Source organism: Arcanobacterium ihumii (assembly GCF_900604515.1).
In the GTDB taxonomy this organism is placed as follows: domain Bacteria; phylum Actinomycetota; class Actinomycetes; order Actinomycetales; family Actinomycetaceae; genus Arcanobacterium_A; species Arcanobacterium_A ihumii.
Genome location: NZ_UWOS01000003.1, coordinates 115,344 through 173,014 on the forward strand (window position 1 = coordinate 115,344; position 57,671 = coordinate 173,014).

47 protein-coding genes (2 of these 47 cut by a window edge) are annotated in these 57,671 nt (G+C 49.5%); 15 read left to right on the forward strand and 32 right to left on the reverse strand.

The features are described from left to right. Positions 1 to 807, reverse strand: the 5' portion of a protein-coding gene (locus EIH22_RS07885; protein WP_124055270.1) for an ABC transporter substrate-binding protein. 765 nt of this gene lie to the left of the window's left edge; the window shows 807 of its 1,572 coding nt (coding positions 1–807); the start codon lies at positions 805 to 807; its stop codon lies beyond the left edge, outside the window. Between the two features lie 56 nt (positions 808 to 863). On the opposite strand from EIH22_RS07885, the gene EIH22_RS07890 reads away from it, so the two are divergent. The 8 genes from EIH22_RS07890 (at position 864) to EIH22_RS07925 (ending at position 10,268) form a co-directional block, all read left to right on the forward strand. Then, on the forward strand, positions 864 to 1,643 hold the full coding sequence (locus EIH22_RS07890; protein ID WP_200829222.1) for a FadR/GntR family transcriptional regulator: 780 nt from the start codon (positions 864 to 866) through the stop codon (positions 1,641 to 1,643). 88 nt (positions 1,644 to 1,731) lie between these two features. Then, positions 1,732 to 2,244 (forward strand): DoxX family protein, encoded by a 513-nt coding sequence (locus EIH22_RS07895; RefSeq protein WP_124055271.1) that lies wholly within the window; start codon positions 1,732 to 1,734, stop codon positions 2,242 to 2,244. Then, a complete protein-coding gene (gene aroA / locus EIH22_RS07900; protein ID WP_124055272.1) occupies positions 2,241 to 3,560 on the forward strand; it encodes a 3-phosphoshikimate 1-carboxyvinyltransferase in 1,320 nt (439 codons plus the stop codon). The genes EIH22_RS07895 and aroA overlap by 4 nt, the downstream gene beginning before the upstream one ends. Further along, a complete protein-coding gene (gene rsgA / locus EIH22_RS07905; RefSeq protein WP_124055273.1) occupies positions 3,557 to 4,585 on the forward strand; it encodes a ribosome small subunit-dependent GTPase A in 1,029 nt (342 codons plus the stop codon). The genes aroA and rsgA overlap by 4 nt, the downstream gene beginning before the upstream one ends. Before the next feature lie 9 nt (positions 4,586 to 4,594). Then, complete coding sequence (hisN, locus tag EIH22_RS07910) at positions 4,595 to 5,401, forward strand: histidinol-phosphatase (RefSeq protein ID WP_124055274.1); 807 nt, start codon at positions 4,595 to 4,597, stop codon at positions 5,399 to 5,401. A 10-nt stretch (positions 5,402 to 5,411) separates the two neighbouring features. After that, positions 5,412 to 5,915: a phosphoribosyltransferase gene (locus tag EIH22_RS07915; protein ID WP_124055275.1), complete on the forward strand. Its 504-nt coding sequence runs from the start codon at positions 5,412 to 5,414 to the stop codon at positions 5,913 to 5,915. Between the two features lie 22 nt (positions 5,916 to 5,937). Continuing rightward, complete coding sequence (locus EIH22_RS07920; RefSeq protein ID WP_124055276.1) at positions 5,938 to 7,152, forward strand: exonuclease SbcCD subunit D; 1,215 nt, start codon at positions 5,938 to 5,940, stop codon at positions 7,150 to 7,152. Then, positions 7,152 to 10,268: an AAA family ATPase gene (locus tag EIH22_RS07925; RefSeq protein WP_124055277.1), complete on the forward strand. Its 3,117-nt coding sequence runs from the start codon at positions 7,152 to 7,154 to the stop codon at positions 10,266 to 10,268. The genes EIH22_RS07920 and EIH22_RS07925 overlap by 1 nt, the downstream gene beginning before the upstream one ends. Here the strand turns inward: EIH22_RS07925 and EIH22_RS07930 are convergent. Further along, positions 10,258 to 10,719 (reverse strand): DUF6912 family protein, encoded by a 462-nt coding sequence (locus EIH22_RS07930; protein WP_124055278.1) that lies wholly within the window; start codon positions 10,717 to 10,719, stop codon positions 10,258 to 10,260. The two genes, EIH22_RS07925 and EIH22_RS07930, sit on opposite strands and share 11 nt — an antisense overlap. Positions 10,720 to 10,939: 220 nt before the next feature. On the opposite strand from EIH22_RS07930, the gene EIH22_RS07935 reads away from it, so the two are divergent. Next, on the forward strand, positions 10,940 to 11,581 hold the full coding sequence (locus EIH22_RS07935) for an Rv3235 family protein (protein WP_124055279.1): 642 nt from the start codon (positions 10,940 to 10,942) through the stop codon (positions 11,579 to 11,581). 26 nt (positions 11,582 to 11,607) lie between these two features. Here the strand turns inward: EIH22_RS07935 and secA are convergent, their stop codons facing one another. The 18 genes from secA to EIH22_RS08025 form a co-directional block, all read right to left on the reverse strand. Continuing rightward, positions 11,608 to 14,445, reverse strand: coding sequence for a preprotein translocase subunit SecA (secA, locus tag EIH22_RS07940; protein ID WP_124055280.1), 2,838 nt, complete (start codon positions 14,443 to 14,445; stop codon positions 11,608 to 11,610). Between the two features lie 111 nt (positions 14,446 to 14,556). After that, entirely contained in the window at positions 14,557 to 15,567 is a 1,011-nt protein-coding gene (locus tag EIH22_RS07945; protein ID WP_124055281.1) for a polyprenyl synthetase family protein, read from the reverse strand. After that, positions 15,564 to 17,174, reverse strand: a complete 1,611-nt coding sequence (gene nuoN / locus EIH22_RS07950; protein WP_124055282.1) for an NADH-quinone oxidoreductase subunit NuoN — start codon at positions 17,172 to 17,174, stop codon at positions 15,564 to 15,566. The genes EIH22_RS07945 and nuoN overlap by 4 nt, the downstream gene beginning before the upstream one ends. Then, on the reverse strand, positions 17,171 to 18,724 hold the full coding sequence (locus EIH22_RS07955) for an NADH-quinone oxidoreductase subunit M (protein ID WP_124055283.1): 1,554 nt from the start codon (positions 18,722 to 18,724) through the stop codon (positions 17,171 to 17,173). Before EIH22_RS07955 ends, nuoN begins: the two co-directional genes overlap by 4 nt. Before the next feature lie 20 nt (positions 18,725 to 18,744). Beyond that, the gene (gene nuoL / locus EIH22_RS07960; protein WP_124055449.1) at positions 18,745 to 20,667 is read right to left on the reverse strand and encodes an NADH-quinone oxidoreductase subunit L; all 1,923 of its coding nucleotides are present in this window, start codon (positions 20,665 to 20,667) and stop codon (positions 18,745 to 18,747) included. 41 nt (positions 20,668 to 20,708) lie between these two features. Further along, positions 20,709 to 21,008, reverse strand: coding sequence for an NADH-quinone oxidoreductase subunit NuoK (gene nuoK, locus EIH22_RS07965; RefSeq protein ID WP_124055284.1), 300 nt, complete (start codon positions 21,006 to 21,008; stop codon positions 20,709 to 20,711). Beyond that, on the reverse strand, positions 21,008 to 21,970 hold the full coding sequence (locus EIH22_RS07970) for an NADH-quinone oxidoreductase subunit J (RefSeq protein WP_124055285.1): 963 nt from the start codon (positions 21,968 to 21,970) through the stop codon (positions 21,008 to 21,010). The genes nuoK and EIH22_RS07970 overlap by 1 nt, the downstream gene beginning before the upstream one ends. 8 nt (positions 21,971 to 21,978) lie before the next feature. Further along, entirely contained in the window at positions 21,979 to 22,686 is a 708-nt protein-coding gene (gene nuoI, locus EIH22_RS07975; RefSeq protein WP_124055286.1) for an NADH-quinone oxidoreductase subunit NuoI, read from the reverse strand. Then, positions 22,679 to 24,004 carry an NADH-quinone oxidoreductase subunit NuoH gene (gene nuoH / locus EIH22_RS07980; protein WP_124055450.1) on the reverse strand — a complete coding sequence of 442 codons (1,326 nt, stop codon included), beginning with the start codon at positions 24,002 to 24,004 and terminating at the stop codon, positions 22,679 to 22,681. Before nuoH ends, nuoI begins: the two co-directional genes overlap by 8 nt. Before the next feature lie 5 nt (positions 24,005 to 24,009). After that, entirely contained in the window at positions 24,010 to 26,574 is a 2,565-nt protein-coding gene (locus EIH22_RS07985; RefSeq protein WP_124055287.1) for an NADH-quinone oxidoreductase subunit G, read from the reverse strand. Further along, positions 26,571 to 27,914 (reverse strand): NADH-quinone oxidoreductase subunit NuoF, encoded by a 1,344-nt coding sequence (gene nuoF, locus EIH22_RS07990; protein WP_124055288.1) that lies wholly within the window; start codon positions 27,912 to 27,914, stop codon positions 26,571 to 26,573. The genes EIH22_RS07985 and nuoF overlap by 4 nt, the downstream gene beginning before the upstream one ends. Beyond that, positions 27,911 to 28,591 (reverse strand): NADH-quinone oxidoreductase subunit NuoE, encoded by a 681-nt coding sequence (gene nuoE, locus EIH22_RS07995; RefSeq protein WP_124055289.1) that lies wholly within the window; start codon positions 28,589 to 28,591, stop codon positions 27,911 to 27,913. The genes nuoF and nuoE overlap by 4 nt, the downstream gene beginning before the upstream one ends. Then, complete coding sequence (locus tag EIH22_RS08000; RefSeq protein ID WP_124055290.1) at positions 28,591 to 29,937, reverse strand: NADH-quinone oxidoreductase subunit D; 1,347 nt, start codon at positions 29,935 to 29,937, stop codon at positions 28,591 to 28,593. The genes nuoE and EIH22_RS08000 overlap by 1 nt, the downstream gene beginning before the upstream one ends. Then, positions 29,937 to 30,662, reverse strand: a complete 726-nt coding sequence (locus EIH22_RS08005; protein ID WP_124055291.1) for an NADH-quinone oxidoreductase subunit C — start codon at positions 30,660 to 30,662, stop codon at positions 29,937 to 29,939. The genes EIH22_RS08000 and EIH22_RS08005 overlap by 1 nt, the downstream gene beginning before the upstream one ends. Next, the gene (locus EIH22_RS08010; protein ID WP_124055292.1) at positions 30,659 to 31,216 is read right to left on the reverse strand and encodes an NADH-quinone oxidoreductase subunit B; all 558 of its coding nucleotides are present in this window, start codon (positions 31,214 to 31,216) and stop codon (positions 30,659 to 30,661) included. The genes EIH22_RS08005 and EIH22_RS08010 overlap by 4 nt, the downstream gene beginning before the upstream one ends. Beyond that, the gene (locus tag EIH22_RS08015; protein WP_124055293.1) at positions 31,216 to 31,578 is read right to left on the reverse strand and encodes an NADH-quinone oxidoreductase subunit A; all 363 of its coding nucleotides are present in this window, start codon (positions 31,576 to 31,578) and stop codon (positions 31,216 to 31,218) included. Before EIH22_RS08015 ends, EIH22_RS08010 begins: the two co-directional genes overlap by 1 nt. Positions 31,579 to 31,681: 103 nt before the next feature. After that, a complete protein-coding gene (locus tag EIH22_RS08020; RefSeq protein WP_124055451.1) occupies positions 31,682 to 32,965 on the reverse strand; it encodes an NAD(P)/FAD-dependent oxidoreductase in 1,284 nt (427 codons plus the stop codon). A gap of 217 nt (positions 32,966 to 33,182) precedes the next feature. Further along, positions 33,183 to 33,878 carry a demethylmenaquinone methyltransferase gene (locus EIH22_RS08025; protein ID WP_124055452.1) on the reverse strand — a complete coding sequence of 232 codons (696 nt, stop codon included), beginning with the start codon at positions 33,876 to 33,878 and terminating at the stop codon, positions 33,183 to 33,185. Positions 33,879 to 33,918: 40 nt separating this feature from the next. Here EIH22_RS08025 and EIH22_RS08030 point away from each other — a divergent pair, with 40 nt between their 5' ends. Then, positions 33,919 to 35,316 carry an isochorismate synthase gene (locus tag EIH22_RS08030; protein ID WP_124055294.1) on the forward strand — a complete coding sequence of 466 codons (1,398 nt, stop codon included), beginning with the start codon at positions 33,919 to 33,921 and terminating at the stop codon, positions 35,314 to 35,316. 76 nt (positions 35,317 to 35,392) lie between these two features. Here EIH22_RS08030 and EIH22_RS08035 read toward each other — a convergent pair whose 3' ends face one another. From EIH22_RS08035 to EIH22_RS08045, 3 genes are all read right to left on the reverse strand, one after another. Further along, complete coding sequence (locus tag EIH22_RS08035; protein WP_235001832.1) at positions 35,393 to 36,958, reverse strand: S1C family serine protease; 1,566 nt, start codon at positions 36,956 to 36,958, stop codon at positions 35,393 to 35,395. 137 nt (positions 36,959 to 37,095) lie between these two features. After that, positions 37,096 to 38,745 carry a 2-succinyl-5-enolpyruvyl-6-hydroxy-3-cyclohexene-1-carboxylic-acid synthase gene (menD, locus tag EIH22_RS08040; RefSeq protein ID WP_160149057.1) on the reverse strand — a complete coding sequence of 550 codons (1,650 nt, stop codon included), beginning with the start codon at positions 38,743 to 38,745 and terminating at the stop codon, positions 37,096 to 37,098. A 55-nt stretch (positions 38,746 to 38,800) separates the two neighbouring features. Then, complete coding sequence (locus EIH22_RS08045; protein WP_124055296.1) at positions 38,801 to 39,865, reverse strand: o-succinylbenzoate synthase; 1,065 nt, start codon at positions 39,863 to 39,865, stop codon at positions 38,801 to 38,803. 62 nt (positions 39,866 to 39,927) lie between these two features. Here EIH22_RS08045 and EIH22_RS08050 point away from each other — a divergent pair, with 62 nt between their 5' ends. The 4 genes from EIH22_RS08050 to EIH22_RS08065 are packed head-to-tail and all read left to right on the forward strand — an operon-like array spanning position 39,928 to position 43,654. Continuing rightward, a complete protein-coding gene (locus tag EIH22_RS08050) occupies positions 39,928 to 40,926 on the forward strand; it encodes a 1,4-dihydroxy-2-naphthoyl-CoA synthase (protein WP_407640836.1) in 999 nt (332 codons plus the stop codon). A 50-nt stretch (positions 40,927 to 40,976) separates the two neighbouring features. Beyond that, entirely contained in the window at positions 40,977 to 42,245 is a 1,269-nt protein-coding gene (locus EIH22_RS08055; protein WP_124055297.1) for an AMP-binding protein, read from the forward strand. A 55-nt stretch (positions 42,246 to 42,300) separates the two neighbouring features. Then, complete coding sequence (locus EIH22_RS08060) at positions 42,301 to 43,176, forward strand: 1,4-dihydroxy-2-naphthoate polyprenyltransferase (RefSeq protein ID WP_124055298.1); 876 nt, start codon at positions 42,301 to 42,303, stop codon at positions 43,174 to 43,176. 55 nt (positions 43,177 to 43,231) lie between these two features. Then, a complete protein-coding gene (locus EIH22_RS08065; protein ID WP_124055299.1) occupies positions 43,232 to 43,654 on the forward strand; it encodes a PLD nuclease N-terminal domain-containing protein in 423 nt (140 codons plus the stop codon). A gap of 68 nt (positions 43,655 to 43,722) precedes the next feature. On the opposite strand, the gene EIH22_RS08070 is transcribed toward EIH22_RS08065, so the two are convergent. The 9 genes from EIH22_RS08070 to EIH22_RS08110 all read right to left on the reverse strand — a co-directional run bounded on the left by EIH22_RS08070 (position 43,723) and on the right by EIH22_RS08110 (position 56,495). Beyond that, a complete protein-coding gene (locus EIH22_RS08070; RefSeq protein ID WP_124055300.1) occupies positions 43,723 to 44,397 on the reverse strand; it encodes a histidine phosphatase family protein in 675 nt (224 codons plus the stop codon). 74 nt (positions 44,398 to 44,471) lie between these two features. Beyond that, positions 44,472 to 44,954 (reverse strand): MarR family winged helix-turn-helix transcriptional regulator, encoded by a 483-nt coding sequence (locus tag EIH22_RS08075; protein WP_124055301.1) that lies wholly within the window; start codon positions 44,952 to 44,954, stop codon positions 44,472 to 44,474. Positions 44,955 to 45,028: 74 nt separating this feature from the next. Beyond that, a complete protein-coding gene (locus tag EIH22_RS08080; protein WP_124055302.1) occupies positions 45,029 to 45,946 on the reverse strand; it encodes a class C sortase in 918 nt (305 codons plus the stop codon). After that, positions 45,947 to 51,799, reverse strand: coding sequence for a DUF5979 domain-containing protein (locus EIH22_RS08085; RefSeq protein WP_124055303.1), 5,853 nt, complete (start codon positions 51,797 to 51,799; stop codon positions 45,947 to 45,949). It lies immediately after the preceding gene. Continuing rightward, entirely contained in the window at positions 51,783 to 53,099 is a 1,317-nt protein-coding gene (locus tag EIH22_RS08090) for an isopeptide-forming domain-containing fimbrial protein (RefSeq protein ID WP_124055304.1), read from the reverse strand. The genes EIH22_RS08085 and EIH22_RS08090 overlap by 17 nt, the downstream gene beginning before the upstream one ends. After that, on the reverse strand, positions 53,029 to 53,964 hold the full coding sequence (locus EIH22_RS08095) for a class C sortase (RefSeq protein WP_124055305.1): 936 nt from the start codon (positions 53,962 to 53,964) through the stop codon (positions 53,029 to 53,031). Before EIH22_RS08095 ends, EIH22_RS08090 begins: the two co-directional genes overlap by 71 nt. Positions 53,965 to 53,992: 28 nt before the next feature. Next, positions 53,993 to 55,504, reverse strand: coding sequence for a SpaH/EbpB family LPXTG-anchored major pilin (locus tag EIH22_RS08100; RefSeq protein WP_124055306.1), 1,512 nt, complete (start codon positions 55,502 to 55,504; stop codon positions 53,993 to 53,995). A gap of 605 nt (positions 55,505 to 56,109) precedes the next feature. Then, complete coding sequence (locus EIH22_RS08105) at positions 56,110 to 56,208, reverse strand: 30S ribosomal protein bS22 (protein WP_005504750.1); 99 nt, start codon at positions 56,206 to 56,208, stop codon at positions 56,110 to 56,112. 71 nt (positions 56,209 to 56,279) lie between these two features. Then, on the reverse strand, positions 56,280 to 56,495 hold the full coding sequence (locus EIH22_RS08110; RefSeq protein WP_124055307.1) for a helix-turn-helix domain-containing protein: 216 nt from the start codon (positions 56,493 to 56,495) through the stop codon (positions 56,280 to 56,282). A 362-nt stretch (positions 56,496 to 56,857) separates the two neighbouring features. On the opposite strand from EIH22_RS08110, the gene EIH22_RS08115 reads away from it, so the two are divergent. Further along, positions 56,858 to 57,671, forward strand: partial view of a TrkH family potassium uptake protein gene (locus EIH22_RS08115; RefSeq protein ID WP_124055455.1) — the 5' portion only. It continues 548 nt past the right edge of the window; 814 of the gene's 1,362 nt are visible here — the first part of the coding sequence; the start codon lies at positions 56,858 to 56,860; its stop codon lies off the right edge, out of view.

Consider the following 57,671-nt stretch of genomic DNA (forward strand, 5'->3'; position numbering starts at 1 on the left):
TTCAACCTTCCAGCCAGCTGCCTTAAGCTTTTCTGCCGACGCGGATGGAACTGCTTCCATAATATCCACGGTGCCACTGACTGCAGCTGCAAGACGTGCAGAATCATCCTTGAGGATGCTCCACTGCATCTTCTCTACTCGTGCAGGCATTGGGCCGTTGTAGTTCTCATTTGGAACAGCAACAATCTGGGTGTTCGAAATGGTTTCGTACTTGAATGGACCAGAACCGATTGGCTTTGCAGTGAGGTCTGCGTCGCTTGCCTTGGTTGGAACAACCTTGACATCAACGAGGCGTTCCTTAAGCATTCCGAATGGGAACTTAAGCTTAACGACGACGGTCTTTTCATCCTTTGCGGAAACCGAATCAACAAAAGCGAAGAACTGCTTGTAAATCGACTTCTCAGCGGTGGTACGTCCGTAGGATGAAACTACATCTTCTGCCTTAACAGGAGTTCCATCGGAGAACTTTGCACCATCACGAAGGGTGATTTCGTATTCGGTATCTGAAACCTTCTTTGGTTCATCTTTAGCAAGTGCTGGATAAACCTTGTAGTCGGCCATATCAAATTCGTAGAGACCTTCAACTACATGCCAGTTCGTACCCATAGCAAGAGCCGACGACGTGTTGGAAGGGTGGTAGTTCGTGGTTTCATATGCAACACCAAGGTTGATTTGGCCACTTGGCTTTCCAGAGTCGGCAGGAGCCTTCTTAGCATCGCTGGAGTCGCCACCACCACATGCAGTAAGCGTAAGTGCAGCTGCACCGACGATAGCCGAGACTTTCGCCAAACGTTTTGAAAGACGCATTTATTTGTCCTCTCCTTTGAGTGACACCGGAGGGTTCCGGTCGGTATACTTATCGTATGATGTCTGACAAATTTAAGCAAGTGGTAACAGCAGATTACTTGCGTCCAAATCTGACCGGCACGGAAATCCCTCCTATGCTGGCGGTTAATAGGCTTGATGCAACTATGGATGCCATCAAGGCCTACATTCTTCGCCATCAACTCACCACCGGAGACCCTCTCCCGACCGAAGCGAAGCTCTGTGCCGATCTTGGCGTTTCACGTTCCTCTGTGCGCGAAGCTCTTCGAAAATTAGAGGCTCTCGATATTATTTCTGTCCGCCAGGGACGCGGGTCCGTCGTCGGGCAGATGTCAATGCAGCCCCTGGTGGAAACACTGGTGTTGAAGAACGCACTTGATCACACCCAAGGCACGAGGTCACTTCGCACAATCGTCGCTACTAGGAGGTACATCGACTTGGGTGTTGCTGAAGAAATCGTCGCAAATATGAAGGGGACCTCGAATCCTCAGCTTTCAGAACTCGTAGATAAAATGACGCAAAAAGCGCGGAAGAACGAATTGTTCTCTGATGAGGACATCGCTTTCCATACCGCGTTGCTACGTTCATTGAATAATGACCTTATCGAACAATTAATGCAGGCAATGTGGCTAGTTCACCAAGCAATTCTTCCTGAACTTGTTCATAACCAGTCGGTTGGCCTCATCCATACCGCTGAATCTCACCAGAAGATGCTCGATGCCGCAGAAGCTGGAGACTTAGCTGCTTATATTGAGGCAATTGATGAGCATTATCAGCCGTTGGACCAAATCATTAAGGAAAACGAAGCAGAAAAGTAATTTTCTTAAGCGAAATAATATTGAGCAATCCTCACGCCGTAAAAACGTTAGAATTAAGAAAACGCAAATATTACGGAAGGGACCTCCCATGAGTGTCTTGCGCACCATCGCTCGCCCAATGCTTGCCGCTCCATTCATTTTGGCTGGATTTGATGCCGCGATTCAGCCTGAATCACACCGTGAACGTGCTCGCAAGATATACGATCTAGTAGCTAAGTTCGGAATCCAAGCACCTACGGATAAGGTTACAGACATGGTTACCCGCGGAACAGGTGCCACAATGATCGCTTGCGGGCTTGCTCTTTCGCATTCACGCTTGCCCCGTCTATCTACAGGACTGCTAGGCGCACTCCAAGTTCCACTTGCCTTGGCGAACAACCCTTTCTGGGAACACCACGGCGCTGATCAACGTAAAGATTTCCTCAACCTTGCCAGCGCGGCGGGCCTAATCGGTGGAGCCCTCATCGCCTCTACTGACCGCGAAGGAAAACCATCGGTGGCATGGAGACTCAATAAGTGGACACACGAGCTTAGCGATTCGGCTGGAAACGTTGCAGCTTCTGTTGAATCAAAAGCAAAAGAATTGGGAGTTAGCCGTTGACCACTTGGCACGCGCCAACTTCAGGTCCAATCGATGCGACCGTCACGATTCCCGGATCAAAATCATTAACAAATAGATACTTGGTTCTCGCTGCTTTAAGCGAGAACCAAGTAGACATCTATAATCCGCTCATCGCTCGAGATACCCGACTGATGGCAGATGCGCTACGCTCCCTTGGCGTAGATATTTTGGAGCGTAACGACGCCTGGACTGTTACTCCCCGCCCATTGCATGCTGGGAAAATAAATTGTGGACTAGCTGGAACCGTCATGCGTTTCATCCCGCCAATTGCCGCCCTAGCGCCAGGTAAAACCACTATCGACGGCGATCCCCAAGCTCGGTTGCGTCCAATGAAAACAACGATCGAAGCTCTCACGCAACTCGGCATTAAGATTTCCTCTCTTACCGAACCGGACAGCCTCGGTATTGGCGCAACCCTCCCCCTTGCAATTGTGGGTGACCCCTCGGTCAGAGGTGGTCGTGTACAGATTGATGCCTCGTCGTCGTCCCAATTCATTTCAGCGTTACTGTTGACAGGAGCACGCTTTGAAGACGGAATTGAGATTCTCCACATCGGCGATGCCGTACCATCAGCACCTCATATTTCCATGACGATCGATCTACTTCGCAAAGCTGGTGTAACCGTAAGCGAATCCTCGGGCCACTGGCGTGTATCACCAGGCGTGATCCGGCAAAGAGACGTCGTCGTCGAACCAGACCTTTCCAATGCTGGTCCGTTCCTCGCCGCTGCAATGGTTACCGGTGGGAAAGTACGAATCGAACACTGGCCCACTAGCACCACCCAACCGGGCGATGCCTATCGGGAAATTTTCACCCAAATGGGAGCACAGTGCCGGCTTATTGCCCACTATGGCACAGCACCAGACCACTCTACTGCAACCCTTGAGCTCAACGCCGGAGCCAAAATCTCGGGTATTGACATGAATTTTCATGACATCGGCGAACTTGTACCAACTGTGGCAGCCGTGGCCTGCTTTGCGAAGGAAACATCCCGGTTACGCGATATTGGTCAGCTCCGCGGGCACGAAACTGACCGCTTGACTGCGCTGTCCACGGAAATCACAAAACTAGGTGCACAGGCATTCGTTGACGGCGACGATTTAGTGATTATTCCTGCCAACTGCCACAATAGAGAAACGAAAGCCGCCTACCTCGAATCATATGAAGACCATCGCATGGCAACTTTCGCCGCGATCGTCGGCCTTCGAATACCCGGAGTTAGCGTCAACAATATAGAAACGACGTCGAAGACGCTACCAGATTTCGTTCAGCTGTGGGAAGGGATGCTACGTTGAGCAGGCGTGACATCGGAACCGATGACTACCGCGTCCGTGTACGACCAGGAAAACCCTCGCGTCCACGTACCAAAGTTCGCCCCGATTACACCAAAGCAAAGCGTGGCCGCGTCTTTAGAATTGATCGTGGCCGCTACCACGTTCGAATGCTCGACGACGGCGTGGATGTAGTCGCAGTCAAGGCACGCGAGCTTCCGCGCGGCTCGGTCGCCGTCGGAGATATTTGCGCCATGGTCGGGGATTTATCTGGGAAGAAGGATTCACTCGCGCGCATTACCCAAGTAGACGACCGAAGCACAGCGCTAAGACGCACCGCCGAAGAAGGCGAAGCCGCTGGAAACGAACGAGTGATCGTCGCAAATGCCGATCAGCTGGTTATAGTTACTGCTCTAGCACAGCCCGAGCCTCGTACCGGCATGATTGATCGTTGCGTCGTGGCGGCACTTGAGGCTGGCATGAGACCAATCTTGCTACTTACCAAAGCCGATCTTGCCGATCCCCAACCCCTAATCGACCACTACTCTGGAATAGACCTAACCGTCGTCGTATCTCGACTCAATACACACGAAACGGAAGAAAACCTCGATGAGGAACAGCTCGGCGTCGTCCGTGATGTACTTAGGGATCACGTCTCGGTGTTTGTAGGACATTCGGGTGTGGGAAAATCCACGTTGATTAATGCTTTAGTTCCATCTGCCGGACGGGAAACTGGACACGTCAACGCAGTAACAGGGCGTGGCCGCCACACCTCAACGTCGGCGATGGCTTTTCACCTCGACGACGGCGGAACCGTTATAGACACGCCTGGAGTGCGAACATTCGGTTTAGCACATGTAGGTGCAGACGATTTGTTACGTGGTTTCCCGGACCTCGCCAACATTTCGGAAGAATGCCCAAGAGGCTGCAGTCACGCTGAGGGAGCCATTGAATGTGCACTCGATTCAGTTACCGATTCCACAACTCAACAACGGGTCCAATCATTTAGACGACTGTTGGATTCAATTCCTCAACCTGACTGGGCTTAAGATAGGACTATGAGTACACGTTCGCGCCATGCAGACGATCTTCAGGTGATCGCGGGCATTGTTGATCGAGTCGATCAGTATACGTTGAAACGCTTCCGTTCCAACGACCTTCAGGTGGATACAAAACCCGACTTCACTCCCGTGACAGATGCCGATCGTGGCGCCGAACAAATTATTCGCGATCTTCTTGCTCAATTCAGATCAAGGGATGCCGTGTTCGGTGAAGAACAAGGTCAAACTGGATATTCGAATCGTCGCTGGATTATCGATCCGATTGATGGAACCAAGAACTTTGTGCGAGGTGTACCAGTGTGGGCCACACTCATCGCACTTGAAGAAGACGGTGAAATCGTCTTAGGAATGGTTTCCGCTCCGGCGCTTAACCGACGCTGGTGGGCTGCTCGCGGGCTCGGTGCATATACCGGAAAATCATGGACGTCTGCTAAACAAATCCATGTTTCACAAGTCAGCGAACTCCAAGACTCGTCCCTCTCCTATTCTTCACTAGAGGGCTGGCAGGAGCGGGGTCAACTACGCGCATTCCTTCGACTAGCGCAAGGCGCGTGGCGCAACCGTGCCTACGGTGATTTTTGGTCCTACATGCTGGTGGCCGAAGGAGCTGTAGATATTGCCACCGAACCAAGCCTTGAGCTATACGACATGGCGGCACTTGTACCTATCATCACCGAAGCTGGTGGAAGTTTTACCGATCTCGAGGGGAATCTAGGTCCGTGGGGCAACTGTGCATTAGCAACAAACGGCTTGCTTCATGACAAGGTACTCGAAGTTTTGCAATCTGTATCCGATAACAACTGAAAAGGCAAAAATGACTGACGAACGCGAAGTACTAAGCTGGGACGAATTCGGAAGCGCTTCCCGCGAACTAGCTAAACAGGTGTGGGACTCCGGTTTCCACCCAGATCTTGTAGTCTGTGTAGCACGTGGCGGGCTTTTGCCAGCCGGCGCTATCGGATACGCTCTCGATCTCAAATCCCTCTTGGTTTTGAACGTCGAATTCTACACTGGCATTGGACAAACGCTTCCTGATCCACGTCTCCTTGAGCCAGCACCAGATGTTCGCGCTATGGATGGCAAGCGTGTTCTGATCGTCGACGACGTTGCAGATTCGGGTCGCACCCTTCAATTTGTTCTTGACGTGTGTAAGCGGGCAGGAGCCGTCGATTCGCGCGTCGCAGTTCTTTACGAAAAGCCTCGCTCGGTTCTTCACAGCGATTACATCTGGCACACCACCGACAAATGGATTTCTTTCCCTTGGTCAGATAAAGAGCCAGTTAACGCCGCTGATGTGGATTACACTGCCAAGGACTGACGAAGTTTCGTATTCTTAATCTATGCGAATCCTCCACACCTCTGACTGGCACCTCGGACGCACCTTCCACGGTAGCGACCTCACCGCCGCTTATGAACAGTGGTGTGATTACGTAGTTGAGTTCACTCGATCCGAAAACATCGACGCACTTTTAGTGTCTGGCGATGTTTTCGATCGAGGAATTCCACCTGTTGCCATGGTCGAATTACTTTCAGCAACCTTGAACCAAATCCTCGACCACACCCAAGTTATTCTGACATCCGGAAACCACGACTCCGCGAAAAGACTCGGTTTCACGTCAACATTGTTGAAATCAGGATTGTCGATTCGAACCGATTCACTAGAATCTGATCACGCCGTCCCAGTGTTTAACAAAGATAGCGAACTCGGAGCTTATGTATACGCACTCCCTTATCTAGACCCCGACGTAGAGCGCCGTCGTCTCAGCCCCGATCCAGAACAGTTGCTTGGCCGCTCGCATGAAAGCGTCACGAGACGCGCAATTGAGCGGATCTTCCACGATATTCAGAACTCAACCGCGAGCGCCAATGTTCCAATCCTCGCCATGGCTCATTCGTTTATTGTAGGAGCTGAGCCTAGCGACTCTGAGCAAGACCTCCATATCGGAGGTATAAATTCTGTTCCTTCAGGTGTTTTCCAACCCCCGAAAAATGTGCCCGGCTTTGATTACGTTGCACTCGGGCATCTCCATGGTCCGCAGGCAGTGGGTACCCTTCATGATCCTTTGATGCGCTACAGCGGATCACCTTTAGCTTTTTCGTTTTCCGAAGAAAACCATCATAAGAGCTCGGTGCTCTTGGACTTTTCTGAGGCAACCACCAACCCGGATTCAGGGGCGCGTTTCGAGCCGAAACTTGAGCTGATTCCTACGCCCATTTATCACCCTATTGCCACCGTGAGAGATAGCTTTTCAGAGCTAATTTCCGGAAAATATTCCGACTTCAGCGAGCATTTTCTGCGTATCTACGTTACCGACGACGAACGCCCTAGAAACCTCGTAGCTCGCCTACGGAAAGTATTTCCTAACGTCATTGAGGTGCACCACGATATTCCAACCGTCACCTTACGCACAGATGCCATACGCGCCTCGAAGCAAAATCCACTTGACGTGATTGACGAATTCTACGAAACCTCGGGAGGACGCCCACTTTCCGTGGAGGAGAAAGCTCTAGTCACACGGTTGTGGGATGAAGTCAAGAATCGAGGGCAACGTTAGTGATTATTCGCCGTCTTGAGTTCAACGCCATCGGCCCGTTCGGTGGCCATCACAGTATTGATTTTGATCAGCTCACTGAATCAGGAATTTTCCTGCTAGATGGACCAACTGGATCAGGGAAATCTTCAATTATCGATGCCATCGTTTTTGCACTTTATGGCAATGTTGCTGGAAAAGACAGCTCGGACGAACGAATTCGCTCAAGTCACGCGGTAGCGAGTGACGAATCCTGGGTAGATGTAATTTTTACCGTTGCTACGGGAACCTATCGTGTCCGTCGCACCCCTCAATGGGAACGCCCAAAGAAAAGCGGGAAGGGAACTACCAAGGTTAACCAGAGTGCTACGCTTTGGCGTCTTTCTGAGAGCGCGGTAGATGAACAATCGTGGGAGTTGGGTGAACCCCTCAGCACTCAGGCACGCGAGGTTGGTATTGAGCTGAGCTCAATACTAGGACTCGATAAAAAGCAGTTCCTTCAGACCGTGGTTCTTCCGCAAGGTCAGTTTGCCGATTTCTTGAAGCTGAAGTCAAGCGAAAGAGCTCCACTACTCGAAACCATATTTGATACCAGCGATTACCGAATTTTCGCTGATGAACTAGCAAAACTTGCCACCGATTCCGAACGCGAAATTAAAGATGCAGCTCTGGTCTATCGCGGTGCTTTGGCAACGTGGAAAGAAATTTCCGATTTTGACCAATCTGTATTGGACACCTTAAGCGTTCTCGAAGACGAGTGCCTTGGAAGTGATGTGCCCTCGAGCAATGACTGCGATCAACGGCTTCTTAACTTCATTAATTCCACCGTTCTTCAGTTCAAGGAACACGCACGAAGTGACGCTCGTGAAGCAAAGATTGCCCAAGACGCTGAAGAAAGCGCCCGCCAGGCAAAGACCAGTGCCGCGGAATCTCTGCATAATATTGCAACGTTTAAGGAACTAAATAAACAGCTTGAGGCCCTGCGTGAAGAACAGGAACTTCGTAATAAAGACTCCAAGACGCTTGAGCTCCATCGTGCTGCTCAGTTAGTTAATCAGCATATTGTTGATGCTCATGACGAGTATCAGTCTTTCATAGAGCTGTGGAATATTGCATCGGCTAAGATCAGCACTCAATCACTTACTTCTCTTGATCCAGTGATTGAGGAATTCTTAGCACAGGCCGAAGTCGGTGCTCCATCGGTCCAAGGGCTCAACTCTCTTTTGCTAGTTTCGGAACTCGAATCAAAGAACTCTCAGATAGGAGAGACAATCGGTTTTTTGCGTCCTATGCTTGAGCAAGAAGAATCGATTGAGCACCGCCGCAAGGCACTCGCCAAGCAAGAATACGATTTAGGTGATCTTGACAAAGCAATCAAAGAACTCGATGCAAAGAAAGCAAAGGTTCCAAGCACTATTACAGCCTTAAAAGCGGACGAAGATCGCGTGAAGAAACTTGCGGCAACCGTGCCAAGTCTGGAGGCAAAGCTCGAAACGACTCGTCGAAAGCTGGGAATCGCACAGAAGATTACTGAGATAGTTAAGCTCCGAGAAACTGAGTCTAATACGCTTGAGGCAAAGATTAAGGTCCATAATACTGCAAAGGAAAAGTTCGACGTTCTTACCGCTCAGTGGATCTCATCTACGGCGGCTAACCTCGCATTAGAGCTTGAAGTTGGCTCTCCTTGCCCTGTTTGCGGTTCTATCGATCATCCTCAAGTTGCAGAACCTAGTTCCACTCATACTACTCGTGACCAAGTCGATAAGGCGCAAGCACTTCTCGTCAAAGCTGCAAAGGATGTAGAGGCAACGAGCCAACATTTAGTGGCGCTTGAAAGCCAGCTCAAAACTTTACGTATTGAGCTAGGCAAGGCAAGTTTCGAATCTTTAGAAGGCACGGAAAGTAACTTAGTTGAACAGCATATCCAGGCATCACAAGCCAGTGACGAGGCCATAGAACTCAGCGAAAAGATACACGAGGCGGAGCAACAATTAGTTGCGTCTGATGCACAGATTCAAGAAGCCAGGGCGAAGTTTGTTCAGATTCAGACTTCGATCAATCACGAAAAATTAACGCTTGAAAACGATGTAAAGGCGGTCCAACACGCCCGTGGCAAATACTCTTCGGTTCGCGAGTATTGTGGCGTTTTACAAAATGAGCAGTTAGCAATTCAGGCTGAACTCAAGTTTATTTCTGATCTCACCTATCGCGCAGAGTCATTAAATAAAGCTGCAGCCAAGCTTGAAAAGGCAGTTGGTGCTTCGCCTTTTGGTTCAAGCCAAAAAGCAAAAGAAGCCCTCCTCGATAAATACAACGAAACTACCTTAACTACGAGATTAAGGGAATTTGAACGTTCTCTTAGTGAAGTAAAAACCAAACTCAGCGATCCAAAGTTCCTAGATCTTCCGAACGAGGCATCAATTGATATCGAGGCCCTCGAAGGTGCCTATCATGCTTCGAGCCAAGCTCGGCAAATTAAAGATGCACAAGCCGCGCAGGCTGAGCGCCTTGCATATGATGCACAACGTCTCGCCCTCCCGGTTGCTTCTGCATCGCAAACTTGGCATCGTTTGGCCGCCGATAATGGTCCATTAGTTCGCATCGCTGATATTGCACAGGCAGGACGTGGCTCGCATACTCGAGTTCCGTTGAGTATGTGGGTTCTTTTGAAACGTTTCGAGCTTGTGGTGGAACGTGCTAATGAACACCTCGCCCAGATCTCGGGTGGTCGCTACGAATTACGACGTACCAACGAAGGCAATCGTATTCAAAAGACCGGACTTGGCCTGAGCATTATTGATCGCGATGGCTCAGCCGAAGGCGACGTAGAGCGTTCTACAGCTTCACTTTCAGGTGGAGAAACCTTCTTCACGTCTCTTTCTCTGGCACTCGCCTTAGCCGAGGTTGTTCAGGAAGAAAACGGTGGTATTCGGATCGACACGTTGATTATTGACGAAGGTTTTGGAACCCTTTCCGACGACGTTCGTGATGCGGTGATGAAGACGCTTGCTTCCCTCACCACTCACGGACGCAAAGTGGGAATCGTTTCTCACGTAGAAGAGCTGAAGCAGATGATACCGAATCGGATTAGCCTCTCCCCCGCTCCCAGCGGAGGATCAACCCTAACTGTTACTGCCTGAGCATTCGAGCCACATCAGCACGTTCGACAACGTCGTACCACATCAACTCAATATCTCCGGAAGCTAAAAATGCATCCTCGTCACCCGATAGAGCCCCTACAACAAGTTCTTCTGCGCCAGGTTCGTCTATCAAAAGTGCTTCAACCTTTTTCCAAGGCACGTATTCATTCAGATTTCGCTGAGTCGCAAGCACGTCTTTCCCTTGTGAAGGGGCATCAATGTTCTTGTCCACAATTTCAGCAACTGCGACGATACGGCGATGGTTCTGTGAATCAATAGTCATAAGACGTAACGAATCATCAGCAGCGGCTAACGTTGCCACCATTTCAAGTCCCTCTTGATCTTCGTCGGGAAAATACTCCCGGAGCTGTGGCGTCACAGCGTGCACTGGACGGCTCGAAATCGAATCAGCATCCAAGTCAGTGACTGCAAGAGGGATATAAATACGCATACCCCTATCGTACATCACGCCTCAAACTCACCGGATCGAAGTTTTTGTATTTTGAGTTATCCACACCGTGCAAAACAGGGTTTTATAGATTTTTTTAGAACTGTCAAAATACAAACACTCAAGGACGAGTACCTTTCGCACCTTCCAATGGATTTGCTACCAGATGTGCCATGAAGCAAATTCTCCATTTCGGTTCTAACTCGCAAGGAAATAGACAATAATGGCACAGCCGGCACTACTCTTCGCTTCACCAGAAACAGCAATTACTTCCCGTTTACCCAAGTCGCAACGATTAAAAATTGTTGCCCAGCCATCAAAAATAGCTTCCTCAAGTGAAAATATCACCACGCAAACTTCCGTAATTCAGGCCAAACCGATGCCTCCAGAACAGCAAAGCGTTATCTCAATGCCTAATTTGGGGAGTAAACAAAGCTTTGACCGTACTTCCTTTCACGCGCATAGACGCTCTGCCAACACCACGGGCTATTTTGCACGACCTCCCGTTGAATCTGAAAATGAACCAGCTAAACCCCTTCCACCCGCTGAACAATTTGCGGGTTCAATTATTCTTCACGTGGTCGAGATCTTGCTGGGGCATCGGCCACCACGCCAAATCCAAACCTGGGTCACTCCAATCATCTACGATGCCCTGGTTAGGCGTGCCAACTTAGGCAAACAGATTCAAGGAAAAGCACCCAAATGCTTACCCCCTCGAATCAGACGAATTCATACCTGCTTCATAAGCCCTACCATAGCTGAGGTATCAGTTGTACTCTTTGACGGAAACAAAACCAGAGCCGCCGCGCTTCGGCTCGAAGCACGGCGGCAAAAGTGGCATGTTACAGCCCTAGAAATTATTTAGACCAAGATATTCGTCTAAGTCCGAACTTAACGACGCTTTTTAGCTGCTTTCTTAGCAGCTCTACGCTGTTCACGGTTCATTCCCGATGCCTGATCTGAAGATCCTGCGGATCGAGCTACTCTCCCGCCCTGATCGTTTCGCGTCTCAGTTGACTGTGAACCATCTTTCGAGGCGGAGGTGTACATCATCTTTGGAGCTTCGGTATTCTTATTAATCCCGAGTAGCTTCTCGGCCATCGCCTGAGTGGTTTGAGAAGAACCAGCAAGACGCACGGCAGCTTCAGAGTCTTGACCAACTCCTGCCGGTGTTTGTGATCCTGCTTCAACGTCAACGGCATTGGCTTCACGAGACTCAGCAGCTAGACGCTCATTTCGCTCACTTGGAAGCTCAAAATTGAAGAGGTACTGCACCGTCTCAGAACGAATTGAATCATTCATGAGCTGGAACATCTGGTAACCCTCTTGCTTATATTCGACAAGAGGATCACGTTGAGCCATTGCACGCAGACCGATACCTTCTTTAAGGTAATCCATTTCGTAAAGGTGCTCTCGCCACTTACGATCAAGGACATTCAGTAAAACCTGACGTTCGATCTGTCGCATGGTGTCGTCACCCAACTCTTCAGCGCGCTCTTCGTAAATAGCATGCGCATCGGTATGGAATTCGTTCATAAGGTCATCACGCGAAAGATTCTTGAGATCTCCATAGTCTTCTTCAAACTCAGAAGCGCTAAACGAAGGCGTGTAATAGCTCTTCATCGCCGTCCATAGTGCATCAAGATCCCAATCTTCGGGTGCTCCCAACGTTTCAGACTGGACCACGTCATCAATAGCGAAATCAACAAAAGACTCGATCTGAGCCTCCAGATCCTCACCATTGAGAATTCGGCGTCGCTCATCGTACACGACGGTACGCTGCTCGGACATAACGTCGTCGTATTTCAAAACATTCTTGCGAATCTCAGCGTTACGTGCTTCGATCGCCGTCTGAGCGCGTTCAATTGCCTTCGAAAGTAACTTAAAATCAAGCGCTTCGTCTTCAGGACCATTCTTAAATGGAGCGGTGGCACGTGAATTAGCAAAAAGGCGCATTAGGTCATCGTCAAGTGAAAGATAGAATCGAGATTCACCCGGATCACCCTGACGCCCCGAACGTCCGCGCAACTGATTATCGATGCGGCGCGACTCATGGCGCTCAGAGCCAAGCACGTAAAGTCCACCGAGCTCTACAACTTCGTCATGTTCGGCGGCAACGGTCGCTTTAGCCTGAGCCAAGACCTCTGGCCAAGCCTTTTCGTATTCCTCGGCGTTCTCCTCGGGATCAAGACCCTGCTTTTCCATGGTGGCGACGGCGATATGCTCAGCATTTCCACCAAGCATAATGTCCGTTCCTCGACCAGCCATATTCGTTGCAACTGTAATTGCACCCTTACGACCAGCCATGGCGATAACAGCAGCTTCACGTTCGTGTTGTTTAGCGTTCAAAACCTCATGTGGAATATGAGCCTTCTTCAAGAGGTCAGAAAGCATCTCTGAGTTCTCAACTGAAGCGGTACCAACCAACACAGGCTGACCCGTGGCATAACGTTCCTTAATATCTTCAACAATTGCCTGGAACTTTCCACGCGCAGTTGGGAACACCAAATCTGTCTGATCAAGGCGAATCATCGGACGGTTTGTTGGAATCGGAACGACTCCGATATCATAAGTCGATGCGAATTCCTCCGCTTCGGTTTCAGCAGTACCCGTCATACCAGAGAGTTTGTCGTACAGGCGGAAGTAGTTCTGCAAAGTAATCGTCGCAAGAGTTTGGTTCTCTGCCTTGATCTCTACGTGCTCTTTAGCTTCAATTGCCTGATGCATCCCTTCGTTGTAACGGCGACCAGCCAGAACACGGCCAGTATGTTCGTCAACGATCAATACTTCCCCATTGGCAACAATGTAATCACGATCGCGAACAAAGAGTTCTTTAGCCTTGATCGCATTGTTAAGGTAGCCGATAAGCGGGGTGTTAACGGATTCGTAGAGGTTGTCGATACCCAGCAGATCTTCAATCGCATCAATGCCAGGGGCAAGAATACCCACGGTACGTTTCTTCTCATCAACTTCATAGTCGTGATCCTTACGCATCGACAGCACTGCCTGCGCAAAGGCGTTATACCACTTGTTAGCATCACCTTCAGCTGGACCAGAAATAATCAATGGCGTACGCGCCTCGTCAATAAGGATCGAATCAACTTCGTCAACGATCGCGAAGAAATGATCACGCTGTACTAAGCCATCGACTTCACGCGCCATGTTGTCACGCAAGTAGTCGAAACCAAACTCGTTATTCGTTCCGTACGTAATATCGGCGGCGTATTCACGACGACGCTCTTCTGGAGTCAAAGACGAAACGATACAGCCCGTCGTCATCCCCAAGAAGCGGAATACGCGTCCCATTAGTTCCGACTGGTAGCTAGCCAAGTAATCGTTGACCGTAACTACATGGACGCCGCGTCCTGGAATTGCATTAAGATAGGCCGCCAAGGTAGCAACGAGAGTCTTACCTTCACCAGTCTTCATTTCGGCAATATTACCTAAGTGTAGCGCGGCACCACCCATGATCTGGACATCGTAATGACGTTGTCCAAGGGTACGGACCGAAGCTTCACGCACTGCAGCAAAGGCCTCAGGGAGCAAATCGTCAAGAGATTCACCATCAACATAGCGCTTGCGGAACTCCTCGGTAAGAGCACGCAACTCGTCGTCTGTGAGTGCTTTAAAATCATCTTCCAAAAGATTCACTTGTTGGGTGATGCTACCTAAACGCTTCAGCGTACGGCCTTCACCTGCGCGTAAAATCTTATTGAGAATCTTGCCCACAACTACTCCTGACGTTCTTCTGCCATAATCGGCACGACCGTTACTATTCTACGCTGTAAACAGTGAATTCAGAATTTCAGTTTGTGCTACTTCACTCTTGGCAAATCCGGATTAAGCCATTCGATCAACCATGGCATGAGCAAAAGCCTCCAGCGCCTCACGAACCTCACCCTTAGGTACGCTCTCAAGCTCAGCGAGGGCTTCATCGATCCACTGATCTGCCAGTGCACGAGTCTCAGCTACAACCGGGTGCACGCGCAAACGGGCGACGACGTCGGGGAGGTTTTCTTCGTTTAGGTCATCTGAATCAAGAAGAGCAAGAATTTGTGTGCCTTCTTCATCAAGCGTTCCGTCGTGTTGGCGCTTGCGCAGAAGCAGAGTCGGCATAGTCGAAACGTTTTCAAGAAGATCCGTTCCCGGGGTCTTTCCGGTGAGTTCCGGCTTCGAAACAAGGTCGATAACATCGTCTGCAAGTTGGAATGCAACGCCGACTTTTTCACCGAATTGGGCAACGGCTTCGGCTAGTTCTTCCGAACCACCTGAAGACAGCACGCCATAACGCGCTGCCGCAGCAATCAAAGATCCCGTCTTATCAGCAAGAACCTGGATGTAGTGATCAATCGGATCATCGTTGTCACGAGGACCAACTGTTTCATGAAGCTGTCCAACACAAAGGCGCTCGAAAGTCGTGGCGTGAAGCAAAACCGCACGCGGTCCGAGCTTAGCCACAATGGAAGAAGCGCGAGCAAACAGCACGTCTCCAGCCATAATCGCCGATGAATTTCCAAAGATATATTGCGCAGACGGCACTCCGCGGCGTAACGGAGCTTCATCCATGACGTCGTCGTGATACAACGACGCAAGGTGGGTAAGTTCAACCACCAAGGATGAATCATCAACCGCTTGGTTCAGCGGATCCGGTCCAAGCTCTGAGGTAAGGAGGCAGAGCACTGGGCGCAACCGTTTACCACCGGCCACGGCAAGGTGAGACGTCGCAGCATCTACAACGAGGTCATCGATACGGACGACGTCCTGAAGTTGGGTTTCAACGCTGTCGAGTCGCTTCGATAGACGCGAACCTAATTCGCCATGGCCGGCAAGTAAATCGGAAAATGCATTCACGCGAAGGATCCTTGCATAAGGTCGAGTACTGAACCAGGAAGTAGGCCCAGCGCAATGGTTAGAACAAGCGCCACGACGATGGCAACCACCGTCATGCCCTCTGATTGTACAACCTCAACGTCCTCAGCTGGCTCGGTGAAAAACATGAGCTGCACCAAACGGAAGTAGAAGAACGCAGTTGCCGCAGAAGCAAGCACTGCGATAACTACCAAAATGGTCTCGCCAGCGGCAATTCCAGAGCGGAAGACTTCAAATTTTCCGATGAACCCACCGGTCAATGGAATACCGGCGAAGGAGAGGAGGAACACTAACATTGCAGAAGCCAAGAAAGGCGAACGCTTTCCAAGTCCGGCCCACTTTTCGAGCTTCGTAGCCTCGCCAAGGATCTTTCCTTCGACGTCTCGATCGCGAACCAAAGTGACGATAGCAAATGCACCAACCGTCGCAACTCCGTATGCGAGGAGGTAGAACAAAACAGAAGACATCGTTTGCGAGTACTGCTTTGGATCCATGTCCATGGTACGGATTGCGTTAACGGCGATGAGGATAAAGCCAGCGTGCGCAATGGAAGAATAGGCAAGGAGGCGTTTAATATCGGTTTGAACCAGACCAAGCACCGTACCTACTACGATGGTTGCGATGATTACAATCCACATGAAGACGTTCAAAGCCGCCGCGGAAGTTGCTGCAACGTAGAGCATCACGCGCAAGAGAGCTACGAATGCCGCCGCCTTGGTTCCTGCTGCCATGAAGCCGGTGATCGGAGTAGGAGCACCTTGGTATACATCAGGAGTCCAAGAGTGGAATGGAGCAGCGCCTACCTTAAAGAGAAGGCCGATTACTACCATTGCCACACCCATGACAAGCACGGAGGTTTGAACATTCTGCCCCTGGATAGAGAGCTGGAGAACTTCGTTGAATACGAGGGTCCCAGTTGCTCCGTAGATGAAGGCTGCACCCATCAAGAAGATTGCCGAGGAAAATGCTCCCAAGAGGAAGTACTTCATAGCGGCCTCCTGTGAAAGGAGACGACGCCGGCGCGCCGTTGCCGATAGCACATAAAGCGGCAACGATAGAACTTCCAGCGCGATGAAAAGCGTGAGGAAATCAAATGAGGACGTAAAAGCCATCATGCCACCCACTGCGAAAAGCGCAAGTGGGAATACTTCGGTCTGCTCTCGGCCTGCATTTGCAGATTCACGTTCTTCAGCTGATCCTGGGCGCGTTGCCGCAGAGGCAGCAAATGCGCCTTCACGTGTTTGAGTACGGTCAGCAATTACCAAGAAGGCAAGAAGTGAGGAAATAAGGATAATACCTTGCCCGATAAGCGAAAAACCATCTTCAACAAGCGAAATACCTGTAAAACCGTGTGCCGACTGCACTGCTGAGAGCGGGTTCGTGGCTAGGCCCTTATCGGTGTGGAGCTCAGTCCAACGCCAGACCACAGCGACCAATGCCGCAGCAAGTGCGAGCAACGTAGTTACGATTTGTACCGGACGACGAGCGCCGCGCGGAACAAACGCTTCAAATAGCGTAGATAAAACCGCTGTTCCTAAAACGATGAGCAGTGGGACAACCGCTACCCATTGAATAACAGTAGTATTCACTTGATATCTCCTTCGGATACAACAGCAATATCAGACGTATCGACCGAATATTGTGGCGCGGAAATCGTTTGCACTACCCCGGCATCAAAACTCGGGTTCACAAAGTTTGTAACAGCTGCAGGATAGAAGCCAAGTGCTAACATCGCCGCAATCAGCAAGCCCATAACTAACTTTTCACGAGCATTGAGATCGTCGGACAATAGCTCTGGACGCGGACCCGTAAAAACGCGCTGATATGGGAGCAGAATGTAGATCGCGGCAAGCACCACACCAGACACCGCAAAGACCGCTGCCACTGGGTTAACCTTGAACGTTCCTACCAAAACCATGTATTCAGGTACAAATCCGGACAAGCCTGGAAGCGCGACCGTAGCAAGACCAGAGATCAGGAATGTTCCGGCGAGCACTGGCGTTACACGCTGCCAACCGCCATAGTTCGAAATAGAGTAACTGTTTCCACGCTTTCCAAGGAACCCAACCACAAGGAACAATCCCGCGGTACCAACGCCGTGGGCAACCATGTAGAGCACTGCTCCGGTCATTGCGAGCTGTGAGCCGCTGAAAATGCCAATCACCATGAAACCAAAGTGGGATACCGAGGTGTAGGCGATCAAACGCATAAGGTTATCGGAACCAATTGCCATCAACGCCCCCCAAATAATCGATACAATCGCCAAAACGATAACAATTGGCGCTGCCGTCTGCGCAGATATTGGGAACAGCGGCAAACAAATGACGATCATTCCGTAGGTCCCGAGTTTATCAAGTACACCAACAAGGAGCGTTGACGTTCCCGCCGGCGCCTCTTCCGTGGTGTCTGGGAGCCACGTATGAAGTGGCCACATCGGAGCCTTGATTGCGAATGCAATGAAGAATGATAGGAAGATCCACATCTGAGCCGAGCTCGGAGCCTTCAGCCCCTGCGCAAGTACATCGATCATGTAGCCACGTGGACCACCGGTTCCGTAGGTGTAAACCGCGATCACGCCTACCAGCATGATCAATCCACCAAGAATTGAGTAAAGCAAGAACTTCATTGCGGCTCGACGCCGATTGACTCCACCGTAGTTTCCAATCAGGAAGTACATCGGAACGATCATCAATTCGAACAGAATGTAAAAGAGGAAAACATCGCGCGCTGCGAAGAGCGAAATCATGATTGCTTCGAGGAATAGAATCCATCCGAAGTACGAACCGGTGCGATCGTCGTCGTAATCATTCCAAGCGGCAAGAATAACGATAGGTACCAAGAACGTAGCGAGCGCGATCATTACTGCGCTAATACCGTTGACTCCCCATGCGACCGAAACACCAATCTGCGGAATCCATCCATAGGTTTCGGAAAGCTGAACAGCATCGGCATCGGCAATGGAGAACTGAGTTATCATTGCCGCAATAAAGATCGCCAGCACAGCCACTGAAAGTCCGAGCGTGAAAGCACGCGCGATCTTTCGTAGTGGCTTGATAACTGCGAGTGCGAATGCGCCGACGAGCGGCAAGAGAACTAACGTGGTGAGCCACGGGAATGTAGCTTCAATAACTGGTTGCATTACCTTAATTCCTTCCAGACTCACAGCGCCGATACCAACGCGACCGCGAGTGCGATGACTACACCGACGACGATGTAGCTCGCATAACTACGGGCATAGCCATTTTGAAGCTTCCCGATTGCGCGACCAAACCATGGCAACGCCTTGCCGGTTCCTTCGGCAGCACCGTCGATGACGTATCGATCGATGATTACCGTTCCTTCGGTAAGCGCAATTCCAGGTTTCATGAATACTGATTCGTTGAATAGATCCTGATATAGATCTGCACGAGCCGCACGGGTTAGAGCGGAGCCAACTGGAGCTGCCTTTGGAGTTGGTTGCGAGACGTACATCTTCCATGCGAGTCCGACACCGATCGCCACAATTACCAAGGTGGTTACGGTGATTACTGGAACAGGAAGTACAGGAGCTTCATGCTCAGCGTGGCCGACGACCGGTTCGAGCCAAGTTAGGAAGCCCGTGTAGTTCAAGACAGCGCCGAGTCCAAGTGATCCTATGGCGAGGATTGCCATCGGGATCCACATGAGTGGAGATGGATCGTGCGGATGCTTAGCATCCGGTCCATCATGGTTCCAGCGCTCTTCACCAAGGAAGATCATGAATACCAGACGCGACATGTAGAACGCGGTAAGACCGGCAACAAGGACGGTTACAGTACCGAAAATCCATGGTTGAATCCCTTCTCCGCTGAAGGCCGCCTCAATAATCTTGTCTTTTGAGTAGAAGCCGGAGAGGAATGGGAAACCGATAATTGCAAGATAACCTGCAAGGAATGTGAAGAACGTGATCTTCATATGCTTGGCAAGTCCGCCGAAGCCACGCATATTCACTTCATCGTTCATTCCGTGCATAACCGCGCCCGCACCCAAGAACATATTTGCCTTGAAGAAACCATGGGTGACGAGGTGGAAGATTGCGAAGCCAGCACCAATGGGACCAAGCCCCGCTGCGAGCATCATGTAGCCGATCTGGGACATAGTCGAGGCCGCAAGAACCTTCTTCATATCGTCCTTAGCAGCTCCAACGATTGCGCCGAAGGTCAAGGTGATAAGACCGATGATCGAGACTGCCAGAGCCGCAGTTGGAGCTGCAACGTAAATAGCACCTGAGCGAACCATAAGGTAAACACCAGCGGTAACCATTGTAGCCGCGTGGATAAGTGCTGATACCGGCGTCGGACCTGCCATCGCGTCACCGAGCCAAGCTTGGAGCGGGAACTGAGCAGACTTACCGCAGGCTGCAACCAAGAGGAAGATTCCGATAAAGGTTAGAGTCCCTGTATTTGCGGAAGAAATTCTCTCGTTGACCGTTGTAAATTCAACTCCGCCGAAGTTCGCAACCATGGACATCATTGCGATGAGGAGTCCGAGGTCACCAACACGGTTCATAATGAATGCTTTCTTTCCTGCTGTCGCATATTCAGGAACGTGATTCCAGAACGAGATGAGGAGGTAAGAAGCGAGACCAACGCCTTCCCAACCGAAGAAGAGAGTTAGGTAGGAGTTTCCAAGAACCAGGAGAAGCATCGCTGCTACGAAGAGGTTCAAATATGCAAAGAAACGACGGCGTGCGACGTCGTGTTCCATATAGGAAACCGAGTAGAGGTGGATAAGTGTGCCCACGAAAGTCACCAACAAAACGAAGGTGATCGAGAGCGGATCAACGCGAGTTCCGAAATCTACGTGTAGACCTGGCGCAGCAACCCATTTATAGAGAGTTGACTCCATGATGCGCTCACCTGCATCGAGCCCAAGAAGCTGGATGAAGGTGGCTAGACCGAGTACGAACGACACCGTGGAGGCAAGAATACCAACCCAGTGTCCCCAGCGATCGGCTGATTTACCGGCAAGGAGAAGGAACCCACAACTGAGTAACGGGATTGCGACCGCGAACCACATAAGTCCAGCCGGACCCGTTGCCGTATTGACGGCAACATCAGACATGGAAAGGAATCCAGTAGTCAAAAGGATCACACCTGCTTCCACTAATTTTTCATGAGGTTTGCGCCGTCAAGCGATGCAGACCTACGGGTACGGAATACGGACACAACAATGGCTAGACCAACCACAACTTCAGCCGCGGCAACTACCATCACGAAGAAGGCAAAAACCTGTCCTTCGAGGTTTCCCCACATACGAGAGAATGTAATAAACGCCAAGTTACAGGAGTTAAGCATTACTTCTACACCGAGAAGGGCAATAACGCCGTTTCGTCGAGTGAGAACGGTGGCACCGCCGATCACGAAGAGGACCAGTGCTAACACGATATATAGCATCAAATGCATCAGTTCTCCTCCTGAGCGTTGTTGTCGATTTCGGCAAGTGCTGATTCAAGAGTTTCAGGAGCCGACGCGGATTCAATTCCTTCGAAACGCTTCAAAGCTGCTTCGTGGTCAGGTGCCTTTTCTCCTGGCATTCCAGCAATTGTTGCCCGACCAATTTGACCGTAAGTGCTTGGACCTGATGGCAATTGACCACGAGTAATACGGGCAACGGTTTCAGGAGAAATCTCAGCAACTCGACGCTCTTGACCGCGAATCTTGAGGACTCGGTTAACCGAATTTTCAAGCGGCTGACCGTAAGCGGTAAGTGCCGGGTTAGTCGAAGAGTTCGATTCGGCGTATACGCCTGGGTTTGGAAGCTGGCCTGGGTGAACGCCTGCTTCGACGAAGTCTTGCATCTTCTTGTGCGCAAGTTCTTCTTGGGTCTGGCGCTCAGCAACACGATCACGGTGAGTAAGCGTCATTGCACCAAGTGCAGCCACGATCAAAAGCGTACCTGTGAGCTCAAGAGTCAAAACATGGTTGGAGAAGATTAATCGAGCAACACCCATAGGATTACCTTGAGCATTCGCCATTTCCAATCCAACCGCATCCGGCCACGTCGTCTTAAAGACAATCGCGGTCATGATCGCAAGCATTCCAAGTCCACCAAGGATCGCAACCGGACGCTGTGCTTTCAGAGTCTCGTGTCCCGAATCGGCAGAATCAACACCGATCAGCATGAGAACGAACAAGAACATCATCAAAATCGCGCCCGTGTATACAACGACTTGGGCCACTCCCATAAATGGAGCTTCGAGCATTGTATAGAGGAAGGCGAAACCAACCATCACGAAGATGACCGAAATGACGGTGTAAACCGCTCGGCGTGTAATAAGCAATCCGAAGATTGCAACAATAACCATCGACACCGCAAGGAGGGCGAACAGAATCGTCTCCCCCATTGAGATTTCGAGTGTTTCCATTGACGGCATCATTGGATGTCTGCCCCCTCGAATTCATTTCCTGTTACGGCGACGCTACCGAGCGATTCGTCATCTGGACGCGTAGAACGTACCCAATCGACCTGAGCTTCCGTTGGTCCAGTAACTCGACCCTTGTAATAATCTGCATCAGACGTGCCTTGAACCATCGGGTGAGGCGTATTTAGCATGCCTTCAGCAAGAGGAACCAAGAGATCCTGCTTTTCGTAGATCAGTTCTTCGCGAGTCTGACCAGCGATTTCAAACTCTGTTGACATCGTCAGAGCACGAGTCGGACATGCTTGGATGCAGTATCCACAGAAGATACAACGCAAATAGTTAATCTGGTATACACGTCCATAGCGCTCACCCGGCGAGAATTGCTCGTGCGGGGTATTGGCTGCAGCTTCAACGTAGATAGCGTCCGCAGGGCAGGCCCATGCACAAAGCTCACAACCAATACACTTTTCAAGGCCATCCGCGTAGCGATTTAACCGGTGTAAACCGTGGTAACGCGGGCGAAGTGGCACCTTGATATAAGGGTATTGCTCGGTGACCGTCGGTCGGAAAATCGTCGTAAAGGTGACACCAAATCCAGCGATAGGAGCAAGAATCTTCCCTAGTGGGCCCTTCTTGTTTGGGCTGTATAGTGCTTCATCTGGCTGCGCGAACTCAGAGTGAGTTGCCGGAAGGTTTTCGTTTTTCGTCTGTTCAGACATTCTCTGCCTCCTGAGTTTGTGGCGTTACTGCGTGAGCAACTTTGCGCTCGGCACGCGGAGACGGCGGTAGATGCTGTCCCGGAAGTGGTGGAACAGGGTATCCGTTTTCGAAACCATTAAATTCTTCGTGTTCACGAGCCTCAATTAACTCAGCTTGTGATGGCTTAACTGAGTCATCGCCGAGCGCCCAGATCAGCATGATCAAGGCAAAGCCGGTGGAAAGAATGGCAAGTACGTTCGTCATGTTGATTGGATAAACCATGTTCACACCAACAACGATCATGACGATCGTGAGCCAGATAAGGGCACTTGGGATAAGTCCTTTCCAACCCAATTTCATAAATTGATCGTAACGGAAACGCAATGCAGTTCCTCGTACCCAGACGAAGATACCCATGAAGATCCAAACCTTGATAATGAACCAAAGCATCGGGATCCAACCAACGTTTGGATCCCCACCCCAGAGGCTGTAGATCCATGTGACTATCGGACCTGCACGCCAACCACCAAAGAAAAGGGTGGTTGCGAGCATCGAGAGGTTGAGCATGTTGATGTATTCGGAGAGGTAGTACCAACCGAACTTCATCGAGGAGTATTCAACGTGAGGACCTGCAACAATTTCGCCTTCAGCCTCTGGAAGATCGAAAGGAAGTCGGTTAGCTTCACCAAACATCGTCACGAAGTAAACCAAGAAGGCTGGAGCCATGATAAAGATGTTCCAGATTGACTGCTGACCGGAAATAATTCCCGATGTTGCCATCGTTTGGTTAACGATGAAAATCGTTACTAGGGAAAGTCCCTGAGCAAGTTCATAAGAGATCATCTGGGTTGCAGAACGAACCGAACCGTAAAGCGGAAGAGTCGACTTAGCAGACCAGCCACCGAGCACCAGACCGTATTCACCAAGAGCTGCCACCGCCAATACGAAGAGCATAGCAACTGGTGAATCCGCTAGTTGCAGTGGTGTTACGTGACCGAACATCGAGACCGACGGCCCCATTGGGATTACTGCCATCAGTGTGAATGCACAGAGCGCGGAAACTGCCGGGGCAATGAAGTAAACGACTTTATCTGCTCCCTTGAGGAAGAAGTCTTCCTTAAAAAGAAGCTTGATTGCGTCTGGGAACGACTGCAAGAGACCAAGCGGTCCAACGGTGTTTGGACCGAGACGATTCTGCATACGTGCAAGCAAACGACGCTCGAACCATAGCGCGAAAATCACCGAAAAAATCAGGAACACAACAATGAAGACGGCCTTAATGACCCAGATCCACCATGTGTCGTTCGAGAAATCAGCTACGGCTGGATTTGCCATCATGATATTCACTCGGACACCTCCGAATTAGCAATTGTTACGGTTTCGCCGTATCCATTACCCAACATATGCAGGGATTGTCCCTTCGCATTTTGTGGAAGCCACACGACGTTATCAGGCATAGGGGCGGCGATAGCAACCTCAAAAGTCACCGTGCCGTTTGCACCAGTTACGTCCACTCGCTTCGAGATACCTGCTGCCTTTGCCGTTGAATCAGACATCACGGCTACGGCCTTACGTGCTGTGTTTGCAAGGTGCGGTTCGTGAGACTGAAGTGCACCGCCATCAAGCATTTGCTTCCACGTTGCGAGTACGACGCCGGGCTGGGGCGACTGAGCTGCAAAGTCTGGAAGCTCTGCACGGTGTCCGTCCCAAGCACGGAGCTGTGCGTATTCATTAACCGTCGCCTCAAGCGTATCCAAGCCGAGGTCTACACCCATCTCAGCTGCCAAATCATTTAAAACTCGACGATCTGGGAGCTGATTGGAGGTGATTACCTGACCGAATGGGCGCATGCGACCTTCCCAGTTAACGAAGCTTCCTCCCTTTTCTACCGGTGGAGCAACTGGGATAAGAACATTCGCGTACTCTGACGTAGTGGTTTGACGCACTTCGAGCTGCACAACGAACGCCTTATCCAAGGCTGCTGCTGCGTGACCCGGTAGATCGGAAACTTCTACGCCAGCAAGTAAGATCGCATCGAGTTCGCCGCTGCGTGCGGCTTCAAGGATCTCGTCAACGTTTCGTCCGCGTTCGGTTGGAAGGTTCTCCACGCCCCAAGCAGCTGCAACGTCTATTCGAGCCGAAGAATCGTTGACTAGGCGTCCTCCTGGGAGCAGATTAGGCATCGCACCGGCATCGACCGCACCGCGGTCTCCAGCTCGGCGAGGAATCCAAGCAAGCTTTGCACCTGTGCGCTTACTCAAACGAACCGCCGCGCTGAGCGCACCTGGAACGGCTGCTGCGCGTTCGCCAACCAAGATAACTGCTCCTGGCTTCTGAAGATCGCGGTAAAGCTGGCCGTAAGAATCTTGAGCAAATTCGGAAACTGCGTCTAGAACACTGGCTTCGGTACCGGGTGCCGCAGCGATGAAACGAGCGAGCATCTTCGCAGTGCCGCGAGTTTCGTATGCAGAGATAACTGATACCGACGTCGTCTTGGCTAGTGCCCCCTTACGAAGGCGCAGGAATAAAGTTCCGCACTCATCTTCCGCTTCGAGACCAACCGTCAAAACGTGGCCGGCGTTTTCAACCTGTCCGTAAGTCACACCCAAACCACGACCCGCTACCGCGGCAGCAAGGAATTCATTTTCTTCCTCGGTTACCTTGCGGGTACGGAAATCGATGTCGTTCGTGTTTAACACGACGCGCGCAAACTTTGAATAAGCGTAAGCATCTTCGATTGGCAGGCGTCCACCGACGATCACACCGACCTTCTTATTACGTAGACCTTCGGCGGCCGTTTCCATAGCGTCAAGCCACGAAACATTCCCGACGCCCGAAATCCGAGGGAACTTCAGCCGGTCAGGACCGTTCTGCCAACGGAAGGCGAAGCGATCCTTGTCTGTGATCCACTCTTCGTTAACGTCCATATCTTGCGCGGCAAGACGGCGTACGACCGTACCACGACGGTAATCAACTCGAATAGCTGCACCGGAAGCATCGTGTTCGGTAACCGATGGAACTGAAACGAGATCGAATGGACGAGCTCGGAATCGGTAAGAAGCCGAAGTCAATGCACCAACTGGGCAGATCTGAATAACGTTTCCAGAGAAGTAAGAAGCGAATGGACGGCCGTTTACATCGGCTTCAGCCGCTCCAACTGGACCGGCAGAGAAACCTGCTACGATCCCAGCCATTCCTTGTGGGCCAGCGTACTCGTTTGCTGCTCCGAAATCGTGCTGACCGTCGTCTCCCGCAAAATCGAGGACGTTACCGTCAAAGTTTCCGATCTGGGACCCATGCAGGCCATGGTTGCCATAACCTGGGGTTCCGCCGCCTCGTCCCTGGAGCTGAATGAATGCGTCACCCGCGATCTGGGTTGAGAAGCGCGTACAACGCTGACAAAGGATACAGCGATCACGATCAAGCAAGATCTGCGATGAAACCGAAATTGGCTTCGGATAGGTACGTTTCACGTCGATGAAGCGGGACTTGGTACGTCCATCGGTCATTGCTTGGTTCTGGAGAGGGCATTCTCCACCCTTATCACAAACTGGGCAATCCATCGGGTGGTTGATGAGCAAGAACTCCATTACGCCGTGCTGTGCTTTTTCGGCTACGTCAGAGCTCTTGGCACTGTAGACTTCCATATTCGGAGATACCGTAACTGCACAAGCAGGCTGAGGCTTTGGCATCTTACGAACAACGCCCTCGCGGTCAGGTGCTGCTACTTCAACCAGGCACTGACGGCAAGCCGCAGCTGGTGCAAGCAATGGATGGTCACAGAAACGTGGGATATGGACGCCTACCTGTTCGGCGGCTCGGATGATCAAAGTTCCCTTAGGAACAGAAACATCTTTGCCGTCGATCTTCAACGAAACCATATCGACATTTGTTTCAGTCGTTGTCATTGAACACCTACTTCACTGAAAAGAGCAGACTTAGCAACCGGATAGAGCTCAGAGCAGGGGGTATGGTAGCCAGCTTCGAACTCATCACGGAATAGATCAATCGCAGATTTAATCGGCGTTGCAGCAGCATCACCAAGAGCACAAAACGAACGACCCTGAATGTTATTAGCGATTTCGTAGAGCAAATCTACGTCGCCTTCCTTGCCCTTACCCGCTTCGAGACGATGCATGATTTGACGCATCCAGAATGTTCCTTCGCGGCAAGGCGTACACTTTCCACACGATTCATGCTGGTAAAAATCAGTCCAGCGCGAAACGACTCGTACCACCGAAACGGTTTCATCGAAAATCTGGATTGCACGGGTTGCAAGCATCGATCCCGCTTCCATAACTTCCTCGTATCCAAGTGGAACATCGAGGTGATCTGGCGTAAAGAGCGGGGCAGAAGAACCACCAACGGCAAAAAACTTCAATTCGTGTCCATCGCGAATACCACCGGCAAGCTCAAGAAGCTCACGCATGGTAATTCCAAATGGTGCTTCGAACTGACCAGGATTCTTGACGTGACCGGAGATTGAGAAAATTCCGTGTCCACGTGAATTCTTGGTGTCCTTACCCATTGCGGTGAACCAATCGACACCGTGGTTGATAATTCCTGGAATCGAGGCGATCGATTCAACGTTGTTTACAACCGTTGGACGAGCATAAAGGCCGGCAACTGCAGGGAATGGCGGCTTGAGTCGAGGCTGACCACGGTAGCCTTCAAGCGAATCAAGCAAAGCCGTTTCTTCGCCACAAATGTAGGCACCTGCTCCAGCATGAACCGTAATATCGAGGTCGTAGTCTCCATTAGGACCGAGCCCCTTACCTAAGATTCCGGCTTCCTTGGCTTCGCGTACCGCTGCAAGCAAGCGGCGATATACGTGCACAACTTCACCACGCAAATAAATGAATCCGTGGTGTCCACCGATCGCCATCATACAGATAGCCATGCCTTCAACCAGAAGATGAGGATTCGCCATCAAGAACGGGATATCCTTACAGGTTCCTGGCTCAGATTCGTCGGCGTTAACCACCAAGTAACGTGGACCACCATCTGGAGCAGGAAGGAACGACCACTTCAATCCGGTCGGGAAGCCAGCTCCTCCACGACCACGAAGACCAGATTCCTTAACCAAATTGGTAATGGAGGCATCGTCTTCAGCCTTCATGGCCCAAGCCTTCTTGATTGCCTCATAGCCACCGTTGGCACGGTAAGTATCAATTGTCCATGAGCGCTCTTTATCCCAAGCGTCGGAAAGAACTGGTGTAAGCACACTCGGTGCAGAATATGCGGTCACTTGCTTTCCTCTCCTGTTGGCTGTGGAACAGTCCAATTGTTTTCACGGGCAATGCCTAGACCACGCAATGATGCTTCGCCTGCAGCAGGTCCTTCGTTGACGTGTCCGTCCTCGAAACCAGCTAAAACACGTGAAATTTCTTTGAAAGTGCCAACCTTGTCCGCACCACGGCTCGGATGAATATCCTTACCGGCACGAATATCATCTACGATCTGCTTTGCAGACTCTGGAGTCTGGTTGTCGAAGAATTCCCAGTTCACCATGACCACTGGCGCGTAGTCACAGCCAGCGTTGCATTCCAACTGCTCAAGCGTGATCTTTCCATCTTCAGTAGTTTCATCGTGGCCAACTCCCACATAATCGCTGAGTTCTTCCCAGATGATATCTCCACCCATGACGGCACACAGCGCGTTGGTGCACACGCCAACGTTGTATTCTCCATTTGGATGACGACGGTACTGTGAATAGAACGTCGCAACCGCAGAAACCTGTGCTCGCGAAAGACCAAGGATATCGGCAACAAGCACGATTCCTCGAGGTGAGCAGAATCCGTCTTCTGACTGAATAAGGTGAAGCAACGGCATGATCGCCGAACGTGACTGCGGGTAACGCGCTACTACCTTCGCAGCGTCTTCACGTAAGCGAGACTCTACTTCGGGGGTGTAATTTTCGGCCATCAGCGGTCCACTCCTCCCATAACTGGATCGATCATTGCCAGCGCAATGATCGTATCGGCAAGCATGCCACCTTCGGCCATAACACCTAGCGACTGCAAGTTGTTGAAACCGGCATCACGGAAGTGAGCACGGTACGGACGCGTACCGCCGTCAGAAACTAGGTGAACGCCCATAACTCCCTTTGGATGCTCAATGAGCTGGAATACCTGACCCGCAGGAACACGGAATCCTTCGGTCACCAGTTTGAAATGGTGGATAAGGGATTCCATGGACTCAGTCATAATCTCTTGAACGTGAGCTGGGGTTTGGCCCTGCCCATCGGACTGAATCGAAAGCTTGGCAGGCCAAGCGATCTTTTTATCCTCAACCATTACTGGTTGACCAGCGGTTCTTTCGAGCTGATCGAGGACCTGGTAGATGATTCGAAGCGACTGGTAGCACTCATTGAAGCGAACTAAAACACGGTTATAGGCATCAGCCTTATCGGCTACCGGCACGTCAAACTCGTACTTTTCGTAGCCGCAGTAAGGCTGAGTCTTGCGCAGATCCCATGGCACACCAGCTGCACGAACGGATGGACCCGTCATTGACAGAGCCATCAGCGAGGAAAGCGGTGATACCGCAACATCCACGTGACGCATCTTGAAGATCGGGTTAGCCATCGTCAGATCTTGCATTTCAGAAAGCGTGAGGCGGATCTTAGGCAGGAGTTCCTTGATGTATTCAATTCCGCCTTCTGGAAGATCTTCGAGCACACCACCTGGACGAATGAATTCGTGGTTCATTCGAAGACCCGTAATATCCTCCATGATTCGCAAGATGTCTTCGCGAGCACGGAAACCGAGGGTAAGCATCGTAGTGGCACCCAGTTCGTTTCCGCCTGAACCGATTGCAACAACGTGAGAGTTGATGCGTCCAAGTTCCATCAAGAGAACACGAATTGCGCTCGCACGCTCTGGAATTTGATCTGTGATGCCCAGAAGTTTCTCAACAGCTAGGCAGTAAGCAACTTCCTGGAAGATCGGGGCAACATAGTCCATACGAGTACAGAAGGCAACGCCTTGCGTCCATGTACGGTACTCCATATTCTTTTCGATTCCGGTGTGAAGGAAGCCCGTAGCTGCACGAATTTCCTTGACGTTTTCGCCGTCCATCTCAAACTGGCAACGCAATACACCGTGGGTCGCCGGGTGAACCGGTCCAAGGTTAATGACGATGTGTTCTTCGCCCAGTTCTTCTGCTTGACGTGCGATTGAAGCCCAGTCACCGCCGACTGCATCGAATGAGGTGTACTGAGCTGCTTCTTCATCATTGAGCGGCTTTGTTGCACGAGGTGAATCGGTCATCAGTTGTACTCCCTCCGAGTGTCAGGTGGCGGAATAACAGCACCCTTGTATTCAACTGGAATACCTCCAAGTGGGTAATCTTTGCGCTGTGGATGGCCAACCCAATCATCGGGCATCGCGGACCGTGCCAAACCTGGGTGTCCATCAAAAATAATGCCCATCAAGTCAAATGCTTCGCGCTCTGGCCAGTCATCACCTGGATAAACAGGAACGATTGACGGCATATGTGGATCAGATTCCGGTGCGGTGACTTCCAAAGCGATCATGCGATTGTGAGTGATCGAGAAGAATGGGAAGTAACCGTGAAGTTCACGGCCCTTGTCCTGTGGATAGTGAACCGCTGAAACACCAAGCGACATTTCAAAGCGCAGATCCTGATCGTCGCGAAGATATCGAGCAACGTCAAGCAAGCGCTCACGTTTAATGAAGATGACTAGCTGACCGCGGTCAACTACTACTTTCTCGATGACCTCGGATTCTTCGTATCCGTCTGTCTTCGCAAGCTCAATGATCACGTCAACGACGGCATCAAACCATCCACCGTAAGGACGAGCGGACGGTGCTGAGATCGCTACAACTTCACGCTGTCCCGAGAATCCTGTGGTGTCGCCTGAACCCTTGACGCCCCACATTCCCGAACGTGAAGTAAGAAATTCCGCTCCAACCGGTGCACCGGCGTCGGAATTTGGCTGAGGGGTTACTACCCCATCAATGTTTTCCGTCATGCAAGGAGTCCCTTCTTCAACTCAACCGGCTCAGCCTTAAGTGCTGCTTCTTCAGCAGCACGGCACATATCGATGCGATCCTGGCCAATTGGTGCCTTCTCCATGAGCTGGTTACGAAGCTCAAACACGGCGTTAATCAACATATCCGGACGTGGTGGACAACCCGGAAGGTAGATGTCCACTGGAACAATGTGATCAATTCCTTGGACCAACGCGTAGTTGTTGAACATTCCACCCGATGATGCACACGCACCCATCGAGATAACCCACTTTGGCTCCATGAGCTCGTCATAGATATTGCGAACAACCGGTGCCATCTTATGGCTAACACGACCGGAAACAATCATGAGGTCAGCGTGACGTGGGGATGCACGGAAAACTTCCATGCCGATTCGAGAAGCGTCGTAGCGGACAGCACCGAACGCCATCATCTCGATTGCACAGCACGCAAGACCCATCGTCACAGGCCATGGAGAACGAGCGCGTGCCCAACCGAGCACGGCTTCCATGGTTGTGAGGCCAATTCCTTGAGGAATCTTTTCTTCTAGACCCATTATTCACTCCATTCCAGTCCGCCACGGCGCCATTCGTAAATGAAAGGAACCGTAATGAGGAATACAAACGTCGCCATCGCAACCAAACCGAAGAGCCCTAATTCTTCGTGGCTTACCGCCCACGGGTAGAGGAAAACAACCTCAATATCGAAGATGATGAAGGTCATTGCGGTGAGGAAGTACTTGATCGGGAAACGACCTGCTGATCCTGCATTTGGAGTTGCTTCGACTCCGCACTCGTAATTGAGGACCTTAACGCGGTTGTACTTCGTTGGACCTAAAATTGCGCTTGCGCCAAGACCGCCAAAGGCGATGACTGCAGCCGCAATAATCATCACTAAAAGTGGAATATAGGGGTTCATTTAGCCTCCACTTGCCATTTATTGAAACAGTGCGTATTTCTACGCAATAAACCACCTCTAAGCGTATCGCTTTGGGTAGAAAAAATCTGAGTATAGGTACAAATCACGCCTTTGGCACCACCTTGGTGAGGGCGGTAATCAATCGATCCATCCAGTCGCCATCGCGTCGATCGTAGGTATCAGACAGAAGCTTCATAACCAGTTTCATCAGCGTCGGGTGAGGTAAACCGTACTTAACGCAGATGTGCATGATTTCTGGACGCTCGATAAGAGCAGCAAAAACGCGACCCAAAGTATAGTAACCGCCGAGTTCTTCACGCATTTCTTTCGGATACTCAAGCATGACGCGATCCTGTTGACGTAAGGTCGGACGGCCCAGCGCCTGCGCGATATGTTCGGCGACGACACGTCCCGATGCCAGGGCGTAAGCAATGCCTTCACCATTGAACGGGGAAATCATTCCACCGGCGTCGCCGATCAAAGCGAGACCGTTTTCATAGTGAGGCTTGCGATTAAAAGCCATCGGGAGCGCAGCTGAGCGTAGTGACCCACGCTGGTTTTCTTCGGTGAATCCCCATTCTTCAGGGACGTTGCGCATCCACGTCTGAAAAACTTTTTTATAGTCGACGCCGGTGGGCTTAGCGGTGGAAGACAGCGATCCAAGTCCCACGTTTACTAGTCCGTCACCAACCGCAAATACCCAACCGTATCCAGGCAGAAGGTCCGATTCTCCAGCTTTTCCAGACCAAAGTTCGAGGTGCGATTCCATCATTGTGGTCGATGCCAATGGCGATTCGAAGTAGGTGCGAACCGCAACACCCATCGGGCGATTCATAATCTTTTCGCGGCCAGCTGCAGTAGCTAACCGAGCAGAAACACCGCCAGCATCAATAACAAAACGCGCTTTGAGATCGAATTCTTCGCCACGTCCACCCTCAGTGGTTTTACGTGCACGAACACCAATTATGCGACCTGAGCGTTCATCGGTGAGCGGACCGGTGACGGTTATACCTTCACGGAGCTCAACCCCTGACTTTTGTGCAAAAGTAATGAGCTTATGATCGAGATCTATGCGAGCTCGCGCCGTGCCATAATTCGGTTGCGACGCTAAATCCGGCCATGGGACTTCAATTTCGTGCCCGCCGCCATAGGCACGCACACCATAGTTTCGAACCCAGCCTTCTTCCTCAGGAATAGCAAATCCCATCCGGATGAGTTCGGAAACTGCGCGTGGAGTCAAACCATCGCCACAGACCTTATCACGCGGAAAAGCGGACTTTTCAAGCACAACTACGTGGAGTCCATATTGTCCAAGATAGTGTGCTGCTGCTGATCCGGCAGGACCCGCACCCACGATTAGCACGTCCGCTTCCTCAGCGAAGGTCATCATTCACCGCTTCCAATATATTTAGCAATAAAATCACGCTATTTTGAACATACTTCCTGTGGAAGTCTACGTGGTTTTGAAAAGGGATTACACCTAGAATTAGAAAAATTACGAAACAAAAATGTATCGTAAATAGGTATTTGGTCCTTAGGTCACATCGTCCCAAAGCTCAGGACGTTTTGTACACCCTGTCTGAGCACAACCAACACACCAAAACTCACAGTGGTTTACGTGCACGATGAAGAGCAACGATCCCATTTGTAAGGTTCTTGTACTCCACAGCTTCCCAACCGGCGGAAACAATTTTTTGAGCAAGTTCTTCTTGCGTTGGCCATGACAGAATCGATTCCGCCAAGTAGTCGTAAGCAACAGCGTCGGAAGAAACTAGGTCCGAGATCGCCGGCATCGCCACGCCAAGGAAGAACTTGTAAAGATTTCGGAAAACCGAGTTGGTTGGTCTGGAGAACTCGCATACCAGCAGAGTTCCACCTGGTTTCGTTACTCGACACATTTCAACCAGAGCAACTTCCGGTTTCGAAACGTTTCTCAAACCATAGGAAATTGTGGTTGCATCAAATGAAGCATCTGCGAAAGGAAGATTCGTCGCATCGCCCTCAACAAAAGCGAGTTCTGGGTAGCGCCGTTTTCCCTCTTCGATCATTCCGCGCGAAAAATCACACGCAACAACGTCACCACCCTGACGCGCGTAGTGCGCCGATGATGTACCCGTGCCTGCTGCGAGGTCAAGAATCTTCATTCCTGGGTATATATCCAGCGCTTGCGTCGTCGTCTTGCGCCAAACATGGACCAATCCGCCGGTGAGAACGGTGTTAGTGAGGTCATAGTTTTTTGCGACTTCGTCGAACATTCCCGATACATCATCGGGATTTTTTGTAAGTGTAGCTCGCTTCATATTAAGCATTTAACCACTATCCGACGTAACATCGTTATTTGTGTTGACCATTCCACATCTACGTTCGCAGACCTCTGCACTTCCATTTCTGCCTAAGCTCGAGGACCTATTCACCTCACCTAGGCAGCAACTTGCATGGATTCATGGAGAGGACGGCTTCGTTGCGGCCGGTACCGCCGCTCGGAAAGACTACACTCCAGCGTCGTCCGATTCATCAACCGCGCGCTTCGAGGCATTGACGCAGTGGTGGCAAGCCCTTGAGGACGACGCCGAGGTACGCGACGAAGTTCGCACCATTGGTACCGGTCTTCTTGCGTTTGGATCGTTTAGTTTCGCACCTCATTCACCTGCTGGTTCATCGCTTATCGTGCCACAAGTTTTGGTTGGCCGTCGTCAAGGCAAAGCTTGGCTCACGATCATTGGTCCAATCGACGACGACGTATTCAACACTTTGGCACCGGAGGCTCAGGCTCTCTTAGATGCAGTTTTGAAGAGAGAGCATCAAGAATATGGTGAGTTCACCGTCGATTCAGTGGAAGAAATTCCCGATGTTCTCGAGTGGCAGGCCCAGGTCGAACGTGCTTCTCAAACCATTCGCGCTGGCGAAGCAGACAAAATTGTTCTTTCCCGGACGCTTGCTTTGCACACGTCTACTCAGATTGACGAGCGGCAGATTCTTTCGCGCTTACATCAGAAGTATCCATCTACGTGGATTTTCGCAATTGATGGGCTGATTGGCGCCAGCCCAGAGATGTTGGCGGCGTCGGCAGCAATCATTGATGATTCACCGTTATCTGGCACCGAAGGGAACAAGGTTTTTGCACGCGTCCTAGCAGGCACGTTACCGATTCAGCAAAACTCTGATCCCGCAACTGGATCTTCGCTTTCGCATAATGCCTACTCTCACGCCGAACTCGATGAGAAGTCACGTCTATTGACTGCTTCAGAAAAGGATCAGTTAGAACACCAGGTGGCCGTCGAGTCCGTGGTTTCTACTTTGACTAAAGTTGGCAAAGTAGAAACCAGTGGAACTTTCGTTCTCACCCTTCCAAATGTTTTGCACTTGGCTACAGACGTAGTTGCTGACCTCTTCGATTCGTCGTCGATCATCGACATCGCCGGTTTGCTCCACCCAACTGCTGCGCTCGGTGGATCGCCTAAAGACGCCGTGCTAGAAATTATTGACACCATCGAAGTAACTGATCGTGACCGCTACGGAGCGCCGGTAGGTTGGATTTCTTCGGGTAACTTCGGCCAATGGTGCGTGGCGCTACGCTGTGCTCGAATAGATTCGAACAACACTGCACGCGCATGGGCTGGTGGCGGCATTATGGGAGATTCTGTCCCATCAATTGAACTCGCTGAAACAGAAGCTAAGTTCGAGCCGGTTATGGACGCCTTCCAGATTACTGACTTCTATGATTCCACACGTAAATGACGGTGGTAAGACTCATTCGTAAAGTGTCTCACCACCGTCATTAGGCATTGGCACAGGCCATGCAAACCATTAAAATTTAGCGTTGCTGGCTATCTGGCCGAGTTGCCAAAGTGACATCAACTTCCTGCAAATCACCATTGCGCTCAAAGGTTACTGTGACTTTGTCTCCCGACTTGTATTGGCGGGTGTAGCCAGTAAGAGCCGCCGATGACGCAACCGGATTTCCATTAATGGCAGTAATAACATCACCAACTTGGATATTTGCTTTTGCGGCAGGAGTCCCTTGTTCTACCGACTTAACCTCAGCGCCAAGCTTGGACGTTCCCTTAAATTCAGCAACACCGTCCGCGATTGTTACCCCAAGGAAAGCATGCTCGGCGCTACCCTTTTCCACAAGCTGCTTAGCAACGTTTTCGGCAAGATTGATCGGAATTGCAAAACCAAGACCAATTGAACCTGACTGGGCAGATCCACCACCCGAAAGACTTGCAATCGACGAAGCAATACCGATCACTCTACCGTTCGCATCGAACACGGGACCGCCAGAATTTCCTGGGTTTACCGCTGCATCAATCTGAATGGCATTCGTGACCACTCGAGTCTGCGCGCCGGTTTGTTCGTTTGCGCCGGACGTTTGCACTGGGCGGTTAAGAGCCGAAACAATTCCCGTGGTCATGGTTGAAGAAAGCCCAAGTGGATTACCAATTGCGGCAATATTATCCCCGACTCGTACCTTCGACGAATCGCCCAGCGTGGCAACAGTTAAGTCCTTTGGAGCATTATTCAAGGCAATCACAGCTAAGTCGGTTGCCGGATCTTTACCAACTACTTTGGCATCAAAAACACGTCCATCAGCCAAAGTAACCATTAGTTTCTCCGCGCCAGCCACCACATGGTTATTGGTAAGGATATGGCCCTTTTCATCAAAAATAACACCAGATCCAGCGGCTTCCCCTCTCCCGGTGTTCGCATTAATGGCAACGACGGACGGGCCAACCGCGTCAGAAACCGCCTGCCAATTCGGCGCGGCACCTTTGCTATCCACAACTGGTTTAACCTCAGGTTTGTGTTGGACCATGGAAGCTGGCCGAGAACCTTCGTAGCGGAGCGTCATAGCTCCGACACCGATACCTCCACCTGCAAGAGCAGCAATAACTGAAGCAGCTACAAGCGCTGACCACCCCGGACGCGATTTTTTTCGTGACTTCGACTCGTTTTCAACAACGCCGCCGGCGCCCGGTCCAAAAGTTGAAGGATTGCCAAAGGTATGGGTGGCTGGTTCGTTACTGAAATTATTAGTGGCTGAACCATCACCGAAGCTAGTAGTTGGAGGATTAAAAGAGCTTGAGCTTTCCGTTGGAGAACCCAGATTTCCGCCCGAGTACGAACTAGAACCAAATGGTGGCACAGCGGATTGTGGCATAACTGGTGGCCGGGGCGCATTAGCTGGTGGCGCTGGCGCAACGGGAGTTTGCGTCGTCGGAGCTGAGGCTTCTGAACCAAATTTAACTGGCTCTGTAACCACTTCGCCGTCAGGACGGTAATTTGCAATCACTGGACGCTGTGAAACCTCACGTCGCTCACTCGGAAACTGAGGCTCGCCCTGGACGTCCTTCTCAATCATGTTCTCTTCGTTCGACATATCCTTACTTCCTCAAAACATTTTGTTTGCGTGGTTTGGGAAAATACCCACCACTACTAGTTTCCTGACTGATATCACTAGCAAACCATCCCTAGCTTCACACTCCTTGGGATGTTTCTGGACATTTCCTGGAAAGATTATGCTTGGAGCATATTCACGATTCGCGAACGCAGATCCGATCGCTTACCACGCATAATACCCACTTCCTCACGTGGAAGGTTAACAACAAACACTTCAATACCGCCGGTAAACTCATCTAATTCATCATGAAGAGTGAGCGGGTCTCCTGACGCGATCCTGCACGTCATATCCACACCCAGCGCCTTGACATACTTGACGTAATCAAAGGTCTTTTCGGTACGAAATACCCGATCAAATACTTCAGTATCCCCTGCACCGTACTCCAAGGTCGCGAAAAGCGAACCACCGGCATCGTTAATCACAACAACCTGAATGTCTGGCAAGCGTGCCTGGTTGGATGTCTTTACCAAAGCACCTAAATCATGGATAAACGTCAAATCTCCTACGACGACGCGCACCGGTTCTTTTTTCGCCAGGGCCATTCCGATCGCAGTCGATACCGTTCCATCAATCCCCGCTAAACCGCGGTTTGCAGAAAACACTTTCCCCGGGCAATCTCCGTAGAGGTTCACCTCACGAATGATCGACGAAGCTCCGAGCATCGTAGTAATCGACGACTGTGAAATTGCTCTAGCAATTGCTGGGAAACCGAGCTTCCATTCTTCTTTGTGGAGATAGCGACGCACCTTGGTCGATGCCACTTCCCACTCCCTAAACCTTTGCGGATCAATAGTGAGCCAAGCTGGAAGAGATTCGAGATCAACAACCTGAGCAGCATTTCCCGAGACATCGGTATAACTCGGCTGATCATCCATCACAACTACTTCTACCTCTGCGTTTGCAAGGAGTCTTGAAACTTCACGGGTAAGAGTCGGATGTCCAATTACCACAGCGCGTTCAACACAGTTGCCCAGTGCAGAACTTAGCAAAATCGGGTGGGAAGTAACTGCCTGCGGAAGGCAACGAAGCGAACTCGAAGGTTCAGCCAAGACTGGAATTAAACCGATTGTTTCTCCGAACGCTTGAGCTTGCGCAGGAGACGCAACCACTTGAGATGGACCAGCAACGATAACCGTACGCTTCGCCGGCATATCGGTTGGTTTTTGCAAGGGACCACCTTCTACATTTCCCAGTTCGTGGACCGAACCCCACTCTGATTCCGGAACCAGCGGATCACGGAACGCAAGGTTGATATGCACCGGACCACAACCGCGACCACCGGCAAATCCCTCTCCCTTTGCAATACGGCAAGTGCGCACCAACTGATTTTTCAAAGAATTTTCGCTAGGCAGATCAGTGGGAAGGTCCACGGAGTGAAGAACCGAACCAGCTAAAACCGCACAATGATTAGTCGTCTGAGTAGCTCGAACACCTCGCATTTCATGTGGACGATCCGCCGTCAGGAACACAATTGGAATTGCGCTGTGCAACGCTTCTTCGGCTGCCGGGTGGAGATTAGCGACGGCGGAGCCTGACGTCGTCACCACTGCCGCGGGCACACCTTCCTTACCAAATCCCAAGGCAACGAAACCTGCAACACGTTCGTCGGTCTCTATGTGGAGATCCACAACTCCGGCATGTTCCGCCTGCGCCAGTGCAATCGCAAGCGGCGCAGACCTTGAACCTGGGCACAGAATGAAAGTGGAAATACCTTCCCTGACCAAGCACTCGATCGTCGTTCTTGCAGTAACAGTTGAAGAATTCATTTTCTTACGTCCAATAAAATCTTTGTTCTCAATTGTCGTTCTTCCGGATGTTGTTTCATAAATCCGGCCACCTAATAACCGAATCTCTTGCGATAAAGCCATCGTCAACCACTATCTGCCACATTTTCTTAATACGACCTCTCCATTTTTCGGTGGTCTCCTTGCTCGTACAAGCATGAATCCGCTCTAGGTCCGGTTCCACCTCACGAATTTTTATCGCGCCGTTTCGAGCTTTTAAGGGCTCTGAGGTCACATCAAATTTCAGCAACGAAGCAGTCCCTAAACCGCAGGCGTGATTGAGTTCGCAAAGAGCGCCAGCAAGCCCGAGTCCAGCACGCAAGCCTACCGATGATTCAAGGGCAGACGAAACCACCACCGGCATTTCAAGTTCGTGGATAAGTTCCAAAGCAGCTCGTACCCCACCAAGCGGTTGATTTTTCAATACCACCACATCTGCCGCTTCTTTTTCTTTCACCAAGAATGGATCTTCTGCGCGGCGAATTGATTCGTCGGCGGCAATAGGAACCTCGACCTTCCTCCTAACCGTGGCAAGATCATCGACATCCATCACAGGTTGTTCAACATACTCCAGCCCACACGCAGCTTCGTCATAGCGCGGAATCAGCTCAATCGCCTGATCTAGATCCCATCTACCATTGACATCAATTCGAATTTTCGACTTTGGACCAAGTGCCTCACGTACCGCTCGCAACCGAGCCAGATCGTCGTCGGCACTGTGACCCTGATCGGCAACTTTGACTTTTGCCGTTGTTGCCCCCAGACCTTGGGCGAAACGGTACGCCTCCTGCGGCCCAACAGCGGGCACGGTAACGTTCACTGGGATTTGCATACGCTCTGGCGCAGGTAAACCTCGCACAGCATGATCGAGTGCTCCGAATAACCAGCGTGCCGAATAGGCATCGTCGTAATCCCAAAAAGGTGAAACCTCTGCCCAACCGGCGGCACCCCTCAATAACACCCCTGAGCGGTTCGTTATCCCGCGAAATCTCGTCACTAAAGGCAACTCGTAAACGTAAGCATCAACCTCTACAGTTTCCTGACGGAGCTCATCGAAAACTTGAGGACGGAAAACTGATTCAAAGAAACGTGCGGACTTCACATAGTCAAGGATAATTGCAACGCGATGCGAATGCGTAGCGAGTTAGGTGGCACAATGAAAGTATGAGCGAATCACAAGTGACGGAATTACCGAAAAAAGTTTCAGAAATTTTTGACCCGCGCCGCTGGCGTTCTATTGAGGGCTTCCCCGATTCTGACATTACGTATCACCGTGGAGTACACCGCAAATTCGATTCGCAGGGCAATGTTGTTTCCGAACACGATCTACCCGTGGTCCGAATTGCTTTTAACCGCCCAGAAGTGCGCAATGCTTTCCGTCCCGAAACAGTTGATCAGCTATACAAAGCCCTTGACCACGCACGTTTGACGGGTGCCGTGGGCAGCGTGATCCTCACGGGTAACGGTCCTTCTCAACGCGACGGCGGTTGGGGGTTTTGTTCCGGAGGCGACCAGCGAATTCGTGGTCGCGACGGTTATCGTTACGACGGCGGCGGCGATGATTCTGCGATCAATCAAGCAACCCGGGAATCAGTAGACCCTGCTCGGGCTGGACGACTCCACATTCTCGAAGTTCAGCGTCTGATGAGGAATTCAGGGATGGTTATAATCGGAGCTATCTCAGGGTGGGCAGCAGGTGGCGGGCACTCGCTCAACGTAGTCTGTGATCTTTCCTTAGCTTCACTCGAGCACGCCCGTTTCATGCAAACCGATGCAAACGTAGGATCTTTCGACGCCGGGTACGGATCAGCACTACTGGCACGCCAAATCGGAGACAAACGCGCTCGTGAAATCTTCTTCTTAGCGCGCGAATACTCAGCACAGGACGCTGAGCGATGGGGCGTTGTTAACGAAGCAGTTCCTCACGCCGATCTCGAGGAACGCGCTTTAGAATACGCTCGATTAGTATCGACAAAGTCTCCGCAGGCAATCCGTATGTTGAAGTTCGCCTTCAACTTGGCTGATGATGGATTAGCTGGTCAACAAGTATTTGCAGGCGAAGCAACTCGCCTGGCCTATATGACTGAAGAAGCCCAAGAAGGACGCGATGCCTTCTTACAAAAACGCGATCCCGATTGGTCCTGCTACCCCTATTACGCCTAGATCAGCGCCTTACACCTAGGGCAGCACCAATTTCTGTCGAAAGTGATACTTTGAAGGACAACAAATCTACCGCCATAACCATCGTGGAAGGCGGAGTTGGGAACGCAGCACTCACGCGGGTTACCACTGCGGTGAAAGATGCCCTTCACGCGGTTTCCAGCGGACTCTCCCCCGCCCCTCTATTCCTAGTGACTCCCGGAACCAATCCAGCTGAGATAAAAGCGGAACTTTGCCAGTTCCAGTTACCGTATGGAACAGGCGTATTAATGCGCACCTCAGGCTCAACAACTGGTCAAGGGAAAATCGTAGCGCTCTCGTGGGATTCTTTGCTGGTGTCTGGCCGGGCTACACACGACTACCTGGGCGGAGAAGGTATTTGGCTCAACACCTTACCTTTGCACCACATCGCGGGGTTTCAAACCGTGGTTCGTACGGTTTCGAGCGGTTTCGAACCACTTAGTGTGGACTTTAACAACATCTCCACCTTGTGTGATGCTTTGAGTGCTTCTCCTGCAAACAAGCACTATCTCTCGCTAGTGCCAACTCAACTTACTCGCTTGCTTAATAGCGAAGTTGGCACAGATTCACCTCCGCCACTGCACCCAACAATTCCTCTTTTAGGGAAGCTTCCTATCGACGCAGTTGTGTTGGGCGGAGCAGCTAGCTCCACATCTCTGCTGAAGCATGCTCGCGAAACAGGATTGACGGTCGTAACTAGCTATGGAATGACGGAAACCTGTGGCGGATGCATCTACAACGGCGCACCGATTGGCGATACCCAGGTACAGATAACAGAAAACGGGCGGATCGATCTTACGGGGTCTGTCGTCGCCCTTGGATATCTGGGCGACGTTGAACCGGAGGCATTTACGTCTACCACCAACAACGAAACTGAAGTGAGTAAACTTTCCATGCGCACGCATCGAACCAAAGACGTGGGCGTGCTCCATAGCGACGGAACCCTCGAAGTCTTAGGAAGAATCGACGACGCCATCACTACTGGTGGGCTGACGATCATGCCTCGTTTGATTGAAGCTGCAATTTCCGATCTTTGTGCGATCGAATCGGTGGTCGTCGGCATGCCCGATCCAGTCTGGGGCGAAGCCGCCGTAGCAGTGATGGCTAAACCTTTCCCTACCGATGAACTCAAGAAACGCTTAGCTACCCAGCTCGAACGTGGGTGGGCGCCGTCGTACTTTATTACCCTTCAGGAGCTTTACAGTGGAAGTTCGGGTGAAACTTCGTGGCCTCTAACCGACTCAGGAAAAATCGATCGTCGCATTATACGTCACACTGTGATTGACCACTTTAATCGCTGATTTTGCGCCTTCGCTCAGTACAATAAAGTGAACATTTAGCTTAAAGTAGGAATTCATGGCATCTTATTCGGATTGGCTCGAAGGAGCCCGTATTCGCACTCTCCCAGCCGCCGTGGCACCCGTCATCGCCGGTGCAGGAGTCGCTGTAACCGAAGGCGCATTTTCTTGGACGCGCACACTTTTAGCTGCTTTGGTAGCACTTTTCCTTCAAATCGGCGTGAATTTCTCAAACGACTATTCAGATGGGGTCCGCGGAACCGATGAACACCGTTCCGGTCCACCACGTCTAACGGGTGGAGGGAAAGCCACCCCTTCAACCGTGCTGGCTGTAGCCTTCGGATTCTTCTTCGCGGCCGCCGTTGCTGGACTCGCTCTGGTAGCCTTGTGTGGCCAATGGTGGCTCCTCATCTGTGGCGTTGTGGCGATCCTCGCAGCTTGGTTTTATACCGGTGGTAAAAATCCTTACGGCTACTTGGGGCTCGGTGAAATCTTCGTCCTGGTATTCTTTGGCTACATGGCAACCGTAGGTACCGTTTACACCCAGTCGGGCACAGCACCGTTACTAGCTTGGGTAATCGCAACGGCAATCGGTTTGATCGCATGTGCCTTACTGATGATTAACAACATTCGAGATATCCCTACCGATCTCCAGTCAGGTAAACGTACGCTCGCAGTTCGCTTGGGTGACCGTGTTGCACGTCTAAGTTTCGTAGCAATGCTCGTTGTTCCGCCAGTTATCACCGCGTTTATCGGATTCTTTACTTACCCACTATTGATTACAACATTGTTACTGCTGGTAGTTGTTCCGGTGATGAGCCGTCCGGTTTTGGTGGGTGCTCGTGGCCGTGCGCTCATCGTCGTCTTAAGAAATACCGGCTTTTACGAGCTTGCTTACGCGGTTCTTATTACTCTGCTCCTAGTTTTATCCTAAGAGGATAAACAGACGGCATCCAACATGATTTCCCTTGATGATTTAGGATAGTAACGTGGCTCGAATATTCATTGCTCTAGTTATTATAGCTCTCACAATCTATTCCTTTATTGATTGTGCAAAGACACCCAAGGATGCTACGCCTGCGCGTATTTCACGCTCGATGTGGTTAGTCTTGATTGCAATAGTTCCATTACTCGGTCCTATACTCTGGTTGTCCTTTAAGTACCAGCATATTTTCAAGGATCCTTCGCCACTCCAGCCAAGGGACACGGGCTTTTCCGGACGCACCCGATCCTCACGTGGGAAGACGTCGTCTGGTCCGGTAGCCCCCGACGACGATCCAGACTTCCTGGCTCGCCTTGAGGCACAAAACCGTCGTCGGGCTTTCGAGCAGAAGCGTGCTGAGGACGGTCAACTTCCCGAGCGTCCTAAGAAAAACGAAGACGATGATAAACCACGCGGTCTCTACGAGTAACTATTAGCGCAATAACAGAAAGCCCCCACGGCTCATTTACCGTGGGGGCTTTCTGTAAGTAGAACCACCTATTTATTCGACTTTTTAGTTTCTGCTTCCGATGTTCCTGGAACCATGTCACAAGCTTGGCTCATTAGCTCCGCAACCGGCTCCCAGTATTTCCACGAAATTAGTTGCTTGCCAAGGAAAGTCAGCGAGGTAACTGATGCTAGGGAGCACTCACGTTTACGCGGATCATGAGCGAACGGCTTCTTTTCAAGGAAGCGACGCATCGTCCAGATAGGAAGCTGATGTGATACCAAAACAGCTTCACCGCCGTAAGCAATATCGATAGTTTCGGAAATAACTCCGGACATTCGCTCCACAATCTCCGTATATGGTTCACCCCACGAAGGCTTGCATGGATTTGAATACCAGGACCAAAACTTTGGGTGAGCTAGGATCAGTCGATTATTGTTTACCGCAACTCCCTCGAAAAAATTATCTGCTTCGATGAGCCGAGCATCGTGAATAACGGGAAGACCAAAAGCCTGAGCTGTTGGTGTACCTGTTTCAATAGCACGCTCCAATGGAGACGTTACAACTAGGCGAACGTCATGGCCACGAAAGAAGGTATCTCCTATCCCACGAGCCATATTGTGGCCAAGTTCAGTAAGATGAAAGCCGGGTTTCCGACCGTATAAAATACCTTCTGGGTTGTCTACTTCGCCGTGTCGAACAAGATGAACAGTTGTTAGTTCCATATCTCCAGCTTGCCATAAAATTCGTCTATTATGCGGGTGAGAAGCATCTTCGATGCTAAGCTTAAAGCTTCAATCTAGTCTTCTTCGGTTTCCTTGTGTTCGACGATAAACTTTGAGTTAATGCGTCCCAACTCCACAAGCTCTTCCTTCGATATCAGATCGATGAAATGACGGCGCACCGATTCTACGTGCGATGGCGCAGATTTCTGAAGCTTCTTAAACCCAGCTTTTGTGAGCTTGCAGTTAATTCCACGTCGATCATCAGCACAACGGAATCGCTCAACGTAGCCTTCGCTCTCGAGGCGACGAACCGTATGGGTAAGTCGCGAGCGCGAGTGGACTAGGTTTTCCGCGAGGTGCGACATTCGCAAAACATGCCCCTCAGCCTCACTTAGATGTACGAGAACCTCATATTCATTCAATGCAAGACCGTTATCATCTTCCATATCCTTATTAATGAGGTCAAGCAGAGTCGCCGTTCCGCGCAAAAATGCCCGCCATGACATCTGTTCGTCGTCATCTAGCCAACGAGGCTCGTCACATGCTGTCGTCTTCATCGGTATTCTCAACTCCAATAATCATTGAAAATTCCACTATTTATAGAATTTTCATCCAATCTGGTGATTGATACTTACGGCATGCTTTCCTTCTTCGGAGCGGCTAACAACGGCTCTGAACTGCTATTATCGCGCTTTTTCCGACGCAATGCGCGGATCAACAAAAATAATAATACAAGACATACCAAGATGATATCTAGGATCATCCACCAACTCAGACTCGGCGTCCATCCACTTTCACTTGATCCACTGTCTGCAGGAACCCTAATCGCTTCGACCAACAGGCGATCTGTATTAATCCCATACGGAGTACAAGTGACCAAAACCACCTTATCTTTATCAGTCTCATAGGTAATTGCTCGATAGTCATCAGGACCAACCACTTTACGAGACTTAACCTTATAATGCAGAGTTTCATCGAGAATATCGATATAGACGTCGGCGCCTTCTTTAATGAAAACAAGATTATCGAACATGGAGGCATTGACCATACCCGTATGGGCAGAAATAACCGACGTGGTTCCTAATCCACCTACTGGAAGATCTGAACCAAACATATGCCCTGCTCCACGGTACAAAACTTCTGACGACGTTGTATGAAATACAGGTAAATCGATTTTACTTTGAGGAATTCTGATACGCGCCATAACATCTGCGGTCTGTGGCACCTGCAGAGTATTCATGTATCTTTCATAACCCGGATCGCTTGAAACCGGAGGACGTGCATGATGCCCTTCTTTCGCAAGCTGCTCATTGTATAATCGCGCCTCTGTCCAATATTTCTGCAACTGCGACTTTGGCCTGATGTTATCTACAGCTCGAGAGTACATCTGTGCTTGTTGCACGATCTGGTAATCGTTATAGAGAGTCGCTACAACCGGATATAGAAGAATCAACAAACCAATAAGAATCCAGGTAAACCCAGTTTTACGTTGATTTTGATTCTTTCTTTTTCGATCACTCAAAGCATCAGCATCCACTACTGCAAACACCTATAGGTCTGAAGTTGTAGCTGAATCATCATCGTCGTCATCACGGTTCTTCCACAAACCATAAACAACCACCCCAACACCGGTTAAGATCACAACTACCAGTGAAATAGCTCCAGCTTGCGGCAACGACATCCACACTCTTTGTGCACCAAAACTATCAGAATCAGAAACCGGCAAACCGTTTGCAAAAGCCGAAACAGTAACCGCACCTTTAACATCAACGAGTGATTGCTGAGGTTCGTCCAATTGAACAGTAAACGTACATGTTAGCGCCTCGTTCGGCTGCATCGTATAGCCGTTGGCATTATCGATACCACAGAACATCGGATCAATCGTACCGTCAGAGCCGACGACAAGCGTTTGCCCGTCTTTCGTAATTGTCCTTCCCGCTAAGGATGGATCCTTTAAAGAGAAAGTATCAACTGGCAGTCCACCATTATTTGTCAAAGCATAATGCACCACCATTGACGTCGCATAAGGATTCAATACAACGCTGTCTCCTGCAGGAAGCAAAGCGCCGTCAATCGTTTTTTCGATATCAATTGCGGGATACCGGTTAGCAAGGGTTAACGACCAATATGATCCGGACTGCGACAAATCATTTGGGTCTGTAACCGGCGCGACGGTGAATTGAGAATAGTGCTTTGCTGGCTCCGTATCAGTAGCAGGAGTATTCGTAGCCACGGCATCGACTATTCCATCCCCTTGTGCATCAACTCCAAGTTGAGGGGCAACAGAAGCCGTTTGTGATATCTCATTAATGATACAAACACGGTTAACTGGAACACCCTTAATGGTAAATGACTCTCCCGCCTTAATTGTGTGCGTTATTCCATCAGCCAAGCAGTCAGAACCAAATGTAAACGAGGACCCATCGGCAACTGCTCCATAAGATGTCTTTGTAACGGACACGTCTACTGTATCTTGCAGATATACAGCTTGAGCGCCAACAGTCATTGCTACATCGGAAGTCGTAGTTAAATCGGGAGCGATTGTAAATGATCGCGAATACGACTTCATATCCGTCGTGACCGAATTTGGCGCTATATCACGCCAGTTTTGAGTTGGGTTCGAGGCATCTGGTCCCGTGGCTGTCCATGTTCCAAATCGCATGAACGGAGAACGACTTCCTGCTGTGACTTCAAGTTGGGCGCTAGGGGCAAGTGAAGCACTTCCTCCATAGTTAATAGAGCAATCACTACCAGCCGGCAACTGCAAGACCTCTCCAGAACCTGGAGCTCCTTGACTGGCCACCGAGGAAACCACCAAAGCGTTATTAAACAAGACCGTATTTGTTATTGAAGTCTTTGCCGGATCATTACAAGTCACTGTGTAGGTATATCCTAGGCCAGATGAATCTTTGATGGCTCCTTCAATATATCCCGCGTGCATCGTAGAAACCCTAACAGGAACCATCCTGCGCGTATAGTGATTGACGAAATCCCACGACTGCGTAGCCGTAGTATTCTCAACTCGCTTGGTAATAGTTTGCTGGTCCACTTTCCATTCAAGCTGGCTTGGAGTTCCCACCGGAGCGCTCTCTTTAACTGTGCAAAGAGATCCGGCAGGTACCATTGCTTGATCAGAGACAAAAGAATTCGTCTGTTTTCCTGGGGTGTCCGAAGTAGAGATGCTAAGTTGCGAGTAATTCAATAGCGTTGGAAGCGTGGCACCGGGTTGTCCCATTGATGATGAGGAATAACCCACTGCTTGGCACTGGTACGAGAACTCAAATTGCTGGTTCTCGGACAATAAAGCCAGATCTTCGATTGAGCCTTCAACAGCCTTACTCATTTTCACAGGAGTCATGATGTATTCGTAGGTATTTTCAATATCTACAATATTCGAAATCGATCCATCAGAACCGTTATCGAGTGTATTGAAATAATTTGACTCAGTAACATCATTAGGAAAAGTTGTATCAATTACAGCAGTACCATCATTTTTATCAACAACCCACTTAACCTGTTTAGGTTTTAAGTAAGCTTGCAACTGGGTTCCATCTGGATTAGTAAGATTAAGATTTAGTGGGCCAAAATGGTCACCCGCGATATGGCAATCTACGCCAACTGGAATCGAATCAAATTGGTATGTTCCTTCACCAGTAATCGTGCCATTAAAGGTTCCTAACAATGCACCCGCAGAGCCATCCCCTGTTTCCGGATCGTGACAATCCATAGAAAATTGGTGAGTATGGAGTGGAATCTCGACGCCACTTGCCGAATACTGGTCACGAATTGAACCCGGAAGAACAGCGCGTTTATTCAACACAACCGGAGCCAAGCGACGCGAATAAGTATTTGTAATAACTGCCGAATTGGAATCTTTTTGAACGGTAAAGTTCGCCGTCACATCACTAACTGACCCGTTATTAACGGATATCTGTTGCTTGACGTCAATCCCAGTCGCGGTTGTTGTTGCACCTTCAGAAATTGAGCAGGTAGATCCTACAGGTAGTTCACCAAGGTTAATTGCAGGTTTCGTGGAAACAATTGTTCCAGATGCAGTGAATTCTGTAACGCCGTCTGGATATAGACACTCAAGGGAAACTGAGAATTCACGATTCCGTTTTATTTCTTTCCTCGCATCAGAAATATATTGTTGAGTTGCAGGATCAAACGCAACCACTTTCGAAGCGGAAATTGAACTTGAAACGTATGCATAGTAGAAGTTCATCTCGACGACGGTTGCACTACCAATTTTAATTGACGAGGCATTTATCTGCGCCAAATTTCCGTACATCAGGTTTAGTTCAGGATCCGTTTGGGTGGCTGCAACATGCATGCCAACGCTTCGAGATATTGGGTAGGTATTACCACTGGTTGCTTGCCGCGTGCCTGGATCGGCAGAAGGCTCAACAACCGTGCAAGAACTCCCTTCTGGAATTTGTGAAGCAGGAATTGTTACAGAAGGAGTTGTTTTACTTAACGAGACCGTGGAATATCGAGGTTCAAGAACCAGCGGTGTTCCATTTGAATCTTTACAAGCAACATTTAAATTAACCGGAAGAGCTAGATTATTCCACGATACTACGCGACTTTGAATTGTTAAACCATTTCCTGCAGCAGTGAACGTATTGGTAATCGTCTTCGCAGTATTAGGTGCAGAAACAGTAAACTTCTGCGCTTCGACATCCGAACTCCACAAAACCCCCGAAGTTGATATCTGTGGCACATCTTCGCTAAAAGTACAGGTATTGGCATATGGTACTCCCATGTATCCACTTTGGTCATTAACCTTAGGATCGAGCACCGAGTCCGTAACCTGAGCCTTTAGTTTAAGAGTCTGTCCTTCTGAGATCGCCACATTTCCTACCAGGGGAACAGAAGAAGTACTACCATCCGAATTCACTACTGTTCGTGTTCCGCAATCAAAATTAATAGAGAAGGACGTAGGCAAACTGACGGTTATTCCGTTTTTATTCACAATCTTGGAGAGATCAACCGTACCGAGCTTGTAATCATAGGTATTCGTAACTAATACACGGTTTTGGCTACTATCGAGAGCCGCTGAGACCTTCATTATAGGTTGTGTTTTAGCATCATCGTTAGTCTTCACAACGGTAACATCATTAGCATCGGTAAACGCCAACTTTGTTCCAGTCAATATGGTATTTGGATTTTCCGGAACAGCATCTTCATAAATAAGGCAGCTAGCGTCAACCGGTACCCCTTTTATAAGTGAAGGGTTACTTGTATCAGTTGTTATGTTGAGCGAACCGGCAAGAGAATACTGCCCGCTTGATCCCCAGGTGCATTTATACTGAACAGGAAATGTTTTCCCAATTAAATCGTTTGAACCTGCTGCTGGTCCCGCATACTGCTTGATAACTTTAACATCGCGAAGTTGGTATGCGTAAGTTGCGTCAATGTGCATCGCGCTAGCAGTGGGAGTTCCACCTTGCGGATAGTCAGCCAATTTAAAAGAATATGATCCATCAGAGTTTTTAGTCACCGAAGTTCCGTCAATGGTTACAGTGCGCCCCACAAACGTGTACTTTTTCGATTCCGCACTTGATAAACCTGTCAGGGGTGTTAGTTGACACTCATGCTCCACAGGTATATCCGTAATGTTCACTGACCCAGAATAGACCGTGCCACTAGGATTTATGTCAAAACCAATTGTTTTATTTTGTACGGTGGTTCCCACACACGTCAATGAAAAATCGTAGTGGCGTGGGTAGGCAAACTCAGATACTGGATCACCCAAAAGGCTCTTACTCAAAGACAGGCTACCTGCTCGGTACGTATAGTTATTATTAGCACTCACATCTGAGGTGGTAGCCAGCGTGGTATTGAGGTTAGGCAACGTGGCAGTATCTTGAGTTCCGCCTTTCCACGTTAAATTTAAATTGATTCCGGGAGGTGTAGCCTGAATTCCACTAGGAAACGTTTCGCTCATTTTACACGATGTTCCAAATGGAAGATTGGTGATGCTTTTCGATTCTCCAGCCTTAACAGTCGCTTTCCCACTCAGAGGAATCGAAGGATATGCTTGTGCAAAACTATCATTGCTGCACACATAATTGAGTTCAAATGTACGTCCCGAGATCTCATTAAAACTAGCAGCATTACCGTCAAGGGTTTTTCGTAGATTTAATACCGACGGTTGGAATCGACTCTTCCAATCCACCGAGCAATCAAGTGGTTCATCGTTGATATTAACTGCCCTTAAAATTGACCTATGCGTTGCGGAGTCATAAGTTAAATCGTACCCAGACGGAAACGGTTTGCCTTCCTCAATTGTTACAGGAGCATTGTTTCCAGCATTACACGTCCACACGGGATTATACCGATCATGCGCGTATTGAGCATCAGCACCCGAAGCAGTTGATGTAAATACTTGGGTGTCTTGTGGGGTAAGTGTACTGGAATACGGACGATTATAGACACTAAAAGTGCCATCGTTCGTCTTGGGGATAAGAGTATCCGTTGTACCAACACGACTAAACATTTGATGGTCAAAACTTGTAGCTTGGCCCGTCTCAGCCATTTCATACGAAGTGTCAGCGGTTGCTTTTCCTGCCACGCGACCAATAGAAATTGCAAGTGCAAACCCGTTCCAAGCACCAACACCTGCATATTTTTCGATTTGAAACTGTGTAGGAGAATCTATAGTCGCAACCGCGATACCTTTGATAGTTTCAGAAGTTCTATAACCCTGGCAGTAAAAGTCTCGATTTGAATAGCGCGTATAATTACAAGGATCCGCAAATCCTGGTTGCACTACTTTATTCAAGGTAGTTTTATTCGTGGTTGTGTCATTATCTGTGATTGACCATGACTCTGTACCTGGAGAAATCTCCGCATCGAGCACGTTCAGCTTGAAGTAAGATAATTGCTTCCCTGATGAGTCCGTTAGTTTAATGTTCGAAAAATTAAAATAATAATTTGTTGGCCAATGCGATGTCTTCACGATTGGACTCTGCGCATCTCCTGAGTATGGTATGAAAGTTCGGTAACCGTTTGTTTGTCCAAAAGATGCAGTGCTATCCCACTGAGATGAAACCGCTGTCACACTCGGCGAACCAAGCCCTGAAGTAGTCCAGCTCAAATCAAACTGTAAAGTCATATCGCCAATTTTGCGAGTATATGTTTTTGTTTGGTTCGGTGCAGAAATCAAACCCGTAAAATCGATAAAACAAAAACTGTTTGCTTCATCAATCGCTGCGCCGTTACCGATACGCATAGCACAGTCACCGAGATCGTAAGTTATCGCGGCAGCAGCTTCAGCCTTTTCGTTATTTGGACTCCACGGAGATACGGGTAATAACAGAACGATGACGAATACGAAACTTAAAAAGGTCGCCCAAGCTTTCACTCTCAGCGATTGAATTTTATTGCGTTTTAGCATTTCCGTCACCTCTTTCTTCTGTCGTTTCCTCATTGACAATTTGTAATTCCCTATCAGATTGAATGCGCTGCGCCTCATTATCACGTTTTCTTCGAGCCACAATGAAAAAGAGCGCTCCAATCGCCACGAGTATTGCTGCACACATAAGTATTTCTTTTATGTATGCTCCGGTTTTAGCCAAGATTACAGAAATGGCCGACGACGTGCACCCAGTGGGCGGGCACACACAACCTTCCTCTGGGCACTGTGGTGATGTAACCACTGGTTGTGAGACCACTGAAATATTCGCCACATCTGTAGCAGTACCTGCTGCTCCCACGACATTGGCAGTGTCCGCCCAACCATCTGGGAACAGCTGAGCAGTATTTTTAATTATTTGCTCATCTGAAACATTGCTATCCACTATCGATTGCAATTTAATATGCACTGCAGTTTGTGGGGCGGATAAACGCATTCGAGCGAGCTTCGCTAAGCCTTGGTTAGTTAACTTGATCGTCACGGTATTCAAATTCGGATCAAATACCACAATGTAGTCTATGTTTTCCGTTAATGTTTCCGAAGAATTTCCATCTGAAATTACAACGCTAGAAACGCCTTGATATTTGAGCGCAGAATCAAGTTTGCTCGTAACTATATAAGTATGCAGGCTACCGTTCACATCCGGAGCCGGAACATTTGCCTGGATATCCCATTGCACTGGTTCACCTGGAGTGACTCGAGAACTTGGATACGGCGTAATTTTGATCGATAACGGCTGATTTTTCGCGTACACTCTTAGGGATTTGTTTCCATCGTCGCGAGTAATAGCCATGTCAGGCACTTCGATAAGAAATGGGCTGATAACCGTATAAGCAACATCTCCAACACGCGACGGAATTTCCCTCACTAAATATGTAGCGTCGGGTAACCGCGAAAACAGTGCATCACCTTGGGAATTTGACACTGCTTTTATGGGCGTTCCCAGCTGATACCCATGAAGGTACGGATTCGTTTTCATCTCTGCTACGAGCGCATCATGATCCGAAGCACGTGAATCTAATACCGGGATAGCTTCAAAAGAAATCCCTTCCAATGGAGTGCCAGGCGTGTCCCCTTCACCAAGCGTTTTATGGATTGAAACGTCAGTTCCACCATCCGCAAACGATAATGTGGCCGGAAAAGCAACAAAGAGAAACGCAAATAAAAAACAGCTAAAAGCAAAGGCAATAACTCGTATTGAGCCTGCTCTGTTATACATTTTCCGCCTCCTTCTTTCTAACCACATTTTCTTCTTCAGTGTCTCGATCTTTTTTCTTTCCAAACATCCACCACAAAATGTAGAGCAAGGTCAAAATTGAGATGGTTAAGGCCGCGATCATCCATGGCTGCCAAGGACTTGAATAGACTTGCTCAATCGGTCCTTTAGGCAGTTCAACTCGCTCTCCACGAACCAATAGCCTGTGACTATTGATTCCATAAGGCGTACAAGTCACGAGTGTAATCAAATCTCGGCCATTTTCTGGACGAACATTTTGGATGTCGTTTGGGAGCACTTTTTTGATCTGATCTACTTTATATGCGTGCTGTTCCCCTAAGATTTCCACAATGAAAATCTCACCCTCTTTTATATGGGTCAGATTATCAAACATCGTGAGCGTTGCAAGGCCAGTATGACCGGTAAGCACGGAGTGAGTTCCTGCACCGCCGACTGGCAACGCTGTTCCATAGAGATGACCGATACCGTGAGCAAGTGTAGCTTGAGACGTTCCGTGGTAAATCGGTAAATCAATCCCCACCGAAGGAACCTTTAACCGACCCATCACCGATTCAACATTAAGCTGCGCCAAATATTTTTTATACGCATCCGTACTAGTGTCTATTCCATTTACCCAAGGATCAGGAGAGCCTACAGGAGGAAGTTGAGCGTTATACGCTTTAGCTTCCTCCATAAGAGCAGTTTTTTGCTCTGGCAACATCTTTTTGACGTTTTCCGAATAGCGTTGGGAAATTTGGTTTTGCTCTACATTTTTTACGTGTGTGATGACAACCGGTGAAAGAAGAACCAGAACTCCGAGTAGCAAGTAAATAACAGATCTCGGGTTACGACGACGGTTACCCACCTTCGTCTTTGTTCTTGTTTTCTTGTCCACCAACATCACCAGATTAAGGAGATGTGGTTGGGGCACCACGTGTACGCCCCAACCACACAATTAACTACGCAGTGGCAGTTTTATTATCACGACGGCTCGTGTAGAAACCACGCGCAAGTAGGGCAAGACCGATCAAGAAAATAATGACGATCCCGAAAGCACCTGTTGCTGGTAGTTGACCGAATAATGAGTTCTTCACATTATCTACACTAAGCGAATAGGTGTGCGTAGCGGCATCCCACGTCTTAATAGGAAGAACTTCTGGGTTTCGAACAAATCCAGTTGGAGCTTTGGTCTCCAAAGCACAGAATTGATTCACAACTGGAGCACCATCTGAACCAGCAGAGCTGTATGGAAGACCGTAACCGGTGATGGTGGAATCAGTTGCATTGTCTGCAGTTCCACCAGCGGTTATCAATGTGGCATTCGTGGTCTGAGGATCCTGCGCTGTTGTGGTTGCAACATTCGAGACAACAAGTGGCGATCCTTGAAGGTCATACTTCCCATCAGAATTTGCATCAGAACACCGGTAGATTTCAAACGTTGCTCCGTTGAGCTGATCCTTGGTAACACCTGAGGCTGTACTTGTCTTGGTGATCTTGAGATTAGCCAGAATAGTTGCAGTTGCACCTGTTTGAACAGAACCGGAGTTTGGAAGCTCAACAGTAGCAGTGTTCTTTACAGTTGCATCAGCAGTCGGAACACTTAAAACCTTAGCCTCAAAGACAACTTGGACAGCAAGCGTTGAGTCGCTAACGCGAGCGGTCTGGAGCTTTTGCAAACCCATGGCGGAGAAATTTACACGAAGGGTGTTGGCATCGTAAGTAAGAGCATAATCCGCTACAGGATCTAGTGTCACAGGACTGGTACCTGTTACCGTCACCTTTGCTGCGGGGGAATTCTGCAACGCTAACTCAGAAATGAGTTGATCAACTACGTTGAATCGATCAAGTGTTCCTGCAGGCACAGGAGCTTTAATTGTGTAGGTAAGGTTCTTACCCACGGTAGCCACCGAATCGTTCACCGTTTTGGTTGGTGTAACATTTTGGTTCTTAGGATAAACGTTAAGATCATACGTCCACGTACCGTTTGCCGGATCAGAATACGGAAGAGTTACGTAAAAAGGTGGAGCAACTGTATAACCAGTTTTCTGGAGTTCTGTTACACGATACATTGCAACTTTAAAGTTGGTGTTGGTTGCCGTAGAAATCGTCGCTTTACCACCAGCTGTAGTTACTGTATCGATGTTTGTATAGGTAACGGCAGGGTCATTACCTTTGTCCGCATCCGTCAGCAGTGATGCCGTAGTCCAACCAGCTTGGGTTGAAAGATCAACCTCATTTACTTTCTCAATCTTAAATTGAGCACCGTCAAGAGGTTTTGCCCCATTCGTAGGAGCAGTCGGAACAGTGTTCGGTGCCGTAGTTTGGGGATCACCTTCGTACTTATTTATGGTGAGAGAGACGTTATGGTTTACATCCACAACATCAGCGGCAGTCGCCACCTGGATACCAGCCATCGAAAAAGTCACAATAAACGCAACAGCGCCAGCAACCCTTTTCTTTAATGTTTTCATTTTAGTTTCCTTCACGTGGAATTATTTTGTTCCCTAAGACGATGCCTAAGCAGAGTGACACCGGCAAACAAAATGCTGTTCGGAAGCATTGAAGCCTAAAAACTCCAATTAACTACGTTTGTAATTTCGTCTTCACTATACAGTCATGATAACTAGGGCGCTATACGAATTGGGCTTGTTTTTCACTATATTTACACCAAGAATATTTTAGACAGGTATCCAAAGCGCCCCTCCAAATCGGCATATCTGCATATTTTTCCAAAAGGCATCTATCAACAATATATTCATGAACACAAACTTCTCGAGCGTCATATCCATGCTTTAATATATATTTACAGGATGTTTAATTTTTTATTATGCATTTTCCTAAAAATGACATAAAGACTATGTAACCAAAAGGTAAAATCAACATTTAAATTTACAACTAAAAACTAATATTTTTTCACCGTTTAACTTTTCATGAAGTTTTCAATAATCTTCATGTTTTTCGTGTCACATTTCAAATCTAATGACTCGTCAGTCTTCCTAATCTGCAGACGAAATACAAACAAGTGGGGACTCCCATTTTTGAGAGTCGCCACTTGTTTAAAACGCTTATTCGAAGGTCACTTTTTGTTACGACGCTGGTGACGAGTCTTGCGAAGCAATTTACGATGCTTCTTTTTCGACATGCGCTTACGACGCTTCTTGATGACGGAACCCACTGGCTACCTCCGGAAGTAATGATGTGAACGGAAAATCCGCTTCGTTTAACAAATAAATAATACCCTAAAGCCTACGCTCCGGAAACTTCACGGCGCTCGTCCTCAGCGCCACCAGCCAATAGCTGATCGAGAGCGGAACGAGGTACGCGATAAGAGCTACCAACACGCACGGCAGGCAGTTCGCCAGCATGAACCATGCGATACACAGTCATCCGAGAAACTCGCGTAATCTCGGCAACTTCAGCCACAGTAAAAAACTGCGGAGCAGAAGGAGGAAACTGAGCCATCCTATTCCGTCCTACCAAGTAAACCAGAGGAATTCTCTAGCAATCCGATGCGTGAAAAGAGCCCCGTGCCAAAAACCGTGGTGTGTTCCACAGCAAATCTCAAAATAAATCTCAGATTCAATTTCAAGCACGGAAATTCTTTAGCCAGTTTATCCTAATTTTTCAAAATGCACATAATCCCCATGAAATTCACAAACAACATGGTTCACAGATTTCTCATAACATTGCATTCACCTGAGAAAACAATTGGCACAGTAACGTCTAAACTTTAAACTAGTTTTCAAGTACCAAAAATCTACACGAGACAACAATAGCTATTTATTTACTTCACTCAATAACAAAGGTATCCAGACTCCGTGAATATGCTCCGTACCCCCACGCAAGTACGCGACAATATCGATGCAATCGCACAACGCTCTCCTGCGCGACTCACGCTCGGCGTCTTTGCTCTCATCATTCTTGGGTTCACGTTGCTCCTTTTATTGCCTCAAGCACGCCCCGGAAATCAAAGTACACCTTTTCTCACTGCTCTTTTTACCGCGACTTCCGCTACCTGCGTAACAGGTCTCACAGTGGTGGATACCGCAACATACTGGTCTGGATTCGGGCACGTCGTCATCGCATTTTCAATGCAAATTGGCGCCCTAGGTGTAATGACTCTCGCATCACTACTTGGGCTCATGGTGTCGCGTCGCATTGGACTCACCCAACGCATCTTGACCGCCAACGAAACAAAGAGCCGCTTAGGTGAAGTTGGAGGATTGCTCCGAACCGTAGTCGTAACCTCGGCTATTGCGGAATTCATCCTTGCTTTGGCACTCCTTCCCTCAAGTCTCAAAATCTCACCGTCTCCCCTGAGTGCGGTTGGCAATTCGGTATTCATGGCAATTTCCATCTTCAACAACGGTGGGTTCGTCATTTACGATGCGGGACTCACCGGTTTCGTTGGAAACTGGCTGTTTTGCGTTCCAGTTATCCTAGGAACAATGATTGGTTCCCTCGGTTTCCCAGTTATCTTGAATATCTCACGTACCTGGCGCAATCCGCGTCGCTGGTCTTTAACCTCGAAAATTACGGTAACGACGTCGGTAACTCTTTTCATCATCGGTGCAGCCGGAATCTTCTTCCTCGAATTCGGAAACAGTAGCACCTTCGGAAAACTTGCCTTGGACGAAC

Coding starts and splice junctions, on each gene's coding strand:
- EIH22_RS08110 (WP_124055307.1), bottom strand. CDS start 56,495: ATGGCTCAGTTTCCTCCTTCTGCTCCGCAGTTTTTTACTGTGGCTGAA.
- EIH22_RS08020 (WP_124055451.1), bottom strand. CDS start 32,965: ATGACCTTCGCTGAGGAAGCGGACGTGCTAATCGTGGGTGCGGGTCCT.
- EIH22_RS07895 (WP_124055271.1), top strand. CDS start 1,732: ATGAGTGTCTTGCGCACCATCGCTCGCCCAATGCTTGCCGCTCCATTC.
- menD (WP_160149057.1), bottom strand. CDS start 38,745: ATGAATTCTTCAACTGTTACTGCAAGAACGACGATCGAGTGCTTGGTC.
- nuoL (WP_124055449.1), bottom strand. CDS start 20,667: ATGTCTGATGTTGCCGTCAATACGGCAACGGGTCCGGCTGGACTTATG.
- EIH22_RS07920 (WP_124055276.1), top strand. CDS start 5,938: ATGCGAATCCTCCACACCTCTGACTGGCACCTCGGACGCACCTTCCAC.
- nuoE (WP_124055289.1), bottom strand. CDS start 28,591: ATGGCCGAAAATTACACCCCCGAAGTAGAGTCTCGCTTACGTGAAGAC.
- EIH22_RS08005 (WP_124055291.1), bottom strand. CDS start 30,662: ATGACGGAAAACATTGATGGGGTAGTAACCCCTCAGCCAAATTCCGAC.
- nuoI (WP_124055286.1), bottom strand. CDS start 22,686: ATGTCTGAACAGACGAAAAACGAAAACCTTCCGGCAACTCACTCTGAG.
- EIH22_RS08060 (WP_124055298.1), top strand. CDS start 42,301: ATGGCATCTTATTCGGATTGGCTCGAAGGAGCCCGTATTCGCACTCTC.
- EIH22_RS07890 (WP_200829222.1), top strand. CDS start 864: ATGATGTCTGACAAATTTAAGCAAGTGGTAACAGCAGATTACTTGCGT.
- EIH22_RS08010 (WP_124055292.1), bottom strand. CDS start 31,216: ATGGGTCTAGAAGAAAAGATTCCTCAAGGAATTGGCCTCACAACCATG.
- EIH22_RS07955 (WP_124055283.1), bottom strand. CDS start 18,724: ATGCAACCAGTTATTGAAGCTACATTCCCGTGGCTCACCACGTTAGTT.
- EIH22_RS07930 (WP_124055278.1), bottom strand. CDS start 10,719: ATGCGTATTTATATCCCTCTTGCAGTCACTGACTTGGATGCTGATTCG.
- nuoK (WP_124055284.1), bottom strand. CDS start 21,008: ATGCATTTGATGCTATATATCGTGTTAGCACTGGTCCTCTTCGTGATC.
- EIH22_RS08070 (WP_124055300.1), bottom strand. CDS start 44,397: ATGGAACTAACAACTGTTCATCTTGTTCGACACGGCGAAGTAGACAAC.
- EIH22_RS08035 (WP_235001832.1), bottom strand. CDS start 36,958: ATGTCGAACGAAGAGAACATGATTGAGAAGGACGTCCAGGGCGAGCCT.
- EIH22_RS08015 (WP_124055293.1), bottom strand. CDS start 31,578: ATGAACCCCTATATTCCACTTTTAGTGATGATTATTGCGGCTGCAGTC.
- nuoH (WP_124055450.1), bottom strand. CDS start 24,004: ATGATGGCAAATCCAGCCGTAGCTGATTTCTCGAACGACACATGGTGG.
- hisN (WP_124055274.1), top strand. CDS start 4,595: ATGAGTACACGTTCGCGCCATGCAGACGATCTTCAGGTGATCGCGGGC.
- EIH22_RS08100 (WP_124055306.1), bottom strand. CDS start 55,504: ATGAAAACATTAAAGAAAAGGGTTGCTGGCGCTGTTGCGTTTATTGTG.
- EIH22_RS08075 (WP_124055301.1), bottom strand. CDS start 44,954: ATGAAGACGACAGCATGTGACGAGCCTCGTTGGCTAGATGACGACGAA.
- EIH22_RS07985 (WP_124055287.1), bottom strand. CDS start 26,574: ATGACAACGACTGAAACAAATGTCGATATGGTTTCGTTGAAGATCGAC.
- EIH22_RS07915 (WP_124055275.1), top strand. CDS start 5,412: ATGACTGACGAACGCGAAGTACTAAGCTGGGACGAATTCGGAAGCGCT.
- EIH22_RS08000 (WP_124055290.1), bottom strand. CDS start 29,937: ATGACCGATTCACCTCGTGCAACAAAGCCGCTCAATGATGAAGAAGCA.
- EIH22_RS08025 (WP_124055452.1), bottom strand. CDS start 33,878: ATGAAGCGAGCTACACTTACAAAAAATCCCGATGATGTATCGGGAATG.
- EIH22_RS07935 (WP_124055279.1), top strand. CDS start 10,940: ATGGCACAGCCGGCACTACTCTTCGCTTCACCAGAAACAGCAATTACT.
- EIH22_RS07970 (WP_124055285.1), bottom strand. CDS start 21,970: ATGGAAACACTCGAAATCTCAATGGGGGAGACGATTCTGTTCGCCCTC.
- EIH22_RS08050 (WP_407640836.1), top strand. CDS start 39,928: ATGAGCGAATCACAAGTGACGGAATTACCGAAAAAAGTTTCAGAAATT.
- EIH22_RS08085 (WP_124055303.1), bottom strand. CDS start 51,799: ATGCTAAAACGCAATAAAATTCAATCGCTGAGAGTGAAAGCTTGGGCG.